This is a genomic window from Burkholderia sp. FL-7-2-10-S1-D7 (assembly GCF_001524185.1).
Classification (GTDB): Bacteria; Pseudomonadota; Gammaproteobacteria; order Burkholderiales; family Burkholderiaceae; genus Burkholderia; species Burkholderia diffusa.
The window spans coordinates 54,895-111,610 of sequence record NZ_LOWY01000083.1; the positions used below are offsets into that span (position 1 = coordinate 54,895).

Consider the following 56,716-nt stretch of genomic DNA (forward strand, 5'->3'; position numbering starts at 1 on the left):
CGAAAAGCCATTACTGTTCGGCATGACTTTCGATCTCCGGCAATTGCGGGCATTCACGACCATCGTCGCGTGCGGCAGCCTGGGCCGCGCGGCCGACGCGCTGCACGTGACCCAGCCGGCGCTGAGCCGGATCCTGAAGCGGCTCGAGGACCAGGTCGGCGCGCCGCTGTTCGAGCGCCATTCGAAAGGCGTGCAGCTGACGGCGTTCGGCGAGGCGCTGCTGCCGCACGCGACGCTGCTGCAGCACGAGGCCGAGCACGCGCGTGAGGAGCTCGACGCGATGCGCGGCTTCGCGAAGGGCACGATCAAGGTCGGCGCGGTGGGCAGCATCGCGAGCCTCGTGCTGCCGATCGCGGTCGGCCGCGCGCTCGACCGCTGGCCGAACCTGCGTGTCGAGATTCTCGAAGGCGTGTGGGATCGGCTCGCGGAAGGGCTGAACAAGCATGAGATCGATCTCGCGCTGTCCGCGCACGGGCCCGACACCGACGAGATCGTCGCGATTCCGGAGTGCTGCTGGGAAGATCGCAGCCATATCGTTGCGGCGCCGCACCATCCGCTGCGCGCGCTCGGTCGCGCGCCGACGCTCACCGACACACTGCACGCGCGCTGGGCGATTCCGCCGCGCGGCACCGCGCCGTTCGACCACATGCGCGCGACCTTCGACGCGCATGGGCTTGCCCTTCCCGACATCGCGGTCGAGACACGCTCGGTCACGACGCTGAAGAGCCTCGTCGCGCATGCGGGCTTCCTGAGCTGGATGGCCGAACCGATGTACGGCGCCGAACAGCGCGCCGGCACGATCGACACGCTGCCGGTGCGCGAGGTCGTCGCGGTGCGCACGCTCACCGCGTTCCGGCGCCGCCACGGGATCCTGCCGGGGCCGGCCGGCAAGCTGCTCGACGAACTCGTCGCGCTCACACGCGAAGGGCGCTGATACCTCTCCCCTTGCGCGCCGCCGCAGCGCACCATCGAAATGCCCTGTCCCGCCTTGACTTTCGTTCGCCCGAATACGATCATTCGCTCACACAAAGAGCAAATGATCGTATTCGACAGGAAAGACTGGCACGAACAGGAGACACCGGATGAGCGAATCGTCCTCCGCCCGCGCGCCCGTGCTGCTGCACATCGGCGCGGGCTCTTTCCACCGCGCGCACCAGGCGTGGTATCTGCATCGCGTGAACGCGGCCGTGCCGGCCGACGAACGCTGGTCGCTGACCGTCGGCAACATCCGCGACGACATGCGCGCGACGATGGACGCGCTCGCCGCGCAGCACGGCGAATACACGCTCGAAACCGTCACGCCGCAGGGCGAGCGCGCATACGAGACGGTCCGCGCGATCTCGCGCGTGCTGCCGTGGTCGATCGACCTCGCCGCGCTGATCGACGCCGGCGCCGATCCGGCATGCCGGATCGTGTCGTTCACCGTGACCGAAGGCGGCTACTACCTCGACGAACACAACCGGCTCGACCTCGCGAACGCCGATCTCGCGGCCGACCTGCAGGGTGCGCGCACGACGCTGTACGGCGCGCTCGCGGCGCTGCTTGCCGAGCGCGTGAAGCGCGGCGCGGGCCCGCTCACGCTGCAGAGCTGCGACAACCTGCGCAACAACGGCGCGCGCTTTCGCGCGGGCATGCGCGAATTCCTCGAACGGCGCGGCGAGGACGGCCTGCTCGCATGGTTCGATGCGAACGTCGCGACGCCGAGCGCGATGGTCGACCGCATCACGCCGCGCCCGACCGCCGACGTGCGCGAGCGCGTGCGCGCGGCCATCGGCGTCGACGACGCATGCCCGGTGATGGGCGAATCGTTCATCCAGTGGGTGATCGAGGACCGCTTCGCGGCCGGCCGGCCGCGCTGGGAGCTGGCCGGCGCGGAGCTGGTGGACGACGTGCACCCGTACGAGGAAGCGAAGATCCGCATCCTCAACGCGACGCACAGCTGCATCGCGTGGGCCGGCACGCTCGCGGGCTGCACGTACATTCACGAGGGCACGCACGACGCGGCGATCCGCCGGTTCGCGCACGACTACGTGACGCAGGACGTGATCCCGTGCCTCAGTCCGAGCCCGCTCGATCTCGAACGCTACCGCGACGTCGTGCTCGAACGCTTCGGCAACCCGTACGTGCTCGACACGAACCAGCGCGTCGCGGCCGACGGCTTCTCGAAGATTCCCGGCTTCATCGCGCCGACGCTCGTCGAATCGCTCGCACGCGGCGCGGCGCCGGTCGCCACCGCCGTGTTGCCGGCGCTGTTCCTGCGCTTTCTCGAACGCTGGGCGCGCGGCTTGCTGCCGTATGCGTACCAGGACGGCGTGATGGACGACGGCGCCGCACGCGCGATCGTCGAAGCCGACGACCCGGTCGTCGCGCTGTGCGCAAGCCGCGCGCTGTGGGGCTCGCTCGCCGGCAACGCGGCGCTGTTCGAAGCGCTGCGCGCCGGGCTCGCCCGCGTCGACGCATGGCTCGCGCAGCGCTGAAGCGCGGCGGCCCGCGGCCGCGCATCCGGGCGAACCTGCGTTGGCATGTGCGCATGCGTGCGGCTAAAGTAGCGGCTCCTCTCTGACGGAACGGATCGCTCATGTATCTCGGCATCGACCTCGGCACCTCGGAAGTGAAGGTGCTGCTGCTTGCCCCGGACGGTACGGTGGTCGGCACCGCGGGCACGCCGTTCAGCGTGTCGCGGCCGCACCCGCGCTGGGCGGAACAGCATCCGGACGACTGGTGGCGAGGCACGCTCGGCGCACTCGCGGCACTGCGCGAACGGCATCCGCAGGCATTCGCGCAGGTGCGCGGGATCGGCCTGTCGGGCCAGATGCACGGCGCGGTGCTGCTCGGCCGCGACGACCGCGTGCTGCGCCCCGCGATCCTGTGGAACGACATGCGTAGCGCCGACGAATGCGCGCTGCTCACCGAACGCGCGCCCGATCTCCACGCCCTCGCCGGCAATCTCGCGATGCCCGGCTTCACCGCGCCGAAACTGCTGTGGGTCGCGAAGCACGAGCCCGACGTGTTCGCGGCGACCGCGTGCGTGCTGATGCCGAAGGACTACCTGCGGTTCCGCCTGACCGGCGCGAAAGTGTCCGACCCGTCCGACGCGGCCGGCACGCTGTGGCTCGACGTCGCGCGCCGCGACTGGTCCGACGCGCTGCTCGCCGCGTGCGACATGACGCGCGGGCAGATGCCGCGCATCGTCGAAGGCAACGCGCCGTCCGGCACGCTGCGCGCGGATCTCGCGCGCGAGCTCGGGCTGTCGGAGGCCGTCGTGGTGGCAGGCGGCGGCGGCGACAACGCGACCAGCGCGCTCGGCATCGGCGCGATCCACGCGGGCGACGGCTTCGTGTCGCTCGGCACGTCGGGCGTGCTGAGCGTGGTCGGCGATCGCTTCATGCCGAACTCCGCCTCGGCCGTGCATGCGTTCTGCCACGCGATTCCCGATCGCTGGCAGCTGATGAGCGTCGTGCTGTCGGCCGCGAGCTGCCTGCGCTGGGTCTGCAAGCTGACGGGCACGGACGAGCCGGCGCTGCTCGCCGAAATCGAGGCGCTCGACGCGGACGCGCTCGCGACGGCGCCGCTGTTCCTGCCGTACCTGTCCGGCGAACGCACGCCGCACAACGATCCTTATGCGCAGGGCGTGTTCTTCGGGATGACGCATGCGACCGAACGCGCGCACCTCGGCTACGCGGTGCTCGAAGGCGTGACGCTCGGCCTCGCGGACGGCCTCGACGCGCTGCATGCGGCCGGAGTCGAAACCGACCGTCTGTCGCTGATCGGCGGCGGCGCGCGCAGCGCGTTCTGGGCGCAGCTGATCGCCGACGCACTGAACGTGCGCACGTGCCAGCACGGTGGCGGCGAAACCGGTGCGGCGCTCGGCGCCGCGCGCCTGGGCTGGCTTGCCGTCGGCGGCGATCCGCATGCCGTGCTGACCAAGCCGCCGGTGCGCGCCGAATACGCGCCCGATGCCGGCCGTCATACGCTGCTGCGCGAGCGCCTCGACGCGTTCCGCGCGCTGTATCGCCACGTGCGCCCGCTTTACGAACCGTCGCGCGCGCGGCTCGCGTAAGCGGCGACGCGCAGCGGCCGTCGGCCGCGCACCCGGCATGCGTTACAGTGGATGCCCGTTGCGCCGTCCGACGGCCGGCCCAGATCCGAACCGAACCGCTATCGTGTCCAAGTCCTCAGAAAAACTCGATCTCGCCACGCGTGCCGCGTGGCTCTACTACGTCGCGGGCGACACGCAGAACGAAATCGCCGAGAAGCTGCAGGTGTCGCGCCCGGTCGCGCAGCGCCTCGTCGCGTTCGCGGTCGAGAAGAATCTGATCCGCGTGCGCGTCGATCATCAGCTCGCCGACTGTCTCGACCTCGGCGCGCAGCTGTCGAAGCGCTACGGGCTCGCGATGTGCGAAGTCGTGCCCGTCGATGCCGACGCGCCGGAAGCGATCGACCGCAAGCTCGCGGTCGCCGGCGCGCAGGTGATGGAACGCTACCTGAACGAGACGCGACCGATGGTGATCGCCGTCAGCAGCGGCCGGACGCTGAAGGCCGCGGTCGCGCAGATCGCGCAGATCGAGCGGCCGCAGCACCGGCTCGTGTCGATGGTCGGCGCGATCGCGGCCGACGGCTCGTCGAACCGCTACGACGTCGCACAGTACATTTCCGAAAAAACCGGCGGCAAGCACTTCCTGCTGCCCGCGCCGCTGTTCGCCGACAGCGACGCCGAGCGCGCGCAATGGTGCAATCACCGGCTGTACCGGATCGTCGACGCGCTGTCGGCGCAGGCCGACGTCGCGTTCGTCGGGATCGGCAACATCGGCCCGCACTGCCCGCTCTACGAGGACGGCTTCATCACCGAACAGGAACGCGACGAGATGACCGCGCTCGGCGCGGTGGCCGAACTGCTCGGCGTGCCGATCGATGCGCAGGGCAAGCTGGTCGACGTGTCGACCAGCGCGCGCGTCACGAGCGTCGCGCTCGACGCGCCGCCGAAGCGCCCGACGATCGCGTTCGCCGGCGGCCCGAAGAAGCGCGACGCCGTGATCGCCGCGTTGCGCGGCGGCTGGCTGTCGGGGCTCGTCACCGACGAGACCTGCGCGCGCGCCGCGCTCGACGCGAAGGCGGACTGACGCCGCCGAACGCTCACGCGGCCGCGCGCGGCGCCGGAAACGCGTGCCTGCCTGAATTCTTCGTACGCGGCGCGCTGCGCGCGGTGCTCGACGAACACGTCGCGAGCCGCACGCCGCTCTACGCGCTGTGGCCGTCAGGCCGCCATCCGCCGCCGAAGCTGCGCGCATTCGTCGATTACACGGCCGCGCACCTGCACCTCTGACCGAAGCCGACCGTCACGCCGCCTTCGCGTGCGCGCCCAGCCGGCGCAACGCCTGTCCGTGCTCGTCGAACAGATGGCAGTGCTCGGCTTCCGCGTGCACGTGCAGCGCCTCGCCGGTGCGATACGTATCGAGCGGCGGAATCCGCGCGATCAGACCGTCGGGCGCGACCGCCGACTCCGCATACAGATACGCGGCATCGCCGAGCGACTCCACGGCCATCGTCTTCGCAGCGACGCCGGCAGCCGCGGCTTCGACTTTCAAGTGCTCGGGCCGCACGCCGACCGTCACCGCCGCCCCGCGCTGCAACCCGGCCGCCTCGACCGCGACGCGTTGCGTCTCGCCGCTGTCGAAACGCACGAGCACGCCAGTCGCATCGACCGACTCGACGATGCCCTTCAGGAAGTTCATCTTCGGCGAGCCGATGAAGCCTGCGACGAACAGGTTCGCCGGCGCGTGGTACAGCGCGTTCGGCGTGCCGACCTGCTGCACCGCGCCGCCCGACAGCACGACGATCTTGTCGGCGAGCGTCATCGCCTCGACCTGGTCGTGCGTCACGTAGATCATCGTCGTCTTCAGCTCGTCGTGCAGCCGCGCGAATTCCAGCCGCATCTTCACGCGCAGCGCCGCGTCGAGGTTCGACAACGGCTCGTCGAACAGGAACACCTTCGGCTTGCGCGTGATCGCGCGGCCGATCGCGACGCGCTGTCGCTGGCCGCCCGACAGCTGCTTCGGCTTGCGGTCGAGCAGGTGATCGATGTGCAGGATCTTCGCAGCCTGCTTCACCGCCTGGTCGATCTCGGGCTTCTTCGTGCCGGCGAGCTTGAGGCCGAACGCCATGTTGTCGTACAGCGTCATGTGCGGGTACAGCGCATACGACTGGAACACCATCGCGATGCCGCGCTTCGCGCTCGGCACGTCGTTGACCTTCGCGCCGTCGATCAGCAGGTCGCCGCTCGAAATATCCTCGAGGCCGGCGATCATCCGCATCAGCGTGGATTTGCCGCAGCCGCTCGGGCCGACGAACACGACGAATTCGCCGTCGGCGATGTCGAGGTTCACGTTGCGCAGCACTTCGGTATCGTCGTAGCGCTTCGCGATGTTGCGCAGGAGCACGCTTGCCATGATCAGTCTCCGTTCGTTCGTGATGCGCCGCGTTCGACGCGGCGCGCAATCTTGCTAGTTCGGCAGCACGGCACCCGTCGCCTGCCAGCGCGCGACGTAGCCGGGCAGCTCGTGCATGTCGTCGAATACGTGACGCGCGCCGATCCCGCGCAGCGCGTCGATCTGCGCGGCCGACGCATGCCCGCCGCCGATGAAGCCGAGCACGGTCATGCCGGCCGCGGCGGCCGCGGTGATGCCGGTCACGCTGTCCTCGACGACGAGGCATTGCGCGGGCATCGCGCCGAGCGCGTGTGCGGCCGCGAGATACACGTCGGGCGCGGGCTTCGGCCTGGCGACGGCGTCCGCGCAGAACAGCCGGTCGCCGAAGAAGCGCGCGAGGCCGGTGCGGGTGAGCGCCGCCTCGACGTAGGCGCGGTAGCTGTTGCTCGCGCATGCCGTCGTCAGATCGATCGCGGCGAGGGCCGCATCGATGCCGTCGACCATCGGCGCATTGACCGCCGCCGCCTCGACCGCGCGGCGGATCGCGTCGACGTCGCCCGCCGTCAGCGTGCGGCCGACCGCCTCGCTCGCGCCGGCCAGCACGCGCTCGATGCGCAGCCCGAGCAGCGGCATCACCGCCGGCCGCGCATCGACGCCCGGCCAGCGCGCGTCCAGCTCGCGCACGATCACGTCGGCGGCGACAGCCTCGCTGTCGATCAGCACGCCGTCGCAATCGCAGATCAGCACGTTCATCCCGTGGCCGACCGCGCCTTTTCCGCCCATGCCCTCGCCGGCCGCGCTCATTTGACCGCCCCGAACGTGAGCCCGCGCACGAGCTGCTTCTGCGACAGCCAGCCGACGATCAGGATCGGCGCGACCGCCAGCAACGAAGCGGCGGACAGCTTCGCCCAGAACAGCCCCTCCGGACTCGAATACGATGCGATGAACACGGTCAGCGGCGCGGCGTTCGAGCTCGACAGGTTGATGCTCCAGAACGCCTCGTTCCACGACAGGATCACGAGCAGGAGCGCGGTGGACGCGAGACCCGGCAGCGCCATCGGCATCAGCAGGTAGACGATCTCCTGCCACGTCGACGCACCGTCGATGCGGCCCGCTTCGAGGATGTCCTTCGGGATTTCGTTGAAGTACGTGAAGGTCATCCACACCGCGATCGGCAGGTTGATCAGCGTATAGACGATCACCAGGCCCGACACAGTATCGAGCAGCCCCGCGTTCTTCCACAGCAGGTAGATCGGCACGAGCACGCCGACCGACGGCATCATCTTCGTCGACAGCATCCACAGCAGCACCTTCTGCGTGCGGTGGTTCGGGAAGAACGCCATCGCGTACGCGGCCGGCACCGCGAACAGCAGCGAGATCACCGTGACACCGGCCGAAATCAGCACCGAATTCCACGCGAACGCGAAATAGTTGCTGCGCGCGAACACCTCGCGGAAGCTGTCGAGCGTCGGCACGAAGAACAGCGTCGATGCATACGCCTGCTGCTCGGTCTTGAATGCGGTGATCGCCATCCAGAAGATCGGGAAGAACAGCAGCAGCGCGAGCAGCCACGCGAGCGTGCCGGGCAGCGCGCGCCGTACGCGCTCGAACGGGGCCGGCGCGCGCCGGCCTTCGAAGGTCAGGTCGCTCATTTCTCGTACTCTCCCTTCAGGTTGCGCGCGAGCATCCGCACCAGGAAGAACGACACGACGTTCGCAACCACGACGGCGATGATCCCGCCCGCGGATGCGAGGCCGACGTCGAACTGCTGCAGGCCAAGCGCATAGATCAGGTACGACAGGTTGGTCGTCGCATTGCCGGGGCCGCCGCCCGTCGTCGTGTAGATCTCCGCGAAGATCGACAGCAGGAAGATCGTCTCCATCATCACGACCACGGCGATCGCGCGCTTCAGGTGCGGCAGCGTGATGTAGAAGAACATCGCGATCGGGCCCGCGCCGTCGATGCGCGCGGCTTCCTTCTGCTCCTGGTCGAGCGACTGGATCGCGGTGAACAGGATCAGGAACGCGAACGGCAGCCACTGCCACGCGACGATGATGATCACGGCGGTGAGCGGGTAATCGGCGAACCAGTCGATCGGCGTCATCCCGAACGCACGCATCGCGTTCGCGACGAGCCCGTACACCGGATGAAGGATCATGTTCTTCCAGATCAGCGCGGCGACCGTTGGCATCACGAAGAACGGCGCGATCACGAGCAGGCGCGCCACGCCCTGCCCATAGAACTTGCGGTCGAACAGCACGGCCATCAGCACGCCGCCGACCACGGTGATCGCGAGCACCGCGCCGATCAGCACGAGCGTGTGCCAGATCGCGGGCAGGAACGACGGATCGGTCGCGAGGAAGCGGTAGTTGTCGAGCCCGGCAAAGCCCTTCACATCCGGATTCAGCAGGTTGTAGCGCGAGAACGAATACCAGATCGTCATCGCGAGCGGGATCGACATCCACAGCAGCAGCACCGCGACGGACGGCGACACCAGCCAGCTGGCGCCGCCGCGCGCGCGGCGCGGCGCGCCCGGCGGCGACGACGCATCGCCGACCGACGGCGCGTGGCTCAAGGGAAGACGCAAATGACGCATGATCGGAGTCCCTCCGGTTGAGGCGCGGGCGCGAATGGTCGCCCGCCCTGTCTGCTTCGGCGACGCGCACCGTGCGCGGCGGCACGCACGGCCCGGGCCGCGTTACTTCTTGTAGCCGGCCTGGCGCACTGCGCGATCGGCGGCGGCCTGCCCGGCGGCGAGCGCCTGGTCGACCGTCATCTGGCCGGCCACCGCACCCGCGATCGCCTGCCCGACCACCGTGCCGAACGACTGGAATTCAGGAATCCCGACGTACTGCACGCCCGTGTACGGCACCTTCTTCAGCGACGGATCGTTCGGATCGGCCGTCTCGATCGCCTTCAGCACGAAGTCCGAGAACGGCGCGGCGGCCTTGTACTCGGGGCGCTGGTAGGTCGACGCGCGCGTACCCGGCGGCACCGACGCCCAGCCTTCGTCCTTGCCGACCATCTCGATGTACTGCTTCGACGTCGCCCACGCAATGAACTTGCGCGCGGCGTCCTGCTGCTTCGACGTCTTCGGCACGGCCAGCGCCCACGCCCACAGCCAGTGCGAGCCCTTCGGCGTGGCGGCGACCGGCGCGGCCGCGAAGCCGATCTTGTCGGCGACCTGCGACTGCTGCTTGTTGTAGAGCATCCCGGCCGCGACCGTCGCGTCGATCCACATCGCGCACTTGCCGGACGCGGTCAGCGTCAGGTTCTCGTTGAAGCCGTTCGAGCTCGCTCCCGGCGGGCCGTCCTTCTTCAGCAGGTTCACGTAGAAATTGATCGCCTTCTTCCATTCCGGCGACGTCAGCTGCGCATTCCAGTTCTCGTCGAACCAGCGCCCGCCGAACGTGTTCACGACCGTCGACACGTACGCCATGTTCTCGCCCCACCCAGCCTTGCCGCGCAGGCAGATGCCGTAGGTGCCCTTCGACTTGTCGGTGAGCTTGTCCGCGAATTCGGCGATCTGGTCGTAGGTCGGCTGGTCGGGCATCTTCAGCCCCTTCGCCGCGAACAGGTCCTTGCGGTAGAACGTCATCGAGCTTTCGACGTAGAACGGCAGCGCATACAGCTGGCCGTTGTACGACAGGCTGTCGCGCGCGGTCTTCACGATGTCGTTCAGGTCGTAGTCGGCGGGCAGCCCGGTCATCGGCGCGAGCCAGCCGCGCTTGCCCCACTGCGGCGTTTCGTACGTGCCGATCGCCATCACGTCGAACTGGCCGCTGCCGGTCGTGATGTCGGTGGTCGCACGCTGGCGCAGCACGTTTTCCTCGAGGATCACCCAGTTCAGCTTGATGTCCGGATTCGCCTTCTCGAACGCCGGCGACAGCTTCTTCAACTCGATCATGTCCGGGTTGTTCAGCGTCGCGATCGTCAGCGTGCCGGCCGACGCCGCGCACGCGGCCGTCGCGAGCGCGGCTCCGGCGAAGCAGCGTGCGGCGGCATCGAGCATCTTTCGTTGCATGGCATGTCTCCTGTGATTGTTCGTCGGTGTTGCGTATTGCTTGTTTCGTGTTGCCGTGTTTCCTTCGCGGCCCGTCACGCCGGCCGCTGCATCCCGCACGCGCGCGCATAGTGCGCGATCACGTCGCGTATCCGGTGGCGCACCCATGCGCGAGGCTCTCTCGCGAGGCCGCCCGCGCGGCAAGCCGCGTACACGTCCGGCAGCCACTGCGCAACGAGCGTCTCGGGCACGGGCTGCCGTGCAAGGTTGTCGAACAACTGCTCGACCGCTGCGGCGACGGCCGGCTGCAGCCAGTAGTAGCGGATCCGGTCGCTGTAGCTGAACTGGCGCGCAAGCCGCTGCTCGGTTTCGTCGCCGCGGTAATACGGCGCCCAGTGCTCGGGTTGCGCGCGCATCGCGGCGTCGACCACGTCGCGCAACCGCGAGCGCTGCGCGACGTCGACGATCAGCGCGTCCTCGATGAAGGTGAGCGCGAACAGCGCCTCGCGCAACGCGAAGGTCAGCGCGGGCCCGACCTTCAGCACCGCGAAGTGGTCGCGCACGAGCGCGGCGAGTGCGCCTTCGGTCTGGTAGTCGGTCGAATGCGCTTCGAACACGAGGCGCGGCGTGCGCAGGATGCTCGCGCCAAGCGACGCGGCCTTCGCGCTGTCGTAGTCGAGCACGTGGCGGTCGTCGAAATCGACGCCCGGCTGCGCGACAATCGCGACCACGCGCGTCCATGCGTCGTCGAGCCCGGCCGCCGCGAATGCGCCGCGATGCGCGTCCAGCGTCGCGGCGATGCTGTCGCTGCGCGTGACCGCGATCCGCGCGATCCCATGGCTGCCCGTGTCGCCGGCCACTTCGCCGCCCGGCGTCGGCACCTCGGTGCCGATCACGTAGACGGGCGCAACGCCGGCGCGCGCCGCCGCGTCTTCCGCCGCGCGGCACAGCTCGGCCGCGCGCGCGGCAATCGTCCGGTCGTCGAGCCGCTCCGGATCGTCCGCGCACGCCATGCTCGCGTCCAGGTGGATCTTCTCGAACCCGGCTTCGACATACGCGGCGACCATCGCGGCCGCTTCGCGCATCGCATCGGCCGCGCGACGGTGCCGCCACGGGTTCGGGCCCAGATGGTCGCCGCCGAGCACGAGCGCCGACGGCGCGAGCCCGCAGCGCTGCGCGATCGCATCGACGTCGCGCCGGAAATCGGCGGGCGTCATGCCCGTGTAGCCGCCGAGATGGTTCACCTGGTTGCAGGTCGCCTCGATCAGGAGCGGCGAGCCGTCCGCGCGCGCGGCCTCGCACGCGGCCTCCAGCACGAGCCGGTGCGCGCTGCAGATCGAATAGATGCCGCGCTGCGCATCCGCGCGGTTCGCATCGAAGATCATCCGCAGCACGGCGTCGGCGTGCGCGGTGCGCGATCGTTCGGCGACGGGGGTCAGGCCGGACATGCGATACCTCGTTCGGTCAGGAAGCGGTCAATTTCGGTCGCGCTGCTGTTGCCCTCCATCGGGCCGCGCCGCGTGACCGCGATCGCGCCGGCCGCGTTCGCGCGGCGCAGCGCGACGTCGATCGGCAGGCCGGCGACGAGGCTCGCGACCAACGTGCCGCCGAAGCAGTCGCCGGCACCGGTCGGATCGAGTTCGTCGACCGGCCAGGCCGGCACGTCCACACGGCTCGCACGGTCGAACGCGGCGCTGCCGGCCGCGCCGCGCTTGAGCACGACGCGCTCGAGCAGCGGATGCGTCGCGAGCAGCCCGGCGATCGCGCGCTCGGCCGGCTGCGGCCCGCAGAAAAACGGCAGGTCGGCCTCGCTCGGCAGAAACAGATGGCAGGCGGCGAGCATCGTGTCGAGCGCCGCGCGCATCGGACGGAAGCTCAGCATCTCGGGCCGCACGTTCGGGTCGAACGACACCTTCGCGCCGACGCGCGCCGCTTCGATCACGCCGCGCTGGACCGCCGCGATCGCCGATTCGCTCGTCAGCGACGAGCCCATCACATGGAAGTAGCGGCAACCGTCGAACATCGCGGTGTCGACGTCGGATGCGTCGACGCACGCGGCCGCGCTGGTCGACAGGCTGAACACGAAACTGCGCGAGCCGTCGTCGCGATACGCGACGAACGCGGTGCCGGTCGGACGCGCGACACGACGGATGCGCGCGACGTCGACGCCGTCGCGCTCGAGCCGCGCGACGATCGCGTCGCCGAACGCATCGCGGCCGACACAGCCCGCATACGCGACGCGCGCGCCGAGCCGCGCGGCCTGGTCGGCGAAGATCGCCGGCGCACCGCTCGGAAACGGGCCCGCGAACAGGCCCGGCGTTTCGAAACCCTGGCCACGCTCGGCGGCGACGAATTCGGCCAGCAGTTCGCCGGCCACGACGATCTCGGCCATCATGCGTGCCCTCGTGCGGCGGCGGCCGCGCGCGGCGCGGACGCCCGGGTTGCGCGTGCGAACGGCGCCATGTCAGCTCATCCAGTTGCCGCCGTCGACGTTCAGCGTCTGGGCGGTGATGTAGTCGGCGTCGGCCGACGCGAGGAACAGCGCGGCGCCCGTCAGGTCGCCCGGCACGCCCATCCGGCCGAGCGGCACGGCTTCGCCAACGAGCCGCTTCTTCTCGCCGAGCGGCCGGTTCTCGTAGCGCGCGAACAGCGCGTCGACCTGCTCCCACATCGGCGTGTCGACTACGCCCGGCGCGATGCCGTTCACGTTGATCCGGTGCGGTGCGAGCGCAAGCGCGGCCGACTGCGTGTAGCTGATCACCGCGGCCTTGGTCGCGCAGTAGTGCGAAACGAGTGCCTCGCCGCGACGCCCGGCCTGCGACGACATATTGACGATCTTGCCGCCGCGACCCTGCTCGACCATCCGCTGCGCGACCGCCTGCATCAGGAAGAACAGCCCTTTCACGTTGACCGCGAACAGCCGGTCGAACACGTCCCAGGATTCGTCGAGGATCGGGCGCATGTCGAACAGCGCCGCGTTGTTGAACAGGATGTCGACGCCGCCGAAGCGCTCGACGGCGGTGGCGACGATCCGCGCGATGTCGTCGCGTCGCGTGACGTCCGCGGTGACGGCCACCGCGCGGCCGGGGTTCGCCTCGATCAGCCGGGCGAGCGAACCGCCCGCGGGCTTCACGTCGACCAGCACGCAGCGCGCGCCCTCGTCCAGATAGCGTTGCGCGACCGCTTCGCCGATGCCGCTGGCCGCGCCCGTCAGGATCGCGACCTTGTCTTCCAGTCTCACTGGTTGTCTCCGGTTCGTTCTGCTGTACGAAGGCCGCGAGGTGAGCGAACGCTCGTCGACCGATCAATTGCTCTGTTTGTGATCGAATGATCGGATACGCGATTCACGCTGTCAAGGCGACACGGCGGCTTTCGATGATGCGCTGCGGCACGACCGCGCCGAGCGGCGCGCGGAGAATCGCGCCCGGCAAGGCGCGGCGCGCCGGGTGCAGCGCGGCTGAAACGGCGATGAAGGGGACGGAGCCGGTGCGCGGGGCGGAATTCGGGCTGCACGACGAGAAGATACGTTATATCATCGCGATACTTCGTTTCATTGCCTGCTTCACGCCATGGCCACCTCATCGCACATCGACGCCCGGCTGTCCCGGGCCGACGCATTCGCCGCCGAGCACGGGCTCGCGTGGACGCCGCTGCGCCGCCAGGTCTACGAACGCGTGCTGGCCGCGCACCGCCCGATCGGCGCGTACGACCTGCTCGCCGAGCTCGAGCCGCAGCGCGGCCGCGTGCCGCCGACGACCGTCTATCGCGCGCTGGATTTCCTCGTCGAGCACGGCTTCATCCACCGAATCGAATCGAAGAACGCGTTCTTCGCGTGCTGCGAGATCGGCGTGCCGCACGAAGGCCAGTTCCTGATCTGCGACTCGTGCGGCGAGACCGTCGAGATTCCGGGCAGCGACCTCGCGAAACAGCTGTCCGCGAGCGCGCCCGCGCACGGGTTCGAAGTCCACCACCAGGTCGTCGAGCTGAACGGCCTGTGCGGGCACTGCAAGGGCAAGCCCGCGCAACGCTGACACCGCACACGCGCGGCGCACGCGCCGCCCCTTCCAACGAGGAGTTTCATGTCCATTGCTCTGAAGCGCGCGCCGCGGCGCGCCCTGCCGTTTGCTCGTCTGTTCGCCACCGCGGCCGCCGCGCTGTCGATCGCCTCACCCACCCTCGCGCAGGCCGCGACCGTCAATGTGGTCGCCGCCGAGAATTTCTATGGCGACGTCGCATCGCAGATCGGCGGCCGCCATGTCGCGGTGACCAGCATCCTCAGCAATCCCGACCAGGATCCGCACCTGTTCGAAGCGAGCCCGAAGACCGCGCGCGCGCTGCAGCACGCGCAGGTCGTGATCTACAACGGCGCGAACTACGATCCGTGGATGAGCAAACTGCTCGGCGCATCGAAGCAGGCGAAGCGCGCGACGATCGTCGTGGCGGATCTCGTCGGCAAGAAGGCAGGCGACAACCCGCACCTGTGGTACGACCCGGCCACCATGCCGGCCGCCGCGCGCGCGATCGCGGCCGAGCTCGGCCGTGCCGATCCGGCGAACAAGGCCGACTACGATGCGAACCTGCAGAAGTTCGTCGCGTCGCTGAAGCCCGTCGACGACAAGGTCGCCGCGCTGCGCGCGCAATACAAGGGCGTGCCGGTAACGGCCACCGAGCCGGTGTTCGGCTACATGTCCGACGCGATCGGCCTCGGCATGCGCAACGAGCGCTTCCAGCTTGCGACGATGAACGATACCGAAGCCAGCGCGCAGGACGTCGCCGCGTTCGAGAACGACCTGCGCAAGAAGCAGGTGCGCGTGCTCATCTACAACAGCCAGGCCGAAGAACCGATGACCAAGCGCATGCTGAAGATCGCGCACGACAGCGGTGTGCCGAGCGTGAGCGTCACCGAGACGCAGCCGGCCGGCAAGACCTTCCAGCAATGGATGGCCGGCCAGCTCGACGCGCTCGCGGCCGCGCTTTCCGCCAGCAAGAAATGACGCAGTCAACGCCATGACGGACACTCCCCACCCACTCGCACTCGATCGCGTCACGCTCGAACTGGGCGGACGCACGATCCTTCGCGACGTGAGTTTCTCGATCGAACCCGGCGAATTCGTCGGCGTGCTCGGGCCGAACGGCGCGGGCAAGACGACGCTGATGCGCGCTGTGCTCGGTCTCGTGCCCGTCACGCGCGGCACGCTGTCGGTCGGCGGCGTGCCGGTCGCGCGCGGCAACGCGTCGATCGGCTACATGCCGCAGATCAGGAGCGGCCTCGCGAATCGCCGGATGCGCGGCTACGACTTCGTCGCGATGGCCGCCGACGGCCACCGCTGGGGGCTGCCGCACACGAACGCCGCGACGCGGCGCGACGTCGACCGCGTGCTCGACCTCGTCGGCGGCCAGACGCTCGCGCGCCGGCCGCTGTCGGAGCTGTCGGGCGGCGAGCGGCAGCGCCTGCTGCTCGCGCAATGCCTGCTCGGCAATCCGCAGCTGCTGCTGCTCGACGAGCCACTGATCAGCCTCGACCCGAACCACCAGCGCGGCGTCGTCGAACTCGTGCGCAACGTGCAGCGCGAGCTCGGCATCACCGTGCTGTTCTCGGCGCACGAACTGAATCCGCTGCTGAACGCGCTCGATCGCGTGCTGTATCTCGGCAACGGCGTCGCGGCGCTCGGCACCGTCGACGAGGTCATCACCCGGCCGGTGCTGTCGCGGCTCTACGGCTCGCCGATCGACGTGATGCGCGTGAACGGCAGGATCTTCGTGATGTCGGGCGACGTCGAAATCGAGAAGCACGACCACGAACACGAGGACGACGACGGCCACTCGCACGGCGGTGGCGGCGGACACAGCCATCACCACCACGGACACGCTCATCCCGGGCATTCGCACGATGTTTGAATACGACTTCATGATCAACGCGTTCGCCGCGTCGGGAATCGTCGCGGTGCTCGCGGGCATCGTCGGCTACTTCCTGGTGCTGCGCGGACAGACCTTCGCCGGCCATGCGCTGTCGCACGTCGGCTTTACCGGCGCGACGGGCGCGGTGCTGCTCGGCATCTCGCCGATCTGGGGGATGGTCGGCTTCACGCTCGCGGCCGGGATCGGCATGGGCGCGCTCGGCGAACGGCTCGCGGGCCGCGACGTGGCGATCGGCGTGATCCTGTCGGGCGCGCTCGGCTTCGGCCTGCTGTTCCTGCACTTCTATACGTCGTTCGCGACGCAGGTCACCGCATTGCTGTTCGGCAACGTGCTCGCGGTCAGCCACGACACGCTCGCGGTGCTGGCCGGCATCGGCGCGGTGAGCCTCGTCGCGCTCGCGCTGATCGCGCGACCGCTGCTGTTCGCGTCGCTGCAGCCTGAGCTGGCCGAAGCCAAGGGCGTGTCGCTGCGCACGGTGTCGGTGCTGTTCCTCGCGGTGTGCGCGCTCGCGGTGGCGGCGGCAACGCAGATCGTCGGCGTGCTGCTCGTGTTCACGCTGCTGGTCGGGCCGGCCGCGGCCGCGCAAAACGTGTCGACGCGGCTGTCGACCGGCGTGCTGCTCGCCGCGCTGTTCGCGCTGTTCGAAGCGTGGGCCGGGATCACGCTCGCGTATCACACCGACTGGCCGACGAGCTTCTGGATCACCGCGCTGTCCGCGCTCGTGTATGGCGCGAGCCTGTTGCGGCGCCACTGATCGTCGAGCGGCGAAAACCAAAACGCCGGCGTAGCCGAAAGGCCGCCGGCGTTTTTGCATGCGCGCGCGACGTGCGGCGCGCGCCGCGAGTCACGCGTGCCGCACCGCACTCACGATGCGAGCACGCGTGCGTGATGCGCGATGTGATCGGCGATGAACGTCGAGATGAAGTAATAACCGTGGTCGTAGCCCGCATGGCGGCGCAGCGTCAGCGGCTGGCCGGCCTTCGCGCACGCGGCTTCGAATACGTCCGGGTTCAGCTGGTTCGCGAGGAACTGGTCGGCGAGGCCCTGGTCGACGAGGATGCCGTCGGCGAACTTCGGCGCATCCGCGCGCGTGACGAGTTCGCTCGCGTCGTGCTGCTTCCACGCGTCGCGATCGTCGCCGAGGTAGCCCGAGAACGCCTTCTCGCCCCACGGGCAACGCGTCGGCGCGGCAATCGGCGCGAACGCCGACACCGATCGGTACAGGTCGGGGTGACGCAGCGCGAGCGTCAGCGCGCCGTGCCCGCCCATCGAGTGGCCGAAGATCCCGAGCCGCGCGCCGTCGATCGGCAACTCGGCCGCGACGAGCTCGCGCAGTTCGCCCGTCACGTACGACTCCATCCGGTAATGCGTCGACCACGGAGCTTGCGTCGCGTCGACGTAGAAACCCGCGCCGACGCCGAAATCCCACGCATCGGTCTCGCCCGGCACGCCCGCGCCGCGCGGGCTCGTATCGGGCATCACGAGCGCGAGGCCGTACTGCGCCGCGTACTGCTGCGCGCCGCCCTTGATCGCGAACGTCTCCTCGGTGCACGTGAGCCCCGCGAGATAGAACAGCGCCGGCACGCGACCGTGCGCGGCCTGCGGCGGCAGGTACACCGAGAACTTCATCGGCAGGCCGATCGCCTTCGAATCGTGGCGATAGAAGCGTTGCTCGCCACCGTGGCAAGCATGCGAAGTAACAAGTTCGAGCATGGGGTTCCCTTCCGTTCAATACAGCACGATCGGGCGAATCGATTCGCCCGTCTTCATCGGGTCGGCGCCGCCGTGGAGCGTCTCGAGCGGCAGCGCGTGCGTAATCAGGTCGAGCTGTGCCGCGCGACACGGCGATACCGGAGCGTGCCCGTCATGATCCCCGATCCCGCCGCCCGTCGCGTGCGGGAAACAGCCGCCGGCTTGCCGCGACGCGTCACCGCTGTCGCGACAGGACACGTGCCCGAGTTTAAACGCCGGTCGTGAACCACGCATCCGTTCGCGCATACAGATCGACGAAACGCGCATGGCGTGCGGCCAGCGCGCGATCGTCGTGCGGTGCGGCGACCGGCGACGCGGTCGGCGCCAGCGTGCGCAGCGCGTCTTCGCGCCAGTGTCCGATCGCGACGCCCGCGAGCAGCGCGGCGCCGCGCGTCGCGGCGTTCGGGCAATCGACCGCGTCGAGCGACGCGCCGAGCGCATCCGCGAGCAACTGGCGCCAGCGCGGATCGACCGAGCCGCCACCGGCGAGGCGCAGCGTCGTCACCGGATCGTCCCGGTTCGCATCGCGGATCGCATCGAGCCCCGCGCGCAACGCGAACGCGACGCCCTCGAACGCGGCGCGCATCATCGCGCCGCGCGTGTCGCCGAGCCCGAGACCGAGCCAGCCGCCGCGCGCGTCGGGATTCATCCACGGCGAACGCTCGCCCGTCAGGTACGGCAGGAAGCAGAGCCGCTCCGACGCCGGCCGCGCGAACGCGTCGTCGTACGCATCCGGCCAGCCCGGATAGCCGAGCCAGCCGCGCACGGCTTCGAGCGCGAGCCCGACGTTCTGCATCGCGGCCATCGTGTAATAGCCGCCGCCCGCCGCCGTGCGATAACGATGCAGGCCGCGCCGTGCGGGCGGCAACCGATCCGCGAGCACGACGATCTGGCCACCGCTGCCGGTGGTCAGCAGCGCGTCGCCGGCCGCGACGAGCCCGCTGCCGAGCGCCGCGCACGCGGTATCGGCCGCCCCCGTCGCGAGCGGCACGCCGGCCGGCAGCCCGAGTGCCGCCGCCGCCCTCGCATCGAGCACGCCGCAGCGCGCACTCGACGCCCGCTCTGGTGCGAACCGGTCGACGGGCAAGCCCAGCGCGCCGATCAGTGCCGTATCCCACGCGCCGTCCGGCGTCGCGAGCGCCGTCGCGCATGCATCGCTCGGATCGGCCGCGATCTCCCCGCCCAGCGCGACGCGCAGCCAGTCCTTCGGCTGCACGGCCCAGCGTGCGTCCCGCAACGCGTGCGGTTCGTGTGCGGCCAGCCAGCGCAACAGGGGGCCCGCCATGCCGGGCGCGACGGGATTCGGCGCGCCAGGCCAGTCGGCCGCATCCGCTTCGCGCACCGCGCGCGTATCGGGCCACAACAGTGCGGGCCGCACTGGCTGCCCGGCCGCGTCGATCAGCACGACGCCATGCATCTGGCCGGAGAAGCCGATTGCCGCGACCTGCGCGCGCTCATCGGCCGGCAGCCGCGCAGCGGCGCGCACGAGCGCCTGCCACCACACGTCGGGGGCAATTTCGGCCCAGCCTGGCTGCGGCGACGACAACGCATAGGGTTGGCTCGCAACCGCGCGCTCGCCGCCATCGGCATCGAGCGTGACGAGTTTGACGGAGCCGGTACCGAGGTCGATTCCGAGCAGGCGCATGACGGGTTGGCGTATTCGAGTGAACGGATCTCGATGATAGCGGGATCGCGACATGCGGCCCGGCTGGCTCGGCGCTTTTGACACCCTGGCGACGCGAAAACGCAGCCGCGCCTGACCGGTTTCACCCGGCTGCACGTTGCGTGCGAGAACGGCTGCCAGCGGGTTAACCCGGCGCGATTTTCCACCGGTCGTTTTTTCCACTATGCCACGGTCGCGATACACACCATAAAGCCACCGATATTTGACATGGCGGCCTGCACTATTTTGAAGGGCTATAAATCTGGGGAACCTCACTCCAGCGGCAGTTTCCCGATGATCGACACCCTGTTTCATGCCGAAATGGCATATCGAACCAGCAAAGAACGGAATAGAACCCAGTGCTCTTGTTGCGATGTTCCATTCCGCATAACTTCGTATCACCCCGAAAACAAGATCATGGAGTGAGACAGATGCAATCGAACACGGTCCATCCGTGCGATGAGGTGCTGCCGACCGGCAAGCTTGTAACGCTTGGTCTGCAGCACGTCCTCGTCATGTACGCCGGCGCCGTAGCCGTGCCGCTTATCGTCGGCGGCGCGCTGAAGCTGCCGAAAGACCAGATCGCGTTCCTGATCAGCGCCGATCTGTTTTCGTGCGGTATCGCCACGCTGATCCAGACGCTCGGCCTGTGGATCTTCGGGATCCGCCTGCCCGTCATCATGGGCTGCACGTTCGCGGCCGTCGGCCCGATGATCGCGATCGGCACCAACCCCGGCCTCGGCATTCTCGACATCTTCGGCTCGACCATTGCCGCCGGCATCATCGGCATCGTGCTCGCACCGATGATCGGCAAGCTGTTGCGGTTCTTTCCGCCGGTCGTCGTCGGCACCGTGATCGCGGTGATCGGGCTGTCGCTGATGGAAGTCGGGATCAACTGGGCAGCGGGCGGCGTCGGCAACCCCGAATACGGCAGCCCCGTCTACCTCGGCCTGTCGCTGCTCGTGCTCACGCTGATCCTGCTGATCAACAAGTTCGGCCGCGGCTTCATCGCGAACATCTCGGTGCTGCTCGGCATCGTCGCCGGCTTCGTGATCGCGTTCACGATCGGCCGCGTGAATACCGACGGCGTCGCGCACGCACCGTGGGTCGGTTTCGTGATGCCATTCCACTTCGGCCTGCCGCATTTCGACCCGCTGTCGATCGCGACGATGGTCACGGTGATGTTCGTCACGTTCATCGAATCGACCGGCATGTTCCTCGCGGTCGGCGACATGGTCGATCGCCCGGTCAACCAGGAGCGCCTCGTGCGCGGCCTGCGCGTCGACGGCCTCGGCACGCTGATCGGCGGCATCTTCAACTCGTTTCCGCATACGTCGTTCTCGCAGAACGTCGGCCTGATCGGCGTGACAGGCGTGAAGAGCCGGTTCGTCTGCGCGACGGGCGGCGTGATCCTGGTGCTGCTCGGCCTGTTCCCGAAGATGGCGCAGGTCGTCGCATCGGTGCCGCCATTCGTGCTCGGCGGCGCGGGCATCGTGATGTTCGGGATGGTGGCCGCGAACGGCATCAAGGTGCTGTCGAAGGTCGACTTCGTCAACAACTCGCACAACCTGTTCATCGTCGCCGTCAGCGTCGGGATGGGCCTCGTGCCGGTCGTGTCACCGCACTTCTTCTCGAAGCTGCCGCCCGCGCTCGCACCGATCCTGCACAGCGGCATCCTGCTCGCGTCCGCCACCGCCGTGATCCTGAACATCGTGTTCAACGGCGTGAAGGCCGAGAAGGACGCACGTTGCGAGATCCGCCGCGCAGGGCACGACTTCGACGGACGCCCGGCCGACGTGCATCACTGATCGATCCGCCCCGGATGCGCCGGAGCATGGCGCGATACGGTAGAGGAAAAACGCCACGGCTTGCCGTGGCGTTTTGCTTTGTGGCGAGTGGTTGGGCGGCGATAGCGGTGGTGCCGGTGGTGCCGGTGATGACGATCCGCGGTCGCTGCAAACAAAACTGGCCGCAAAAAAAACGCCACGGACTTTCGTCCGTGGCGTTGTCGCATTCCGGGAACCGCGACCTCGGCGAACCGGAGCGGTTGCCCGCCCGTGCCCGCCTTCGTGCTTACCCGTTCGTCGCCGCTGCCGACGCAGGCGCCGGTGCGGCCGCCTTGTCGTAGTCGACCGTTTCGTCCGGTGCGCGCGGCGTCTCGCCGGCGCGCTGGATCCAGCCGCCGCCCAATGCGCGGTAAAGCGTGACCAGGTTCGTCCAGCGTGCCAGACGCGCGCTGATCAGCGACTGCTGCGCCGAGTACAGATCCGTCTGCGCAGTCAGCACCGACAGGTAGCTGTCGACACCATTCTTGTAACGCAGGTCCGACAGATCGAAGCGACGTTGCTGCGCGTGCTCGTTGCGCTCGAGCGCGGCGATCTGCTGGTCGTACGTGCCGCGTGCCGCCAGCCCGTCCGACACTTCGCGGAACGCCGACTGGATCGCCTTCTCGTAGTTGGCGATCTCGATACGCTTCTGCACGTTCGCGAGGTTCAGGTTCGCGATGTTCTGCCCGCCTTCGAAGATCGGCATCGTGATCTGCGGCGCGAACGACCACGCCGCCGTGCCAGCCTTGAACAGGCCGCCGAGCGTCGGGCTGCCGGTGCCGAACGCGCCCGTCAGCGAGATACGCGGGAAGAACGCCGCGCGTGCCGCGCCGATGTTCGCGTTCGCGGCCAGGAGCGTCTGCTCGGCCTGCATCACGTCAGGACGACGCGTCAGCAGGTCGGACGGCAGACCGGCCGGCACGTCCGTCAGCAGGTTCTGCGCATCGAGTGGCATGCCCGCCGGCAGATCGTCCGGCAGCGGCTCGCCGATCAGCAGCACCAGCGCGTTCAGCGCCTGCGCACGCGCACGCGCCTGCGCCTGCTGGTTCGCGAGCGCCGTCTCGACGACCGTCTGCGCCTGACGCAGCTCGAGCTCGGAGCCCGTGCCGTTGTCGAACTGCAGCTTCGTCAGGTCGTACGACGCCTGTGCCGTCTTCAGCGTGTTCTCCGTGACCTGCAGCAGGTCATCGGTCGACAGCAGCGTCAGGTACTGGTCCGCGACCTGCGACACGAGCGAGATTTCGGCAGCCTGCCGCGCATACGACGTCGACAGGTACTGCGCGAGCGCCTGGTCCTTCAGGCTCTGCACGCGGCCGAACAGGTCGAGTTCCCACGACGCCGAAGCGCCGACGTTGTAGGCGCGCGAGATATACGGCGCACCCGTCTGCGACAGGCCCTGCGGCACGCGCTGGATGCTGCCCGTGCCCGTGCCGTCGAGCGTCGGGAACAGGCCCGCGCGCGTGATCTGGTACTGCGCGCGCGCTGCCTCGATGTTCAGCACCGACACGCGCAGGTCGCGGTTGTTCTTCAGCGCGATCTCGATCAGCCGCTGCAGGCGCGGGTCGACGAAGAATTCGCGCCAGCCGATGGCGGTCGCCGCCTGGCCGTTCGCGCTGCGCGCGCCGGCCGCACCCGGCTGCGTCGCATAGACGCCGCCGGCCGGGTACGCCTGCGCGACGGGTGCATCGGGGCGCTTGTAATGCGGCGCCATCGTGCAGCCCGTGGCAAAGAGCGCGACCGCGATTGCAGTCAAAGCGTGTTTTTGCATCATCACTGTCCCTTGTTGCCTTCGTCGCCGTTGCCCGGCGTCTCTTCGTGCTTCGCATGCTCCTGAGCCAGACGCAATGCCTCGTCGGCATCTTCCCGCTCGCCGCTGAAAATCGCGCGGATCTTCACGAAGAACATCGGGATCAGGAAGATCGCGAGGAACGTCGCCGTGAGCATCCCGCCGATCACGCCCGTGCCGATCGCGTGCTGGCTCGCCGAGCCCGCGCCGTTGCTGATCGCGAGCGGCATCACGCCGAGAATGAACGCGAGCGACGTCATCAGGATCGGGCGCAGCCGCTGGCGTGCCGCTTCCAGCGCGGCTTCGACCGGCCCCATCTTCTCGGTCACCTGCAACTCGCGCGCGAATTCCACGATCAGGATCGCGTTCTTCGCCGACAAGCCCACCGTGGTCAACAGGCCGACCTGGAAGTACACGTCGTTTTCGAGGCCGCGCATCGTCGCCGCGAGCAGTGCGCCGATCACGCCGAGCGGCACCACCATGATCACCGAGAACGGGATCGACCAGCTTTCATACAGCGCCGCGAGACACAGGAACACGACGAGGATCGAGATCGCGTACAGGATCGGCGCCTGCGAACCGGACTGGATTTCCTGGAACGACAGGCCCGTCCACGAATAGCCGATACCGACCGGCAGCTTCTTCGCGAGTCCTTCCATCGCGGTCATCGCCTGACCGGTCGACTTGCCCGGTGCAGCCTGACCCTGGATTTCCATCGCCGACACGCCGTTGTAACGCTCGAGCTTCGGCGAACCGTACGTCCAGTGACCGGTCGAGAACGCGCTGAACGGCACCATCCCGCCCGACCCGTTACGCACGTACCAGATGTTCATGTCCTCCGGTGTCATCCGGAACGGTGCGTCCGACTGCACGTAGACCTTCTTGATCCGGCCGTCGGTGTCGAGGAAGTTGTTCACGTACTTCGACGCCCACGCGATCGAGAACGTCTGGTCGATCGCATCCGCCGTCACGCCCAGCGCATTCGCCTTCTCGCGGTCGATGTCGACCTTGTACTGCGGCGTATCGTTCAGGCCGTTCGGGCGCACGCCCTGCAGCGTCGGATCCTTCGAGGCCATCCCGAGTAGCTGGTTACGCGCGGCCATCAGCGCATCGTGGCCGAGACCGGCGTTGTCCGTCAGCTCGAAGTCGAAACCCGCAGCCGTGCCGAGTTCGGGAATCGACGGCGGGTTGAACGGGATCACGATCGCGTCCTTGTAGCCCGCGTAACGCCCGAACATCCGGCCGATCAGCGCCTGCACCTTCTGGTTCGCATGCTGACGCTGCGAGTAGTCCTTCAGGCGCACGAACACGAGACCGGAGTTCTGGCCGCGGCCCGCGAAACTGAAGCCGTTGACCGTGAACGCCGATTCGACGATTTCCTTCTCGTCCTTCAGCAGGTAGTCGGATATGTTCGCGAGCGTCTTCGCGGTCGTTTCCTGCGTCGAACCCGACGGCGTCTGCACGATCACGAACATCAGGCCCTGGTCTTCATCGGGCAGGAACGACTTCGGCAGGCGCACGAACAGCAGCCCGACCGCGACGATCACGACCAGATAGATGATGAGCCAGCGGCCCGAGCGCTTGATCACGTGGTGCACGCCGACGTGGTACTTGTCGCGGCTGTTGTTGAACGTGCGGTTGAACCAGCCGAAGAAGCCCTTCTTCTCTTCGTGATGCCCTTGCGGGATCGGCTTGAGGATCGTCGCGCACAAGGCCGGCGTCAGAATCAACGCGACCAGCACCGACAAGATCATCGCCGTCACGATCGTCAGCGAGAACTGCCGATAGATCGCACCGACCGAGCCGCCGGAGAACGCGACCGGCACGAACACGGCCGACAGCACGAGCGCGATACCGACCAGTGCGCCGGTGATCTGGCCCATCGCCTTGCGGGTCGCCTCCTTCGGTGACAGGCCCTCTTCCGCCATCACGCGCTCGACGTTCTCCACCACCACGATCGCATCGTCCACCAGCAGGCCGATCGCGAGCACGAGGCCGAACATCGACAGCGTGTTGATCGAGAAGCCCACCATCGACATGACCGCGAACGTACCGAGCAGCACGACCGGCACCGCGATCGTCGGGATGATCGTCGCCCGCAGGTTCTGCAGGAACAGATACATCACGAGGAACACGAGCACGATACCTTCGAGCAGCGTCTTGACCACTTCCTCGATCGACAGCTTCACGAACGGCGTCGTGTCGTACGGGTACTTCACGACGAGACCGTGCGGGAAGAACGGTGCGAGCTCGTCGATCTTCGCGCGCACGGCCTTCGCAGTGGCGAGCGCGTTCGCGTTGGTCGCGAGCTGGATACCGAGTGCCGCGGTCGGCTGACCGTTGTACTTCGTGTCGAAGTTGTAGTTTTCGCCGCCGAGCTCGATCTTCGAGACGTCCTTCAGGCGAACCTGCGAGCCGTCCTGGTTGACCTTCAGCAGGATGTTGCCGAACTGCTCGGGCGTCTGCAGCAGCGTCGATTCGGTGATCGTCGCCTGCAGCACGGTGCCCGGCGTGGACGGCGTGCCGCCGATCTGGCCGCCCGCGATCTGTACGTTCTGCGCGGCAATCGCGGTCGACACGTCGACCGGCGTGAGGCCGTAGTTCGTCAGGCGCGTCGGGTCGAGCCAGATCCGCATCGCGTACTGCGAGCCGAACAGCGTAACGGTGCCGACGCCGTTCAGCCGGCTGATCGGATCCTTCACGTGCGACGCCACGAAGTTCGCGAGGTCGTACTTGTTCATGCTGCCGTCTTCGGAGTTGAAGGCGAGCACCAGCAGGAAGCTGCTGCTCGACTTCGTCACCGACAGGCCGAGCTGCTGCACGACCTGGGGCAGAACCGGCGTCGCGAGCGACAGCTTGTTCTGCACCTGGACCTGCGCGATGTCGGCGTTGGTGCCCGGCGCGAACGTCAGCGTGATCGTCGCGTTGCCCGAGTCGTCACTGGTCGACGACATGTACAGGAAGTTGTCGAGACCGCTCATCTGCTGCTCGATCACCTGCGTCACCGTGTCTTCCACCGTCTTCGCGGAAGCGCCCGGGTAGTTCGCAGTGATCTGGATCGATGGCGGCGCGATCGTCGGATACTGCGAGATCGGCAGCGTGAAGATCGCCGCGACCCCGGCCAGCATCAGGATGATGGCGATCACCCACGCGAAGATCGGGCGATCGATAAAAAACTTTGCCATGAAACAGGCTCCCTGTTATTGCGCGCTCGAAGCAGCGGCGGCACTCGCCGGCGCGGCGCCCGATGCGGCGGCACCGGACGCGGCGGCGGCGCCGGAACCGGCGGCAGCCGGCGCGGCGGTGGCAGCGGCGACACCCGATGCGGCACCGGCCGCCGGGGCGAGTTGTGCCTCCACCGACTTCACGGTCGCGCCCGGACGCACCTTCTCGCCGCCCTGCACGATCACGTGGTCGCCTGCCTGCAGACCGCCTTCGACGATCCAGTCCTGGCCGCGCATGCCCGACGTCTTCAGCTGACGCGGCTCGACCTTGTTGCTCGCGTTCACTACCAACGCGATCGCCTGACCCTTCTGGTCATGCGTGACGCCGATCTGCGGCACCAGGAACGCGTTCTCGTTCACGCCTTCCTCGATCCGCGCGCGCACGAACATCCCCGGCAGCAGCACGCGGCCCGGGTTCGGGAAGACCGCGCGGATCGTCACCGAGCCGGTTGCCTGGTCGACCGTCACGTCGGAAAACTGCAGCTTGCCGACTTCCGAATACGTCTTGCCGTCCTCGAGGATCAGCGACACCTTCGCCGCGCCCGGGCCGCTCGTCTTCAGGCGGCCGCTCTGCACGTCCTGGCGCAGCTTCAGCCCCTCGAGACTCGATTGCGTGAGGTCCACGTACACGGGGTCGAGCTGCTGCACCGTCGACATCAGCGTCGCCTGGCTCGCCTGCACGTAGGCGCCCGGCGTCACTTGCGAAATGCCGACGCGGCCCGAGATCGGCGAGACCACGTCCGTGTAGCCGAGGTTGATCTGCGCGGTATCGACCGCCGCCTTGCCGGCCGCGACGTCCGCTGCGGCCTGCCCCTGGGTGGCCACCGCGTTGTCGTAGTCCTGCTTGCTGACCGCGTTCGCGGCCACGAGCACCTTGTAGCGCGCGACCAGCGCGTTCTGCGTGACGAGGTTCGCCTGCGCCTTCGCGAGCGTCGCCTTCGCGCTGTTCAATGCCGCGATGTACGGCGCCGGATCGATCTTGTACAGACGCTGGCCAGCCTTGACGTCGGTGCCTTCGGTGAATTCACGACGCAGCACGATGCCGTCGACCCGCGCGCGGACTTGCGCGACGAGGAATGCGCTGGTACGGCCCGGCAGTTCGCTGAAGACCGGCACGGCTTGCGGCTGGACGGTGACGACGCCGACTTCCGGCGTTTGCGGCGGCGGTGCCGATTCTTTTTTTCCGCATGCAGCCAGAAAAACCGCGGCTGCCGCGACAGTGATCAAGCGGTATGGAACCCGTTCGACGCGCATGGAGCGACCTCTGTGTATAACCATTGGAATAAGTGCAGCACCCGACGGGAGCGCAACACGGATGCGCCTCGCGGCGCAGATCGAACACCTGAATTACTGGACTACTGGATACAGCAAGTCGGCACGAGACCTCCATGCCGACGAGATGCCGCGAACTGCGGACTGGTACTTTGGCGGGAATCAGCAGAGTGGGATATTAACTGATTGCCACTTTGGTCATTCGATCGTAGGGTGGTATTGTATATACATTCACGAATGTATGTAAAAAGCCCACTCGCCCGTCGCCAACCGCTAGGTCTTACGAATTATTACCAATCGCAAGCATAGCCCGTCCGCACGGCGACGACGAGGGTTGCCGACCCTATATTCACCTACGATCGATTCATTCAGGCCTGCACATGGTCAGACGCACCAAGGAGGAGGCGCTCGAGACGCGCAACCGCATTCTCGACGCCGCCGAGCACGTGTTCTTCGAGAAGGGCGTGTCGCACACATCGCTCGCCGACATCGCCCAGCACGCCGGCGTGACGCGCGGCGCGATCTACTGGCATTTCGCGAACAAGAGCGAGCTGTTCGACGCGATGTTCGACCGCGTGTTCCTGCCGATCGACGAGCTCAAGCGGATGCCGCTCGACGCGCCCGGCGGCAATCCGCTGGAGAAAATCCGCAAGATCCTGATCTGGTGCCTGCTCGGTGTGCAGCGCGACTCGCAGTTGCGGCGCGTGTTCAGCATCCTGTTCATGAAGTGCGAGTACGTCGCGGACATGGAGCCGCTGCTGCAGCGCAACCGTGCGGGGATGAGCGAGGCGCTGCACGCGATCGATGCCGATCTCGCGGGCGCCGTGCGGCTCAAGCTGCTGCCCGAGCGGCTCGACACATGGCGCGCGACGCTGATGCTGCACACGCTCGTCAGCGGTTTCGTGCGTGACATGCTGATGCTGCCCGACGAGATCGATGCCGAGCAGCATGCGGAACATCTCGTCGACGGCTGCTTCGACATGATGCGTTACAGCCCGGCGATGCTGAAGACGAGCGACTGACCGACGGCCCCTCCGCCGGTACGCCGGCCGCTCAGACGCCGTGTCATCGCGACCGGCCGGTCGATCCGGCCACGGGCAGACGGCGGCGCCGCGCCTGCCCGGCCGCCCCCTGCCCTCCCCGATTCGCTCAGGCGGCCTTCGCGCGTTGCGCGCGGGCCCGCCGGTTCGACGCGAACACCGAATCGCGCGCCGGCATCGCCGCGCCGCCGAGCCCCGCGATCCACTCATCGGTCGACATCACGGCCGCGAAATTCGACTGAAACACCACCGTGTACGCGCGGTGAATCTCTTCGGCGCTCGCCGCACCCGCGCCATTCCCGTACGGCAACGCGCCGGTCGCGTCCGCCAGATACTCGACGGCGAGCCCCGCGTGCGCCGCGTGATAGACCGTCGACGCATTGCAGTTGTGCGTCATGTAGCCGGCGACCGCGAGCGTGTCGATGCCGTGCGCGTCGAGCCATGCGGCGAGATCGGTGCCGGCGAACGAACTCGCCTGCGCCTTCGCGATCAGGTGCGCATACGGCCGGCCGGCGACGACCGGATGCAGCGCGACGCCGTCCGTGCCCGGCGCGAAGATCGGCGCACCTGCCGGCGCGACGTGCTGGACGACGATCACGGGCACGCCGGCCGCGTGCGCGGCGTCGATCGCGCGACCGATGTTCGCCAGAGATACGTCGACGGGCGGATACTCGATCGGCAGGTTGCCCGTTACGTATTCGTTCTGGACGTCGATCACGATCAGCGCACGGCGGGAAGCGGAAGGCGATATGGCATTCGACATGGCAGGCTCCGGTTTCGGCAGCACCGCCCCGCTCCGGAACGGGGCGGCCAGCGGCACGATGCGATGCATTGTCGGATCGCATCGCGCAGACGGACAGTGGCCCGATTGCCATTCTTCGATAGAATCGGGCCATCGCCATTCCGGAGCCCGTCAATGCGCGCCGCTGCGTCGTCCGTTGCCCCTGCCCCGACCGTCGTCGCCGTGATCGCGTACGACGGCATCAGCCCGTTCCACCTGTCGGTGCCGTCGGTCGTGTTCGGCAAGGAACGCGATGCGGCCGCGATGCCCGCGTTCGAGTTTCGCGTGTGCTCGGCCGAGCGCGGCCCGCTGTCGACGACGGGCGGCTTCACGATCACCGCGCCGTACGGGCTCGATGCGCTCGACGACGCGGACATCGTCATCGTGCCGGCATGGCGCGATCCGGACGAAGCACCGCCTGACGTGCTGGTCGACGCGGTGCGCGCGGCCGCCGCGCGCGGCGCGCAGGTCGTCGGCCTGTGCCTCGGCGCGTACGTGCTCGCCGCGGCCGGGCTGCTCGACGGGCGCCCGGCCACGACGCACTGGGCGTGGGCCGACGATTTCGCGCAACGCTTTCCACGCGTGAAGCTCGACCCCGATGTGCTGTACGTCGACGACGGCAACCTGATGACGTCGGCCGGCACGGCCGCGGGGCTCGACTGCTGCCTGCACGTCGTGCGGCGGCGCTTCGGCTCGGACGCCGCGAACCAGATCGCGCGCCGTCTCGTGATCCCGCCGCACCGCCAGGGCGGGCAGGCGCAATACGTGCCGCAGCCGGTTGCCGCGCATCCGCGCGATGCACGGCTCGCGGGCCTGCTCGACTGGGTGCGCGCGCATCTGGACATCGCGCACAGCGTGGATTCGCTCGCCGAACGCGTGCTGATGAGCCGGCGCACGTTCACGCGCCACTTCCGCCAGGCGACCGGCACGACCGTCACCGCGTGGCTGCAGGCCGAGCGGCTCACGCGCGCGCAGCATCTGCTGGAAACCACGGGACATTCGATCGACGCGATCGCACAGGCGGCCGGCTACGGCTCGAGCGTATCGCTGCGCCAGCATTTCGCGGGCTCGCTCGGCACGTCGCCGTCGGCGTATCGGAGGGAATTTCGCGGCGCCGCGCCCGATGCGCGGCGCGAGTGACCGCCGCGCCGCCGGCGCCCGGCCGGGTAACGCGGTGGCACGCCGGCCGCTCAGACGCCGTTGATCCAGCGCGCCGCGTACAGCAGCAGCGCGACGAACACGACGATCGCCGCCCACGCCCAGAGGGGCAGCGGGCCGGATTCGCGATGATGCACGGCGCTCGCGACGCGGCCGCTCAGCGCGCCGCCAAGATGCGGCGGCAGCGGGCGCTTGGCCGCGGCCATCAGCGACGCGGGCCGCAGGAACACATGCTGGCGACGCTGCGGGTGCGAACGCGCGCGGTTCGGCACGAGACCGTGCTTCGCCTGCACGACCGCGCAGAATTCGCGGAAGAAATCGTCGGTCCACGCGAACAGCGCATTCTCGATCTGCCGCGCCGGCAGTTCGGCAAGCGGCCCGCTCGCCGTCGCCCACACCACGTATTCGATGCGTGTCGCGGTCGCATCGTCATCGTCCGGGCACAGCACCAGCTCGACCTGCCCGCGCACCGCGCCGAGGCCGTCGGCCCGGGCCTTGAAGTTGAGCACGCGGCGCGGCTGGCCTTCCGCGTCGCCCTGCTCGCTCGCCAGATGCGCACGCACGTCGTAGCGCGCACGCAGCGGGCCGAGCGGCACCGTGATGGTCAGCGCGAACTCGCCATGCGCGTGCTTCACGAACGATTCGCAATGGTCGAAGCTCGCCCGCAGCAACGCGAGATCCTCGAGTGCCTCCCGCACGACGGCCGGCGCGAGCGGTACGCGTAACGTGTCGTTCAGTTCCATGATGCCTCCCCGATGAACACGCGCCGCATCAGGACGTCTCGACGAGACTGTCGACCCGCGCGACATCGAAGGCGACGTATTGCGCAAGCGCGGACGCGGTTTCCCCCGGTTCCTCGTAACTCCATGCGGCGTTCTCGATCACGCCGTCTTCCGTCTGCAAGTTGAAATACACGGCGCGGCCCCTCAGCGGACAATCCGTCGTGACGCTCGACATCACGAGCCTGTGCATGTTGACGTCGCTGCGCGGCAGGTAATGGATGTCCGGCAGGCCCGTTTCGCGCACGGTCAGCGCGCCGTGTGAATCGGCATACGTGATGCCGCGATGGATCACGCGCACGCGATGGTGGTTCGGTACGATTTCCAGGTGAGGGTCGGCAGCATCGGACATCGTTTCTCCTCCGGACGGCGGCCCTGGCGGGCAAGCCGGGCGCAGGAAACGAAAAAGCCACGGCACAGGTGCCGTGGCTCTCATTATGGGCGAAACCGCATCCGATTGCGCGGCCTGACCGCGCCCGCGCGCGATGCGCTACTGCGCACTCCACTGGAACGCGGCCTTCGCCCCGCCCTTCGCACCGACCGTGACCGCGCGCGATTCGTCGCTGCCCTGGTACGCCGCATGCACGGTGTAGCGCCCCGGCGGCAGCTTCACGAGCATGTACGGCCCGCGCGCGTTCGTCGTCAGCAGCTCGGTGCCCTTGCTGTCGACGATCCGCACATGGACGTCGGCCAGGTATTCGCCGCCCTTGCCGGTGAAGCGCAGTGCCAGCGGCCACGCCGCTTCGTTCTGCTCGAATGCCGTCGATTGATCCTTGCCGATGCCGCCTGACACGTAGCTGACATCGCCCTGCTGGCTCGCCGCGGGCAAGCCGTCCGATTGTGCGTAGGCGCCGGGCGCGGCGACGGCGAAGCCGGCGGCCAGCGCCGCGGCAGCGGCAAATCGGGACACGTTGCGTAGATATTGCATGGCTCCCTCCTTTCGGGTCGGAACACAGCGCCGCGGGTCGAATGCCTGCGGCGCCCGCCAAGGCCGGCGAAGCCGGCCCGCAGCGGCCGCCGGTCAGCTCAGGTCGACCGGCACGAAGATCTGTGCATTATCGCGCTGGATCAGGAGAGCAAGACTGTTGCCCGCTCCCTTGACCGCGTCGCGCAACTGCTCGGGGCTCGTGACCGGGCGGCCGTTCACCGCGAGGATCACGTCGCCGGGCTGGATGCCCGCGCTGGCCGCCGGGCCGCCGGCCTGCTGCACGATCAGCCCGTGCGACAGGTTGGTTGCGCTGCGCTCCTGCGGCGTGAGCGGACGCACCGCGACGCCGAGGCGCCCCTGCTCGACGGGGCCGCCGTCGTTCGAGGCCAGCTTCGCGTCGGTCATCGCGCCGAGCGTCACGCTGATCGACTTCCTCGACTTGTCGCGCCACACCTGCAGATCGGCCTTCGACCCCGGCTTCAGGTTCGCGATCTGCGCGGGCAGCGACGTGGAGTCGGCAACCGGCGAGCCGTTGACCGCGAGGATCACGTCACCCGGCTGCAAGCCCGCTTTCGCGGCCGGGCCGTTCGGGTCGACCGAACTGACGAGCGCGCCGTCCGGCTTCTGCAGTCCGAACGAGCTCGCGAGCGTCTGGTTCAGCCCCTGCACGGCGACGCCGAGGCGGCCGCGGCTCACGTGCCCCGTCTTCACGAGCTCGTCCTTGACCTTGATCGCCTCGTTGATCGGAATCGCGAACGACAGGCCCTGGAAGCCGCCCGTCTGCGAGTAGATCATCGAGTTGATGCCGATCACCTCGCCCTGCAGGTTGAACAGCGGGCCGCCCGAGTTGCCGGGGTTCACCGGCACGTCGGTCTGGATGAACGGCGTGTAGTTCTCGTCGGGCAGCGCGCGCGATTTCGCGCTGATGATGCCGGACGTGACCGTGTTGTCGAAGCCGTACGGCGAACCGATCGCGACGACCCACTGGCCGACCTTGCTCTGCGCCGGGTCGCCGATCTTCACGGTCGGCAGGCCGCTCGCGTCGATCTTCAGCACCGCGACGTCGGACTGCTTGTCGGACCCGACGACCTTCGCCTTGTACTCGCGCTTGTCGGTCAGCTTGACCGTGACGACGTTCGCGCCGTCGATCACGTGCGCGTTGGTGAGGATGTACCCGTCCGCGCTGACGATGAACCCGGAACCGAGGCTCGCGCTCGGCTGGTCGTCCGGCTGCGCATCGCCGCCCATGCCCGGCATCTGGCCGTAGAAGTGCTTGAAGAACTGGTAGAACGGGTCGCTCGGATCCATCGGCAATTGCGGCTGCTGCACGCGCCGCGACACCTGCTTCACGACGTGCTTCGCGCTGATGTTCACGACCGCCGGGCCGTAGGTTTCGACCAGCCCGGAGAAATCGGGAATGCCGGTCTTCGCTGCCGCCTCGGCCGGCATCAGCGCGGCGGCCTGCGCCGGCGTGATGATCTGCGGATCGGCACGGCGGGTGCCTGCGACATAGCCGGCGGACAGGGCAGCCGCCACGGCGACCGCGACGGCGCCGCGCGCAAGGATTCGGGTGTTCATCGTAGGACCTCCTCTTTGTTAGGACGCAGCGTAACGACCCTGACTTAAAGGAGGCTTAATCGACCTTAAACGGGGCTTAGGCCACCACCTGCGCGATTCGTCATACGGAGTCGGACTCCTGCGGCGCCTGCGCCGGCATCTCGGCGTCTCGGAACACGACGCTCACGAGCAGGCCGCCCGCAGCCGCGTCGCCGAGCGTCACCGTCGCGCCCTGCTGCGCCGCGACGCGCTTGACGATCGCCAGCCCGAGCCCGCTGCCCGACACGTCGGCGCGCGCCCGCGCAGAGCTGTCCCGGTAGAAGCGGTCGAACACGCGCTCGCGCTCCTCCGCCGGAATGCCGGGGCCGCTGTCGCCGATCTGCACGCACACGCGGCCGGCCGCGTCGCGGGTCAGCGACACGTCGATGCGGCCGCCGTCCGGCGTGTACTTCACTGCGTTGTCGAGCAGGTTGCCGAACATCACGCGCAGCGCGCCGACATCCGCGACGACGGTCGCCGCGCGGCTCTCCTCGAAACCGAGATCGATGCTGTGCCGTTGCGCGAGCGGCGCATGCGCGGCCACGCATTCGACGAGCAGCGCCTGCAGGTCGACCGGCTCGCGCATCGTGGCGCCGTCCGGTTCGGCACGCGCCAGCGCGAGCAACTGCTCGGCGAGGCGCGTCGCGCGCGTGACGCCGTCCTGCAGATCGGCGACCGCCTCGCGGCGCGACGTATCGTCCTTCGCGCGCGCGACGAGCTGCGCCTGGATCTGCACGGCCGCGAGTGGCGTGCGCAGTTCGTGCGCGGCATCGGCGACGAAGGCCTTCTGCGTGTCGAGCGCCGCCGACAGCCGCGCAAGCAGCCCGTTCAGCGCACGCACGAGCGGCTGCACCTCGAGCGGCAGACCCGCATCGGGTAGCGGATCGAGCGCTTCGGGCCGGCGCGTCTCGACCGCGCGCGTCACGCGGCCGAGCGGCGCGAGCCCGCGCCCGACGATCACCCAGACCGCCGCGCCGAGGAACGGCAGCAGCACGATCAGCGGCCACAGCGTGCGCAGCGCCACGTTCGCCGCGAGCCGGTTGCGCACCGACAGCGGCTGCGCGAGCTGCACGACGTTGTCGCCGACGATCGCGCCGTACACGCGCCATTCGCCGCGATCGGTGCGCTCGGTCGAGAAGCCGAGCTCCGCGCGCGGCGCGATCGGCGCACGTGGATGCGAGAAGTACATCAGCACGCCGTTGCGGTTCCAGATCTGGATCACGATGCCTTCGTCGCCGTTGGTGCGCGAACCGAACACCTGCGAGAACGGCTCGGACGGCAGCGCCGCGGCGATTTCCTGCAGCTGGTAGTCGAACAGCTCGTTCGCCTCGGCGAGCGCCTGCCGGTAGATGAGCCAGCCCGCGGCACCCACGCCCGCGACGACGATCGCGAGCAGCCAGATCAGCAATTGATGACGAATCGACCTCACGCGTCAGCTTTCCTTGACGACCATGTAGCCGAGCCCGCGCACGTTGCGGATCAGGTCCGAGCCGAGCTTCTTGCGCAGCGCGTGGATGTAGACCTCGACCGTGTTGCTGCCGATTTCCTCGCCCCAGCCGTACATCTTTTCCTCGAGCTGACTCTTCGACAGCACCGCACCGGGCCGCGCGAGCAGCGCCTCGAGCAGCGCGAACTCGCGCGCGGACAGCGCGACGGGCGCGCCGTCGAGCGTCACCTGGTGCGCCGCGGGATCGAGCGTCAGCGCGCCGTGACGGATCAGCGACTCGCTGCGCCCCGCCTGGCGGCGGATCAGCGCGCGCATCCGCGCGCCCAGTTCGTCGAGGTCGAACGGCTTGACGAGGTAGTCGTCGGCGCCCGCGTCGAGCCCCTTCACGCGATCGGCCACCGCATCGCGCGCGGTGACGATCAGCACCGGCAGCGACAGCCCGCGCGCGCGCAGCGTGCGCAGCACGTCGATGCCGTCGCGCTTCGGCAGGCCGAGGTCGAGCAGCAGCAGGTCGTACGCCTCGCCGCCGAGCGCCGTGAGCGCGGCGTCGCCGTCCTGCACCCAGTCGACTGCGAAGCCGTCGGCGCGCAAGGCCTTGCGTACGCCCTCGGCAATCATTCGATCGTCTTCAACAAGCAGAATCCGCATCGGAGCTGGAACCCATCGGGCGAGTGAAACATGGCGACCATTGTAGCGCCGCGAATCGCGTGCGCCCCGTGCAATGCAACAGAAAGGCGGATCGCAAGGAGCGTGTCCGCAGTTGTCTCTACAATGTGCGCTCCGGCGCCGCGCGCGCTGCCCGAACCCCGTGCTTTTCCCGTATTCGCCCATGCCGATTTCCGATCTTTCCGCCCGGTTCGCCCCCCGCGCCCGCTCCTTCCTGCGCGCGGCCGCCGTCGTCGCCACCTGCACGGCGCTTGCGTTCGCACCGTCCGCCCAGGCCCGCAAGAAGTCCCACAAGGAGGCGCACAAGACCGCCGTCGTGTCGCCCGCCGCGCGGGCGGCCGGCCTGCCGGCGTCCGTGCTCGTCGCGCTGCAGCGCGCGAAGGTACCGGCCTCGGCGATGAGCGTTGTGGTCGAGCGCGTCGGCGACCCCGAGCCGTTGATCGCATGGAATGCGAACCGGCCGATGATGCCGGCGTCGACGATGAAGCTCGTCACAACCTTCTCGGGCCTGTCGATCCTCGGCCCCGACTACCGCTGGCGCACCACCGCGTACGCGGACGGCCCGGTCGATCCGGACGGCACGCTGCAGGGCAACCTGTACATCAAGGGCACCGGCGATCCGAAGCTCGTACCGGAGGAACTGATCGACCTCGTCGACAAGATCCGCAAGGCCGGCATCAAGCGCGTGGCCGGCGGCCTCGTGCTCGACAAGAGCTATTTCGCCGCGTCGACGCGCGACCTGCCGTCGTTCGACGACGACGTGAGCGCACCGTACAACGTCGGCCCCGATCCGCTGCTGTACGCGTTCAAGGCCGTGTCGTTCACGGTGACGCCGGGCGACGACGGCAAGGTCGCCGTCGACGTGCTGCCGCCGCTCGCGAACCTGTCGATCGACAACCGGCTGGTCGAAGGCACGGGGTCGTGCGGCGCGGCGGCGGCCGCCGCGCGTCCGACGCTGTCGGCCGGCAGCGGGATCATGACCGCGTCGTTCGCCGGCGCCTATCCGCTGCGCTGCGGCGCGCACACGACCAACCTCGCGATCCTCGATCACACGACGTTCTTCGCGCGCGGCTTCCTCGCGCTGTGGCAGCAGGACGGCGGCACGATCGCGGGCCCCGTCAGCGAAGGCAAGGTGCCGACCGCGGCGCGCCCGCTCGCCGTCCATCACAGCCCCGTGCTCGGCAGCATCGTCTACGACATCAACAAGTTCAGCAACAACGTGATGGCGCGCAACCTGTTCCTGACGATCGGCGCGGCCGCCGGCAAGCCGCCCGCGAGCCCCGAGCAGTCGAGCCACGCGATTCACGCGTTCCTGCAGAAGAGCGGAATCGCGATGCCCGACCTCGAGCTCGAGAACGGCTCGGGCCTGTCGCGCGAGGAGCGCGTCAGCGCGCAGTCGCTCGCTGCGCTGCTGCAGGCCGCGAACGCGAGCCCCGTCGCACAGGCGTTCATCGATTCGCTGCCGATCGCCGGCATCGACGGCACGATGAAGAACCGCCTGACCAACGCCGGCGTGCTCGGCAACGCGCACATCAAGACCGGCACGCTGCGCGACGTGCGCGCGATCGCGGGCTACGTCGCGGGCGCCGACGGCCAGAGCTACATCGTCGTCAGTTTCATCAACGACGATCACGCGGAAGCCGCGCGCGCCGCGCACGACACGCTGCTCGAATGGATCTACGCGGGCGCGCACTGACGACGCACTCGCCGCGGCGCGGCGCACGCCTGCCCCGCTGTCGGCGCGCGTCCATCGCGGGGAAACATCGTGCATCGGGCGCCGCGCCCTCGGGGATTTCGCCCGGTGCGGTTTGAAACGGCCTCGGCCGCCGGCGCGCCGCGCACGGCCCGCCAGATGTGCCCACAAAACGGGGCCGCACCGCGAGGCCCCGTTCCGCATGACTTCCGTAGAAACCCTGTCCTCAGAGGGAACCCTCTACGCTGCCCCCTCGCCTAGCGCGTGGCGATTGCGTAGGCTGTTGGCCTGACCGATATCTAAAACGGGCCGTACGCCCGGCCTCACGGCTTGCAGGGGAAAGGAGGAGACACGTCCATGCGATTCGACGTCGAATTGCTTCTGCTCGCGCTGGCGCCCGTCTTCCTGCTCTGCATCGCGTGGGAAGCCTGGCACCTCGCCCGCACGCGTGCGCAGGACCATGTCTATGCGTGGCGCGACACGCTGTGCAACGCGGTGCTCGCCCTGATGCACCAGGGCGCCGACAAGCTCGCGTGGCTGTTCGTGATCCCCGTTTATGCGTACTGCTACGCACATTTCCGGCTGTTCACGTGGCACGACAGCTGGCTGTCGTTCGCCGTGCTGTTCGTCGGCCAGGACTTCCTCTACTACGTGTTCCATCGCGCGAGCCATCGCGTGCGCTGGCTGTGGGCCGCGCACGTCGTGCATCACTCGTCCGAGCGGATGAATTTCTCGACCGCGTTCCGGCAGAGCCTGATGTATCCCGTCGCAGGCATGTGGGCGTTCTGGCTGCCGCTCGCGTTCGTCGGCTTTCCGCCGCAGCAGATCGTCGGCATCGTGCTGATCAACCTCGCGTTCCAGTTCTTCGTGCATACGCAGGCGATCGGCAAGCTCGGCTGGCTCGAATACGTGCTCAACACGCCGTCGATCCATCGCGCGCACCATGCACGCAACCCCCGCTACATCGACCGCAATTACGCAGGTGTGCTCGTGATCTGGGACCGCCTGTTCGGCAGCTACGTCGAGGAGTCGCCCGACGATCCGCCGCAATACGGGATCGTCGAGCCGCTCGGCTCGAACAACCCGCTCGTCGCGACGTTTCACGAGTGGGTGTCGATGGCGGCCGACGCGTTGCGCGTTCACGGATGGCGCAACAAGCTGCGCGCGATTTTCGGCCCGCCCGAATGGGCGAGCGCTTATCATGCGCAGATCGCCGAGGCCGCAAACCACGATCCGCGCACCGTGCCGCTAGCGGCCGTGCGCGACCAATAACCGTTTCAGCCAACGGCCGCCGCGCAGCCCGGATCCGAGCAGGCGCGCGGCAGATGAGAAATACATCGGGCCATATCTACGAGGAGATCGAACGATGCAGTCACAACAACAATTCCCGTCGCGCAACCGTCAACGCCTGCTGCGCACCGTGCAGGTCGCGATCGCGGGCGCCGCGCTCGCCCTGCTCGCCGCGTGCGGCGGTGGTGACGACAACAACAGCAGCGCGTCGAACACGCCGCCGTCCGGCGTGAAGATGCAGGTCGTGTCGTTCGGCGACAGCCTGTCGGACGCCGGCACCTACTCGCAGATCAAGCTCGGCTTCGGCGGCGGCCGCTTCACGACCAACCCCGGCCAGGTGTGGACGCAGGACGTCGCGCAGTATTACGGCGACACGCTGCAGCCCGCGAACCAGGGCGGCTTCGGCATTCCGCTGCAGGCCACGGGCGGCCTCGGCTACGCGCAGGGCGGCTCGCGCGTGACGCTGCAACCGGGTCTCGGCCACGCGGACTCGAGCGTGCCGAACGCCGACTACGCGCAGGCCACGACGACGCCGATCGCCGATCAGGTCAAGCAATACCTGACGCAGCACGGCAGCTTCAACGCGGGCCAGATCGTGCTCGTCAACGGCGGCGCCAACGACATCTTCTATCAGGCACAGGTCGCGCAGGCGCAGGGCAACACGCCGGCCGCGCAGCTCGCGGCCGCGCAGGCGATCGGCCTCGCCGCGCAGCAGCTCGGCGGCATCGTCCAGCAGATCGTCGCGGCGGGCGCGACGCACGTGTTCGTCGCGACCGTGCCGGACATCGGCGGCACGCCGCTCGCGCTGCAGGGCGGCGCGCAGACGCAGGCCGCATTCACGCAACTGTCGGGGCTGTTCAACCAGACACTGGTCGGCACGCTCGCCGCGCTGAAGGTCGATACGACGAAGTACGCCGTGGTCGACGCGTTCAAGTGGCAGGACGGCATCGCGGCCAACTACCAGGCGAACGGCTTCAGCGTGTCGAACACCGACACCGCATGCAACCTGAAGGCGATGGTCGCGGCGGCGACCCAGTACGGCGTCGCGGATGCAACCGCCTTCGGCTCGTCGCTGTTCTGCTCGCCGCAGACCTACACGACCGCCAACGCGGACCAGACTTACATGTTCGCCGACTTGGTTCACCCGACGACGCGCCTGCACGCGCTGTTCGCGCAGTACGTCGAGCAGCAGATCGCGGCCTCGGGCGTCGGCAAGTAAGGCGAGCGCCACGCGCACGAACGAAAACGCCCGACCGGTTCGCCGGTCGGGCGTTTTTCATTTCACGAGCGGATGCGAACGGCTGCGTCAGTCGCGCGCTTCGAACGCGGCGGCCGCACGACCGAGGCGATCGTTGACCGCGATCCATTCGACGGTCTCGGGCAGTTTCTCGACGAGGATACGTGCGACCTGCGCGCGGTCGAGCGCGCGCAACATGCCGTACAGGTCGCGCGCATATGCCTGCGGATCTTCCGGCGCCGCGACGAAATGCACGCCGTCGGCTTCCGCCCAGCGTCCCGCGCGCGACGCGCGTGCGACGAGCGCGACACGTTCGCCGTCGGTCTGCGCGGCCGCGAGCAGCGGCTCGAGTGCCTCGAACGGCAGCAGCGCGAGCGGCGTGCGCGGCGCGTAATGCGCCTTCAGCGTGCCCGACGCGCGCGGCGCGGTCGCGTCGCTGCCGTCGGGCAGGCGCGGCGCGCGGCCGAGCACGTCGGCGATCTGCTGCGGCGTCACGTGGCCCGGGCGCAGCAGCGCCGGGAAGCCGCGCGACAGGTCGAGGATCGTCGATTCGATGCCGACTTCCGACGGGCCGCCATCGAGCACGTGCACGGTGTCGCCGAATTCGTCGCGCACGTGTTGAGCGGTGGTCGGGCTCACGTGGCCGAAGCGGTTCGCGGACGGTGCGGCGACGCCGCCGTGGCCGCCGCGCCGCGCGCTGAACGCGGCCAGCAGCGCCTGTGCGACCGGATGCGACGGACAGCGCAGGCCGACCGAATCCTGGCCGCCGCTCACGGCGTCCGGAATGCGCGCATGGCGCTTCAGGATCAACGTCAGCGGGCCCGGCCAGAATGCATCGATCAGCGCCTGCGCATCGGCCGGCAGGTCTTCGGCCCAGTAACCGGGATCGCCGCCGGGCGGCAGGTGCACGATCACCGGATGGTTCGCCGGGCGCCCCTTCGCCGCGTAGATGCGCGCGACGGCCTCGGGATTCGCCGCGTCGCCGCCGAGCCCGTACACGGTTTCGGTCGGGAATGCGACGAGTTGCCCCGCGTCGAGCAGCGCGGCAGCCGCGTCGATCTGCGCGGGCGTCACGGAGGTCGGGAGATCGATGGACATCGGCTGGCGCCTCAGTCGAGCGGCACGCGCAGCAGCTGCGCGCACGCGGTGGCGGCAGCGACGGCTTCGTCGCGCGTCTCGGCCGTGAAGTTCACGTGGCCCATCTTGCGCCCGACGCGCGCTTCTTCCTTGCCGTACAGGTGCAGGTGCGCGGCCGGCATGGCGGCGACCGTGTCCCACGGCGGCGTGACGGCTTCGGCTGCGGCACCGTTCGGGAACCACACGTCGCCGAGGATGTTCAGCATCGCGGCCGGCGAATGCTGGCGCGGGTTGCCGAGCGGCATGCGCGTCATCGTGCGCACCTGCTGCTCGAACTGGCTCGTGGCGCACGCATCGACCGTGTAGTGGCCGGAGTTGTGCGGGCGTGGCGCCATTTCGTTCGCGACGAACGAGCCGTCTTCCAGCACGAAGAATTCGACGCAGAGCACGCCGACGTAGCCGAGCGTATCGGCAATCCGGACGGCTGCCTGCTGCGCCTCCTCGACGCGTGCGGCATCGGCGGCCGGGGCCGGCACGACGGTCAGCGCAAGGATGCCGTTGTGATGCACGTTCTGCGCGAGCGGGAATGCGGCCGAGCGGCCGTCAGCGCCGCGCGCGATCAGCGCGGACACTTCGTATTTCAGCGGCAGGCGCTTTTCGAGCACGCACGGCACGCCGCCGAGCGACGCATGCGCGTCGCGCGCTTCCCGCGCGGTGCTCACGCGCACCTGGCCCTTGCCGTCGTAACCGAGGCGCGCCGTCTTCAGGATGCCCGGCAGCACCGCGTCGAGCGCGGCATCGTCGAGCGCGGCGAGCGCCGCCGCCGATTCGATCACGACGTGCGGTGCGACCGGCACACCCGACGCCTCGATGAAACGCTTCTCCGCGATCCGGTCCTGCGCGACCGCGACGCAGCGGCCGGCCGGCGCAACGAACGTCGTGCGCGCGAGGAAATCGAGGCTCGCGGCCGGCACGTTCTCGAATTCCGTCGACACGGCCGCGCACAGCGCGGCCAGTTCGGTCAGCGCCGCTTCATCGTCGTAGGCCGCGCGCAGGTGACGGTCGGCGACCGCGCCGGCGGGGCTCGTCGGATCGGGATCGAGCACGGCGACGCGATAGCCCATCGACTGGGCGGCAAAGCAGAACATGCGGCCGAGCTGGCCACCGCCGACCATGCCCAGCCACGCGCCGGGCAGGATCGGGGAAACGGAATCAGGAGTTGCGGTCATGTCAGTGGTCGGTCGCGGCGGGCGCTGCCCGCCGCAGTGATGAAGATCAGACGGCCGCTGGAATGGCAGTGCGGCCGCCGGCGCGCCGTCATGCGAGCGGCGGCAGCACCATCGCGTGCGCGGCTTCGTTCTGGCGCACGCGGAACGCGGCGAGCCGGTTCGCGTAGTCGACCGACGTGCCGGACAGAATCGACACCGCGAACAGAGCGGCATTCGCAGCGCCGGCCTCGCCGATCGCGAACGTCGCGACCGGCACGCCCTTCGGCATCTGCACGATCGAGTGCAGCGAATCGACGCCCTTCAGGTACTTGCTCGCGACCGGTACGCCGAGCACCGGCACCGTGGTTTTCGCGGCCAGCATGCCGGGCAGGTGCGCGGCACCGCCGGCGCCCGCGATGATCGCGCGCAGTCCGCGCTCGCGCGCCTTCTCCGCGTAGTCGAACATCTCGTCGGGCATCCGGTGCGCGGACACGACCTTCGCTTCGTACGGCACGCCGAATTCCTGCAGGATCGCGACCGCATTCTTCATCACGTCCCAGTCGGAACTCGAACCCATCAGCACGCCGATGAGCGGCGCGCTGTGCGTGTGGGCAGTCTGGACTTCACTCATTTCGTGCGTTCCTTCCTTCAGGCGAGCGGCTGGCCGGTGATGCGCTCGAGCGCTTCCTGGTACTTCGCGGCCGTCTTCTCGATGACGTCGGCCGGCAGCGCCGGTGCCGGCGCGGTCTTGCCCCACGGCTGCGCCTCGAGCCAGTCGCGCACGAACTGCTTGTCGAACGACGGCGGGTTGGTGCCGACCTGGTACTGGTCGGCCGGCCAGAAGCGCGACGAATCGGCCGTCAGCACTTCGTCCATCAGGTACAGCTTGCCGTGATTGTCGAGGCCGAATTCGAACTTCGTGTCGGCGATGATGATGCCGCGCGTCGCCGCGTAATCGGCCGCTTCCTTGTACAGGCGGATCGAGATGTCGCGGATCGTCGCGGCCAGCTCGGTGCCGATGCGGCGCTCGGTTTCCTCGAACGTGATGTTCTCGTCGTGCTCGCCCATCTCGGCCTTCGCGGCCGGCGTGAAGATCGGCTCGGGCAGCTTCTGCGCGTTCTGCAGCCCTTCCGGCAGCTTCACGCCGCACACGGCGCCCGACGCCTGGTATTCCTTCCAGCCGCTGCCCGCGAGGTAGCCGCGCACGACCGCCTCGATCATGATCGGCTCGAGGCGCTTGACGACCACGCCGCGCCCCTTGACCTGCTCGACCTCGTCCGCCGAGACGACCGCTTCCGGCGCGTCGCCCGTCAGGTGGTTCGGCACGATGTGCGCGAGCTTGTCGAACCAGAAGTTCGCCATCTGGTTCAGCACGCGACCCTTGTTCGGAATCGGCTCGCCCATGATCACGTCGAATGCCGACAGGCGATCCGTCGTGACGATCAGGAGCTTGTCGTTGCCGACCGCGTAGTTGTCGCGGACCTTGCCGCGACCGAGGAGCGGCAGCGAGCGGAGCGTGGATTCGTAAAGGGTAGACATCGTCTTTTCGCAGATAAGGAGCCAAACAAAAAGGGAAACGCCGTTCCCCGCGGCAGGCGGGAACGGCGGTCTTGCAATGCATCGGCGAACCGGCGGGCGATCGGCGCCCGTGCGGTTGCCGGCCGGCCCTCGTTCGGCCGGACGGAGCGGCTGCGGGGCCGGATCAAATCCGGCCGGACAGCCTTGCCTTAGCCTTTCGGCGCGGCAATCGTACTACATCTCAGCGCACGACCTGCGCGAGCGCGCCGGACTTGTATTGCTCGGCGATCTTGTCGAGCGACACCGGCTTGATCTTCGCGGCCTGGCCTTCGCAGCCGAACGCGAGGTAGCGGTCGACACACACCTTCTTCGCCGCTTCACGCGCGGGCTTCAGGTAGTCGCGCGGATCGAACTTGCCCGGGTTCTCGAACAGGTAGCGGCGGATCGCGCCGGTGATCGCGAGACGCAGGTCGGTGTCGATGTTGATCTTGCGCACGCCGTGCTTGATGCCTTCCTGGATTTCCTCGACCGGCACGCCGTAGGTTTCCTTCATGTCGCCGCCGAATTCGCGGATCTCGGCCAGCAGTTCCTGCGGCACCGACGACGAACCGTGCATCACCAGGTGCGTGTTCGGGATGCGTGCGTGGATTTCCTTGATGCGCTGGATCGACAGGATGTCGCCCGTCGGCTTCTTCGAGAACTTGTACGCGCCGTGCGACGTGCCGATCGCGATCGCGAGCGCGTCGCACTGCGTGAGCTTGACGAAGTCGGCGGCCTGCTCCGGATCGGTCAGCAGTTGCTCGCGGGTCATCGTGCCTTCCGCGCCATGGCCGTCTTCCTTGTCGCCCTTCATCGTCTCGAGCGAGCCGAGCACGCCGAGTTCGGCTTCGACCGTCACGCCGATCGAGTGCGCCATCTCGACGACCTTGCGCGACACGTCGACGTTGTATTCGTACGAGGCGACCGTCTTGCCGTCGGCTTCGAGCGAACCGTCCATCATCACGCTGGTGAAGCCGCTGCGGATCGCGGCCATGCAGACCGCCGGCGACTGGCCGTGATCCTGGTGCATCACGACCGGGATGTGCGGGTACGACTCGACTGCTGCTTCGATCAGGTGGCGCAGGAACGGCTCGCCAGCATACTTACGCGCGCCGGCCGATGCCTGCATGATCACGGGCGCGCCGACCTGATCCGCCGCCGCCATGATCGCCTGGACCTGCTCCAGGTTGTTCACGTTGAAGGCCGGCAGGCCGTAACCGTGCTCTGCCGCGTGGTCCAGCAATTGACGCATTGATACGAGAGGCATTGTGGAACTCCTTGGAATGAAAACCGGTGCGCCCTGACGCCGGCGCGGCGCTCGCCCCCCGTCGAAACCGGGGCGGCGCGGCGCGGCTGAGCGTCGAATAGCCGCATTTTATCGCGAAGCGCCTCCGATTCCGACCGGCCGGTGGCGCGCATTCGCAATTTGTTACCTTCGCACGGCACAATTCGGGCAAAAAACAGAAAAAAGCCGCGCGGGGCATCGGACCCCGCGCGGCTTTCGTCAAAAAAGTGCCCGATCGGCTCGGGCGGCCGGTGGACCGGCCAACGGACCGAACGGACCGGCCCGGTGCATGCCGGGCGCTCAATAATGCTCGCCGACTCGCACGATCTTCAGCGTGTTGGTGCCGCCCGCCTGCCCCATCGGCTCGCCGACGGTCAGCACGACCATGTCGCCGTGCTGCACGTAGCCCTGCTTGACGACGAGTTCCAGCGCCGCCTGCAGCGCCGAATCGCGATCGCTGTTGAAGTCGACGTGCAGCGGCGTCACGTTGCGGTACAGCGCCATCGTGCGCTCGCTGCCGACGCGCGGCGTCAGCGCGAAGATCGGCACGTGCGTGTAGTGGCGCGACATCCACAGCGCGGTCGCGCCCGATTCGGTCAGCGCGATGATCGCCTTCGCGCCCAGGTGATATGCGGTGAACAGCGCGCCCATCGCGATCGACTGGTCGATCCGCGTGAACGTGCGATCGAGGAAATCCTTGTCCAGCTCGACGTGTTCCGACTTTTCCGCCTCGACGCACACGGCCGCCATCGTCTCGATCGTGACGACCGGGTACTTGCCGGCGGCCGTCTCGGCCGACAGCATCACCGCGTCGGTGCCGTCGAGCACCGCGTTCGCGACGTCCGACACTTCCGCGCGGGTCGGCACCGGCGCGTGGATCATCGACTCCATCATTTGCGTCGCGGTGATCACGAGCTTGTTCGACTCGCGCGCCATCCGGATCATCCGCTTCTGCAGCGCCGGCACGGCCGCGTTGCCGACTTCCACCGCGAGGTCGCCGCGCGCAACCATGATGCCGTCGGACGCGTCGAGAATGCTCTGCAGCGCCGGAATCGCCTCCGCACGCTCGATCTTCGCGATCATCTTCGGCTTGATGCCGTACGGCGCGCCCGCGATGTTCGCGAGCTGGCGCGCCATTTCCATGTCGGTGGCGTTCTTCGGGAACGACACCGCGACCAGATCCGCGCCGAGCGACATCGCCGTGCGGATGTCCTCCATGTCCTTCGCGGTCAGCGCGGGCGCCGACAGGCCGCCGCCCTGGCGGTTGATCCCCTTGTTGTTCGACAGCTCGCCGCCCACCTTGACGATCGTGTGGATCTCTTCGCCGAGCACGCGCTCGACGGTCAGCACGATCAGGCCGTCGTTCAGCAGCAGCAGGTCGCCCGGCTTCAGGTCGCGCGGCAGTTCCTTGTAGTCGAGGCCGACGCGCTCGTCGTTGCCCAGTTCACAGCCCGCGTCGAGGATGAAGGCCTGGCCCGGCACGAGGGTCGTCTTGCCGTTCTCGAACTTGCCGACGCGGATCTTCGGGCCCTGGAGGTCGGCCATGATCGCGATCTCGCGGCCGACCTTGCGGGCGGCCTCGCGCACCATCTCGGCGCGCTGGCGGTGATCGTCGGCCGTGCCGTGCGAAAAATTGAGCCGCACGACGTCGAGGCCCGCCTGCATCATCTGCAGCAGAATCTCCGGCGAACTGGAAGCCGGGCCGATCGTGGCGACTATCTTGGTGGCGCGCTGCATGAAACTCCTCATCTGGATCAAGGTGGATGCGCTGGGTGAAACGCTGCGAGAGCCGGAATCGGCGGGCCCAGCGGCGGCCGTTCCGGGGGGCGTGCCGGTGCTTGCGCCCGGCATCGCTTTGTTCTGAATTTCGTGGTGCTGCACGGCCGCGTCGCCGGCGGCCGCCGGTGCGCGCGGGGTCGAGTTCGCCCGCGCGGGCGCGCGTTTGCGCTTGCCCGCGCCGGCCGGCTGCTCCGCTTTCGCGGAGCGCGCGGCCCTCGTCACCCCTGCGCGCGCCGCCACGCTCAGGCCGCCCGCGTTTCCAGCACTTCCACCGCCGGCAGCTTCTTCCCCTCGAGGAACTCGAGGAAGGCGCCGCCGCCCGTCGAGATGTAGCTGACCTGGTCATGGATGCCGTACTTCGCGATGGCCGCGAGCGTGTCGCCGCCGCCCGCGATCGAGAACGCGGACGATTTCGCGATCGCTTCCGCGAGCGTCTTGGTGCCGTTGCCGAACTGGTCGAACTCGAACACGCCGACCGGGCCGTTCCACACGATCGTGCCGGCCTTCTCGAGCTGGCTCGCGAGCGCCTTGGCCGTATCGGGGCCGATGTCGAGGATCATGTCGTCCGCTTCGATGTCGGCGACCTGCTTCACCGTGGCCACGGCCGTCGGCGAGAATTCCTTGGCCGTCACGACGTCGGTCGGGATCGGCACCGACGCGCCGCGCTCGCGCGCTTCGTCGATGATCGCCTTCGCCTCGGCGACGAGATCGGCTTCCGCGAGCGACTTGCCGATCGACAGGCCGGCCGCGAGCATGAACGTGTTCGCGATGCCGCCGCCGACGATCAGCTGGTCGACCTTGCCGGCCAGCGACTTGAGAATCGTCAGCTTGGTCGACACCTTCGAACCGGCGACGATCGCCACCAGCGGGCGAGCCGGGTTGCCGAGCGCCTTGCCGAGCGCGTCGAGTTCGGCGGCCAGCAGCGGGCCCGCGCACGCGACCGGCGCGTACTTGGCGATCCCGTGGGTGGTCGCTTCCGCACGGTGCGCGGTGCCGAACGCGTCGTTCACGTAGACGTCGCAGAGCTTCGCCATCTTCTGGGCGAGTTCGTCCGAATTCTTCTTCTCGCCCTTGTTCACGCGGCAGTTCTCGAGCAGCACGACCTGGCCCGGCGCGACGTTCACGCCGTTCTCGACCCAGTTCGACACGAGCGGCACGTCGCGGCCGAGCAGCTCGGCGAGACGCTTCGCGACCGGCGCGAGCGAATCTTCCGGCTTGAACTCGCCTTCGGTCGGACGACCGAGGTGCGACGTGACCATCACGGCCGCGCCGGCGTCGAGCGCGGCCTGGATGGCCGGCACGGACGCGCGCACGCGCGTGTCTTCGGTGATGTTGCCGTGATCGTCCTGCGGGACGTTCAGGTCGGCGCGGATGAACACCCGCTGGCCGGCGAGCTGGCCGGCGGCGATCAGGTCGGTAAGACGCTTGACTTGGCTCATGTTGAACAGATTGAAGTAGTGGATGGGGAAAGGGGGTTCACGCTGGACGTGCGCGGGCTGCCGCGAAAGGGCGCCGGATGCGGCCGTGGCTGGCGGTTCGCATGACGCGCACGGGTAAAAAATCTCGAACGGGCATTCTAGCCGATCCACCCGGCAGACTGACCCGTGCGGCGGCGAATTCCGCCTATTTGGGATCGCGCACGGCCGTCAAGACATTTCCGCAACGCAACAATACGTGCTCGCCCGCGGCCGGCACCCGGTGGGCGGGCACAGCGATTCGTCAGAAGATAAGCCGCAGCGCGGTGAACACGAGCATTCCGACGACGATCGTGCCAAGCATGCTGCGCCGCCACAAAAACCAGCCGAGACCGGCGAGCGCGGCGTAGAACGGATGGTTGGACAGCGCGAACGACAGCCCGGCGGGCGTTTCGAGCACGTCGGGCAACACGACCGCGACGAGCGCGGCAGCCGGCGCGTAGCGCAGCGCCCGCTGCGCGCGCTCGGGCAGCACGGTGCGTTCGCCGCCGATCAGGAACAGCGCGCGCGTGACGGCCGTGACGATCGTCATCCCGACGATCACGATCCAGATTTCCGTCGCGCTCATTCGATTTCCTTTTCGTGCACGGTTTCGGTGCGGATGCGGCGCCAGTCGGCGCGTTCGACGAAGAAATCGGCCGTGCACCCGGCCGCGAGCGCGGCCAGCACCGCGATCGGCAGCGCGAGCCGGTACGGCAGGTCGAACGCGATCAGCGACACGATGCCCGCCACCACGACGGCCGCGAGCGTCGAGCGGTTCGCGACCGCCGACACCATGATCGGGAGCAGCGCGAGCGTGCCGGCCAGTTCCAGCCCCCAGCTCGCCGGGAAGAAGCTCGCGAGCAGGATGCCGGCGAGCGACGACACCTGCCACGACGCCCAGCTGGCGAGCGCCATCCCCCAGAAATAGGCCTCCTTGCCCGGCACGTGGCCGTACGCGAAGCCCTGTTTCTGGAACAGCAGGTAGATCACGTCGCCGTTGAAATACCCGATCGCGAGGCGCCGCCACAGCGGCAAGTAGGAAAAATGGGGCGCAAGCCCGGCGCTGAAGATCACGAAGCGCATGTTGACCATTGTGGCCGTGAGCAGCACGGTCCAGATCGGCAGCTTCGCGACGAGGAGCGGCAGCACCGCGAGCTGCGACGAGCCCGCGTAGACGAAGATCGACATTGCGCTCGCCTGCCCGAGCGTCATCACCGACTTGCTCATCGCGACCCCGGTGACGAGCCCCCAGGACAGGATCGCCATCAGTGTCGGCGAATAGTCGCGCGCGCCCTGGATCAGCGCGAAGCGGTCGGTGGCGGAAAATCGAGCGAGCATGGGAAACGGGCCGCGACGGGCGGTTCGCCGGGCCGCCGGCGCCTCCTGCCGGTACGACCCGTCGTTATTGGAATCGGTACCGGGCGATTATAGCGCCGCCCCTCTGCCGACCGACCGGATCGCCTTCAAATGACGCTAAAATAAGCGTCTTTGCGGCTCAATGCTGCACACAACCCGCTGTACAACCGCTTCCCAGGAGAATCCTATGTCAATGGCCGACCGCGACGGCAAGATCTGGATGGACGGCAAGCTGATCGACTGGCGCGATGCCAAGATCCACGTCCTGACCCATACGCTGCACTACGGCATGGGCGTCTTCGAGGGCGTGCGTGCGTACAAGACGGCCGACGGCAGCACCGCGATCTTCCGTCTGCGCGAGCACACCAAACGTCTGCTGAATTCGGCGAAGATCTTCCAGATGGACGTGCCGTTCGACCGCGAAACGCTCGAATCCGCGCAGCTCGAAGTCGTACGCGAAAACAAGCTCGAGTCGTGCTACCTGCGCCCGATCATCTGGGTCGGCTCGGAAAAGCTCGGCGTGTCGGCGAAGGGCAACACGATCCACGTCGCGATCGCCGCATGGCCGTGGGGCGCGTACCTCGGCGAGGACGGCCTCGCGAAGGGTATCCGCGTGAAGACATCGTCGTTTACGCGCCACCACGTGAACGTGTCCATGGTGCGCGCGAAGGCGTCGGGCTGGTACGTGAACTCGATCCTCGCGAACCAGGAAGCGACCGCCGACGGCTACGACGAAGCGCTGCTGCTCGACGTCGACGGCTACGTGTCGGAAGGCTCCGGCGAGAACTTCTTCCTGGTGAACAACGGCAAGCTGTACACGCCGGACCTGTCGTCGTGCCTCGACGGCATCACGCGCGACACGATCATCACGCTCGCGAAGGACGCCGGCATCGAGGTGATCGAGAAGCGCATCACGCGCGACGAGGTCTACACGGCCGACGAAGCGTTCTTCACGGGCACGGCCGCCGAAGTCACGCCGATCCGCGAGCTCGACAACCGCACGATCGGCAGCGGCGCACGCGGCCCGGTCACGGAAAAGCTCCAGTCGGCATTTTTCGATATCGTGTCGGGCAAGAACGCGAAGTACGCGCACTGGCTGACGAAAGTCTGAGTGCGCTGCACCACCGACTGCCCCACAAAAGAGTGATAAGAGAAAGTCTCATGAGTGAAATCAAGGAAATGCCGCTGGTCGAGCTGACGGCCAAGGATCTCCCCGCCTACTGCCCGAACCCGGCCATGGCGCGCTGGAGTGCGCACCCGCGCGTCTTCATCGACGTGTCGCACGGCGAGGCACGCTGCCCGTACTGCGGCACGCGCTACAAGCTGCGCGACGGCGAGGTGGTCAAGGGTCACTGAGCCCCGGCCGGCCGGGCCCGCGGGCCCGCCGCATGCGAGGCGGCGCAGCCGGATGCCCGGCGCGCCGCCCTTTTCCTGTTCTGACAACCCGAACGCGGCGCATGCGCGCCGTGCTTCATTACGACATCGGAAGTCGACCTGATGCGTCGAGCGCTGGTTATCGCACCGAACTGGATCGGTGACGCATTGATGGCGCAGCCGCTTTTTGCGCTGCTGAAAAAGCTCCATCCCCGCATCGCGATCGATGCCGTCGCGCCCACCTGGGTCGCGCCCGTGCTCGAGCGGATGCCCGAGATCCACGATGTCTACGCGACCGACCTCGCGCACGGCAAGCTGCAGCTGCTGCGCCGCTGGCAGCTCGCGACCGACCTGCGTGACGTCGGCTACGACGCGGCGTACGTGCTGCCGAATTCGCTGAAGTCCGCGGTGATCCCGTGGCTCGCGAACATCCCGCTGCGGATCGGCTACACGGGCGAGCACCGCTACGGCCTGCTGAACGTGCGCCACGCGAACCCCGACAAGTCGGCCGAGCGTCCGCCGATGACGACCCACTACGCGGCGCTCGCGTATGCGCCGGGCGCGAAGCTGCCCGAGTCGATGAAGACGCTGCCGCCCCCGCGCCTCGACGCCGACCTGAACGAGACGGCGCGCGTGTCCGCGCGCTTCAATCTCGATACGCGCAAGCCGCTCGTCGTGTTCTGCCCCGGCGCGGAATACGGCCCGGCCAAGCGCTGGCCGCCCGAGCACTTCGCGACGCTCGCGACGATCGTCCACCAGTCGTTCCCGTACACGCAGATCGTCGCGCTCGGCTCGCAGAAGGACGCCGCCGCCGCGCAGGCGATCGCCGACCATGCGCCGAACGTGCGTAATCTGTGCGGGCAGACGTCGCTGTCCGAGGCGTGCGCGCTGATTGCGCGCGCGAACGCGGTCGTGACCAACGATTCGGGGTTGATGCACGTCGCGGCCGCCTTGCGCCGGCCGCTCGTCGCGCTGTACGGCTCGACGGATCCGCGCCACACCCCTCCGCTGTCGGAGCTGGCGAAGGTACAATGGCTCCATCTCGAATGCAGTCCCTGCTTCGAGCGCGAGTGCCCGCTCGGCCATCTGAACTGCCTGCGCGAACTCGGTCCCGAGCAGGTATTCGGCGATTTGCGCGGCATGCTCGTCGGGCAGCGCTGACCCTGACCGGCAGCGTCGCACGACGCGCCGGGCAATCCGATTCACCGGTGTACGGCGGCTCCATCCGGGCCGCCGTGCTGAATACGGCGCGCGACGCGCGCGAGAGATAACCCCGATGCCACGTTTTGCCCGCCTTTTCGAAGCCGCTGCCGATACGCTGAACGCTTACTACCAGGCCGTCGCCGATGCCAATCTCGACGCGCTGCTGGGGTTGTGGATCGACGAGGACTTCGCCAGCTGCGTCTGGGCCGACGGTGAGCATCTGCACGGCCTCGACCAGATCCGCAGCGGGCTGGCGAACCGCCTCGCGACGCGTCCGGTGACGATCGAACCGCTCGACATCCGCGTCTACGACAGTCTCGGCACCGTCGTCTACACGATCGCCGAAGCGCATCAGCAGGCCGACCTGACGGCCGAACCGGACATGGTTTTCGCCACGTACGTGATGATTCACGAACGTGGCGAGTGGCGCATCGCGCATATTCACGCGAGCCCGATTCCTGAACAAGCGGCCGGACAATTCGCCGCGAAGATCCGTCACGGGCAGGGTCCGCTGCACTGACGAAGAACGAAGCAACGCATTAGCGGGGCGATCATGAGTACGGCTTCTCCGCCCACCTCGCCGCTGACCGGGGCCCCGGCCCCCGACGACGATTCATTGCGCTATCGCGCACCGCGCTGGCTGCCGAACAGCCATGCCCAAACCATCGTGCCCGCGCTGTTCGCACGGCGTCCGGCGGTCGCGTACCGACGAGAGCGATGGGAAACCCCCGACCACGACTTCATCGATCTCGACTGGGTCGCGCATCTCGACAGTGCCGCACCGCCGCCCGACGCACCGCTGTTCGTGCTGTTCCACGGCCTCGAAGGCAGTTCCGGCTCGCATTACGCGCTGGCGATGATGGCCGCCGCGCGCGCGAAGGGCTGGCACGCGGTCGTCCCGCACTTTCGCAGCTGCAGCGGCGAGCTCAACCGGCAGCCGCGCTTCTACCATCTCGCCGATAGCGCCGAGGTCGACTGGATCCTGCGCCGGCTCGCCGCGCAGCATCGCGGGCCGGTCGTCGCGGCCGGCGTGTCGCTCGGCGGCAACGTGCTGCTGCGCTGGCTCGGCGAGCACCGCAGCGACACGTCGATCGTGCGCGCGGCCGCCGCGATCTCGACGCCGATCGACGTGCATGCGGGCGGCCGCGCGCTGTCGCAGGGCTTCGCGATGGTCTATACGCGCAGCTTCCTGAAGACGCTGAAGCGCAAGGCGCTCGCGAAGCTCGACCAATATCCGGGGCTGTTCGACCGCGAAGCAATGCTCCGGGCCGTGACGATGCGCGACTTCGACGAAGTCGTGACCGCGCCGTTGCACGGCTTCGCCGACGCCGACGACTACTGGACCCAGGCCACGACGCGCCCGCTGCTGCCCGCGATCGACGTGCCGACGCTGATCCTCAACGCCCGCAACGATCCGTTCCTGCCCGAATCCGCGCTGCCCAGCGCCGCCGACGTGTCGCCGGCCGTCGAGCTCGACCAGCCCGCGGACGGCGGCCACGCGGGATTCATGACCGGGCCGTTCCCCGGCCGCCTCGACTGGCTGTCGGCGCGGGTGTTCGGCTATTGCTCGAAATTCGTCGACCATGGATGACATCGTCAGGCAAGCCCTCGCCAAATGGCCGAACGTGCCGCACTGCACCGGCTGGCTGCTGCTCGACCGGCGCGGTGAGTGGCGGCTGCGCGACGAGGCCGCGCAGGCCGCGGGCGAACTCGGCTCGCCGGTCCGGCATGCGGCGCTGAACGCGTTCATCGGCCGCAACTACGACTGCGACGCGCACGGCCAGTGGTTCTTCCAGAACGGCCCGCAGCGCGTGTACGTCGAGCTCGCCTATACGCCGTGGGTCGTCCGCCTGGCTGAACACGACGGGCAACTCGCGCTGGCCGACCAGACCGGCGCGCCGTTCGAACCGGACGCCGCGTGGCTCGACGACGCCGGCGGCGTGCTGTTTCGCGCAGCCGGCTCGCCGCCGCGCGTCGCGGCACTGCACGACCACGACCTGGGCCTGTTCGCCGATCACACGGACTTCGACACGACGCCACCCGCGCTGCGCTGGCGCGACGGGCGCACGCTGTCGCTCGGCAATCTCGCGTGCGCCGACGTGCCGGCGACGTTCGGCTTCGTCGCGAGTCCCGCGCAGCGGGCTCGCGGCGCCGCATCGGATGGCGGCAACGGTAGCGTCGAGGGCTGACGCGCAGCTCACCTGCCCCACCTGACGGCCGTTATCCGCGGCCGTTCTTCTCGTCCTCGCGCTCTTCCTTGTAGCGCGCCTCGAATTCCAGCAGCCGCGCGCCGATGATCGACTGGTCGTAGAACGACACGTCCTTCGCGTCGCGCGCCTCCTTCAGCTGACGTATCGCCGACGGCCACGCGCCGTCGAGCGCCAGCTTCTCCGCGAGCGCGCGGCGCCGCGCGAGCACGTCGCCCCGGCCGTCGCTCGCCTTCGCGAGATAGTCCCACCAGTCCGGCTGCTCGGGATCCGTTTGCGCCTCCGTGCGCGCGAGCGTCTGTGCTTCGGCGAAGCGGCGCGCGGCGATCAGCGCCTGCAGGTGCGCGACGATCGCCGCGTGCGATGCCGGCCAGCGCCGCTGCGCGAGCGCCGCGAGCCGCACCGCGCTGTCGGTCCGGCCTGCGCGGCGCGCGATGTCGGCGGCGAGGACGTCGAGGCTCGGTGAACTCGTCTCGGGATCGTCCGCGAGCCGCTCGCGCGCCTCGAACGCGGCACGAGCCGACACGAGCGCCTTGTCGGCCGCGTCGTACTGGCCGAGCAGCATGTTCGCGAGCGCGATCCCGTACTCGTTCGCCGCGACGTTCGGCGCCGTGCGGTCGTCGAGCTCGATCTGCATCCGGCGCGCCTCGGCCGCGATGTCGTTCGGCGCGCGGTTCTGCAGAATGCGCAACCGTGCGCGCACGAAGCCGTATTCGGCCGACTGGCGCGGCTGCCGGTATGGCGCGCGGCGTGCGCGATCTTCCATGTCGGCAACCCGTTCGCCCGTCAGCGGGTGCGTGCGCGCATAGGCCGGCACGCCCGCGTCGCCCATCGATGCGCGCTCGAGCCGCTCGAAGAAGCCCGGCATCCCGTACGGGTCGTAGCCGGCGCCGGCGAGCAGCTGGAATCCGACGCGATCGGCCTCGCGCTCCGCCGACCGCGAGAAACGCAGCTGGTTGTCGACCGCGTACGCCTGCCCGCCGATCGCGATCGCGCTGCCGAGATCGCCGCTTCGCGCGAGCACGCCCGCCAGCACGCCGAGCAGCATCGTCGCGAGGGCCGTGTAACCGGTCTTCTCGTTCGCACCGATCATCCGCGCGATGTGCCGCTGCAGCACGTGGCCCATCTCGTGGCCGACCACCGATGCGAGTTCGGATTCCGTCTGCGTCGTGACGACCAGCCCGCTGTTGATGCCGATGAAGCCGCCCGGCATCGAGAACGCGTTGATCTGTGGATCTCGCACCGGGAACAGTTCGAAGTCCGGCATGTAGCCGCCGATGTAGCGCGCCGCCGCAGCGGCCGCGAGCCGCTTCGCGATCGCATTCAGGTAGTCGCGCGCGAGCCAGTCGTCGAGATAGTCCGGGTCGCGCCGCACCTCGCGCATCACGCGCTCGCCGAGACGGCGTTCGGCCCGCGGCGTGAGCGAACCGCCGGAGCCGTCGCCGAGGTCGGGCAGTTCCAGCGCGCGCAGAGGTGCGCGCAGGCTCGCGACGGGCGCGGACGCGCCGCCCGCGCCGGCGCCGGAAAACCGGCTCTCCGCGCCGCCGTAGGTGCCGAATACGCCGGTCGCGATTCCGGATGGCACCGTGGAAATCGACGGCGAGGCGCCTGCCGCCGGCTCGAGCGGCAGTGCGGACGCGCGCTGTGCATGGCCGCTCGGCGGCAGCACGAGCGCCGCCGACAGCAACACGGCAAGCAACTGTTTGACACGCATGGCAGGATGAAAGC

51 protein-coding genes and 2 pseudogenes are annotated in these 56,716 nt (G+C 68.5%); 22 read left to right on the forward strand and 31 right to left on the reverse strand.

The window, feature by feature from the left end; translation table 11 throughout:
* Window positions 1-22: 22 nt before the first annotated feature.
* The 5 genes and pseudogenes from WS75_RS24570 to WS75_RS34975 form a co-directional block, all read left to right on the forward strand.
* Window positions 23-934 carry a LysR family transcriptional regulator gene (locus WS75_RS24570; protein WP_059684133.1) on the forward strand — a complete coding sequence of 304 codons (912 nt, stop codon included), beginning with the start codon at window positions 23-25 and terminating at the stop codon, window positions 932-934.
* 148 nt (window positions 935-1,082) lie between these two features.
* Window positions 1,083-2,477 (forward strand): D-arabinitol 4-dehydrogenase, encoded by a 1,395-nt coding sequence (dalD, locus tag WS75_RS24575; protein WP_059684136.1) that lies wholly within the window; start codon window positions 1,083-1,085, stop codon window positions 2,475-2,477.
* 101 nt (window positions 2,478-2,578) lie between these two features.
* Window positions 2,579-4,060 carry a xylulokinase gene (gene xylB / locus WS75_RS24580; RefSeq protein ID WP_059684139.1) on the forward strand — a complete coding sequence of 494 codons (1,482 nt, stop codon included), beginning with the start codon at window positions 2,579-2,581 and terminating at the stop codon, window positions 4,058-4,060.
* 103 nt (window positions 4,061-4,163) lie between these two features.
* Window positions 4,164-5,120 (forward strand): sugar-binding transcriptional regulator, encoded by a 957-nt coding sequence (locus WS75_RS24585; RefSeq protein WP_059684141.1) that lies wholly within the window; start codon window positions 4,164-4,166, stop codon window positions 5,118-5,120.
* A 20-nt stretch (window positions 5,121-5,140) separates the two neighbouring features.
* Window positions 5,141-5,323, forward strand: a pseudogene (locus WS75_RS34975) (LysR substrate-binding domain-containing protein); the annotation flags it as partial.
* Between the two features lie 13 nt (window positions 5,324-5,336).
* Here WS75_RS34975 and WS75_RS24590 read toward each other — a convergent pair.
* From WS75_RS24590 to WS75_RS24625, 8 genes are all read right to left on the reverse strand, one after another.
* Window positions 5,337-6,446 carry an ABC transporter ATP-binding protein gene (locus WS75_RS24590; RefSeq protein WP_059684144.1) on the reverse strand — a complete coding sequence of 370 codons (1,110 nt, stop codon included), beginning with the start codon at window positions 6,444-6,446 and terminating at the stop codon, window positions 5,337-5,339.
* Window positions 6,447-6,500: 54 nt separating this feature from the next.
* Window positions 6,501-7,229, reverse strand: coding sequence for an HAD family hydrolase (locus tag WS75_RS24595; protein WP_059684147.1), 729 nt, complete (start codon window positions 7,227-7,229; stop codon window positions 6,501-6,503).
* Entirely contained in the window at window positions 7,226-8,077 is an 852-nt protein-coding gene (locus WS75_RS24600; protein WP_059684150.1) for a carbohydrate ABC transporter permease, read from the reverse strand. The genes WS75_RS24595 and WS75_RS24600 overlap by 4 nt, the downstream gene beginning before the upstream one ends.
* Entirely contained in the window at window positions 8,074-9,021 is a 948-nt protein-coding gene (locus WS75_RS24605; protein ID WP_059684153.1) for a carbohydrate ABC transporter permease, read from the reverse strand. The genes WS75_RS24600 and WS75_RS24605 overlap by 4 nt, the downstream gene beginning before the upstream one ends.
* Window positions 9,022-9,123: 102 nt before the next feature.
* The gene (locus tag WS75_RS24610) at window positions 9,124-10,449 is read right to left on the reverse strand and encodes an ABC transporter substrate-binding protein (RefSeq protein ID WP_059684155.1); all 1,326 of its coding nucleotides are present in this window, start codon (window positions 10,447-10,449) and stop codon (window positions 9,124-9,126) included.
* A 74-nt stretch (window positions 10,450-10,523) separates the two neighbouring features.
* Entirely contained in the window at window positions 10,524-11,876 is a 1,353-nt protein-coding gene (locus WS75_RS24615; protein ID WP_059684158.1) for a D-tagatose-bisphosphate aldolase, class II, non-catalytic subunit, read from the reverse strand.
* The gene (locus tag WS75_RS24620) at window positions 11,864-12,820 is read right to left on the reverse strand and encodes a sugar kinase (RefSeq protein WP_059684372.1); all 957 of its coding nucleotides are present in this window, start codon (window positions 12,818-12,820) and stop codon (window positions 11,864-11,866) included. Before WS75_RS24620 ends, WS75_RS24615 begins: the two co-directional genes overlap by 13 nt.
* Before the next feature lie 72 nt (window positions 12,821-12,892).
* Window positions 12,893-13,669: an L-iditol 2-dehydrogenase gene (locus WS75_RS24625; protein ID WP_059607957.1), complete on the reverse strand. Its 777-nt coding sequence runs from the start codon at window positions 13,667-13,669 to the stop codon at window positions 12,893-12,895.
* 328 nt (window positions 13,670-13,997) lie between these two features.
* Between WS75_RS24625 and WS75_RS24630 the strand changes: the two genes are divergently transcribed.
* The 4 genes and pseudogenes from WS75_RS24630 to WS75_RS24645 all read left to right on the forward strand — a co-directional run bounded on the left by WS75_RS24630 (window position 13,998) and on the right by WS75_RS24645 (window position 17,101).
* A complete protein-coding gene (locus tag WS75_RS24630) occupies window positions 13,998-14,459 on the forward strand; it encodes a Fur family transcriptional regulator (protein ID WP_059684160.1) in 462 nt (153 codons plus the stop codon).
* Window positions 14,460-14,507: 48 nt separating this feature from the next.
* On the forward strand, window positions 14,508-15,422 hold the full coding sequence (locus WS75_RS24635) for a metal ABC transporter solute-binding protein, Zn/Mn family (RefSeq protein ID WP_059684163.1): 915 nt from the start codon (window positions 14,508-14,510) through the stop codon (window positions 15,420-15,422).
* Between the two features lie 13 nt (window positions 15,423-15,435).
* Window positions 15,436-15,951: pseudogene (locus WS75_RS35220) on the forward strand (ATP-binding cassette domain-containing protein); the annotation flags it as partial.
* A 367-nt stretch (window positions 15,952-16,318) separates the two neighbouring features.
* Entirely contained in the window at window positions 16,319-17,101 is a 783-nt protein-coding gene (locus WS75_RS24645) for a metal ABC transporter permease (RefSeq protein WP_059684169.1), read from the forward strand.
* Window positions 17,102-17,211: 110 nt separating this feature from the next.
* Here WS75_RS24645 and fghA read toward each other — a convergent pair whose 3' ends face one another.
* Genes fghA through WS75_RS24660 form a run of 3 tightly spaced genes read right to left on the reverse strand, consistent with a single transcriptional unit; the run spans window position 17,212 to window position 19,744 of the window.
* On the reverse strand, window positions 17,212-18,060 hold the full coding sequence (gene fghA / locus WS75_RS24650) for an S-formylglutathione hydrolase (protein ID WP_059684173.1): 849 nt from the start codon (window positions 18,058-18,060) through the stop codon (window positions 17,212-17,214).
* Between the two features lie 15 nt (window positions 18,061-18,075).
* Window positions 18,076-18,297 (reverse strand): hypothetical protein, encoded by a 222-nt coding sequence (locus tag WS75_RS24655; protein WP_059684175.1) that lies wholly within the window; start codon window positions 18,295-18,297, stop codon window positions 18,076-18,078.
* A gap of 10 nt (window positions 18,298-18,307) precedes the next feature.
* Entirely contained in the window at window positions 18,308-19,744 is a 1,437-nt protein-coding gene (locus WS75_RS24660; protein WP_059684178.1) for a xylulokinase, read from the reverse strand.
* A 449-nt stretch (window positions 19,745-20,193) separates the two neighbouring features.
* Here WS75_RS24660 and WS75_RS24665 point away from each other — a divergent pair, with 449 nt between their 5' ends.
* Window positions 20,194-21,570: a nucleobase:cation symporter-2 family protein gene (locus tag WS75_RS24665; RefSeq protein ID WP_059684180.1), complete on the forward strand. Its 1,377-nt coding sequence runs from the start codon at window positions 20,194-20,196 to the stop codon at window positions 21,568-21,570.
* 265 nt (window positions 21,571-21,835) lie between these two features.
* On the opposite strand, the gene WS75_RS24670 is transcribed toward WS75_RS24665, so the two are convergent.
* The 3 genes from WS75_RS24670 to WS75_RS24680 are packed head-to-tail and all read right to left on the reverse strand — an operon-like array spanning window position 21,836 to window position 27,852.
* Window positions 21,836-23,359: an efflux transporter outer membrane subunit gene (locus WS75_RS24670; protein WP_059684183.1), complete on the reverse strand. Its 1,524-nt coding sequence runs from the start codon at window positions 23,357-23,359 to the stop codon at window positions 21,836-21,838.
* Window positions 23,359-26,559, reverse strand: coding sequence for an efflux RND transporter permease subunit (locus tag WS75_RS24675; protein ID WP_059684185.1), 3,201 nt, complete (start codon window positions 26,557-26,559; stop codon window positions 23,359-23,361). The genes WS75_RS24670 and WS75_RS24675 overlap by 1 nt, the downstream gene beginning before the upstream one ends.
* A 15-nt stretch (window positions 26,560-26,574) precedes the next feature.
* A complete protein-coding gene (locus tag WS75_RS24680) occupies window positions 26,575-27,852 on the reverse strand; it encodes an efflux RND transporter periplasmic adaptor subunit (RefSeq protein ID WP_059684188.1) in 1,278 nt (425 codons plus the stop codon).
* A gap of 398 nt (window positions 27,853-28,250) precedes the next feature.
* Here WS75_RS24680 and WS75_RS24685 point away from each other — a divergent pair, with 398 nt between their 5' ends.
* Window positions 28,251-28,892, forward strand: a complete 642-nt coding sequence (locus WS75_RS24685; protein WP_059684190.1) for a TetR family transcriptional regulator — start codon at window positions 28,251-28,253, stop codon at window positions 28,890-28,892.
* A 127-nt stretch (window positions 28,893-29,019) separates the two neighbouring features.
* Here the strand turns inward: WS75_RS24685 and WS75_RS24690 are convergent, their stop codons facing one another.
* Window positions 29,020-29,673, reverse strand: coding sequence for a cysteine hydrolase family protein (locus WS75_RS24690; protein ID WP_059684375.1), 654 nt, complete (start codon window positions 29,671-29,673; stop codon window positions 29,020-29,022).
* A gap of 153 nt (window positions 29,674-29,826) precedes the next feature.
* Between WS75_RS24690 and WS75_RS24695 the strand changes: the two genes are divergently transcribed.
* The gene (locus WS75_RS24695) at window positions 29,827-30,831 is read left to right on the forward strand and encodes a helix-turn-helix domain-containing protein (RefSeq protein WP_059684193.1); all 1,005 of its coding nucleotides are present in this window, start codon (window positions 29,827-29,829) and stop codon (window positions 30,829-30,831) included.
* Window positions 30,832-30,881: 50 nt separating this feature from the next.
* On the opposite strand, the gene WS75_RS24700 is transcribed toward WS75_RS24695, so the two are convergent.
* The 6 genes from WS75_RS24700 to WS75_RS24725 all read right to left on the reverse strand — a co-directional run bounded on the left by WS75_RS24700 (window position 30,882) and on the right by WS75_RS24725 (window position 36,247).
* Window positions 30,882-31,592 carry a CoxG family protein gene (locus WS75_RS24700; RefSeq protein ID WP_059684195.1) on the reverse strand — a complete coding sequence of 237 codons (711 nt, stop codon included), beginning with the start codon at window positions 31,590-31,592 and terminating at the stop codon, window positions 30,882-30,884.
* Window positions 31,593-31,620: 28 nt separating this feature from the next.
* Window positions 31,621-31,980 (reverse strand): DUF427 domain-containing protein, encoded by a 360-nt coding sequence (locus WS75_RS24705; RefSeq protein WP_059684197.1) that lies wholly within the window; start codon window positions 31,978-31,980, stop codon window positions 31,621-31,623.
* 138 nt (window positions 31,981-32,118) lie between these two features.
* Window positions 32,119-32,556, reverse strand: a complete 438-nt coding sequence (locus tag WS75_RS24710) for a carboxypeptidase-like regulatory domain-containing protein (protein ID WP_059684199.1) — start codon at window positions 32,554-32,556, stop codon at window positions 32,119-32,121.
* Between the two features lie 93 nt (window positions 32,557-32,649).
* Window positions 32,650-34,134 carry a DegQ family serine endoprotease gene (locus tag WS75_RS24715; RefSeq protein WP_059684202.1) on the reverse strand — a complete coding sequence of 495 codons (1,485 nt, stop codon included), beginning with the start codon at window positions 34,132-34,134 and terminating at the stop codon, window positions 32,650-32,652.
* A 100-nt stretch (window positions 34,135-34,234) separates the two neighbouring features.
* Entirely contained in the window at window positions 34,235-35,581 is a 1,347-nt protein-coding gene (locus WS75_RS24720; RefSeq protein WP_059684204.1) for an ATP-binding protein, read from the reverse strand.
* A gap of 3 nt (window positions 35,582-35,584) precedes the next feature.
* Window positions 35,585-36,247, reverse strand: a complete 663-nt coding sequence (locus tag WS75_RS24725) for a response regulator (RefSeq protein WP_057929305.1) — start codon at window positions 36,245-36,247, stop codon at window positions 35,585-35,587.
* 181 nt (window positions 36,248-36,428) lie between these two features.
* Between WS75_RS24725 and dacB the strand changes: the two genes are divergently transcribed.
* From dacB to WS75_RS24740, 3 genes are all read left to right on the forward strand, one after another.
* Window positions 36,429-37,961 carry a D-alanyl-D-alanine carboxypeptidase/D-alanyl-D-alanine endopeptidase gene (gene dacB, locus WS75_RS24730; protein WP_059684207.1) on the forward strand — a complete coding sequence of 511 codons (1,533 nt, stop codon included), beginning with the start codon at window positions 36,429-36,431 and terminating at the stop codon, window positions 37,959-37,961.
* Between the two features lie 354 nt (window positions 37,962-38,315).
* Window positions 38,316-39,230: a sterol desaturase family protein gene (locus WS75_RS24735; RefSeq protein ID WP_059684209.1), complete on the forward strand. Its 915-nt coding sequence runs from the start codon at window positions 38,316-38,318 to the stop codon at window positions 39,228-39,230.
* A gap of 94 nt (window positions 39,231-39,324) precedes the next feature.
* Entirely contained in the window at window positions 39,325-40,467 is a 1,143-nt protein-coding gene (locus WS75_RS24740) for an SGNH/GDSL hydrolase family protein (protein WP_059684211.1), read from the forward strand.
* A gap of 87 nt (window positions 40,468-40,554) precedes the next feature.
* Here the strand turns inward: WS75_RS24740 and WS75_RS24745 are convergent, their stop codons facing one another.
* From WS75_RS24745 to pyk, 6 genes are all read right to left on the reverse strand, one after another.
* Window positions 40,555-41,583: an L-threonylcarbamoyladenylate synthase gene (locus WS75_RS24745; RefSeq protein WP_059684214.1), complete on the reverse strand. Its 1,029-nt coding sequence runs from the start codon at window positions 41,581-41,583 to the stop codon at window positions 40,555-40,557.
* Between the two features lie 11 nt (window positions 41,584-41,594).
* A complete protein-coding gene (locus tag WS75_RS24750; RefSeq protein WP_059684215.1) occupies window positions 41,595-42,791 on the reverse strand; it encodes a 5-(carboxyamino)imidazole ribonucleotide synthase in 1,197 nt (398 codons plus the stop codon).
* An 88-nt stretch (window positions 42,792-42,879) separates the two neighbouring features.
* Window positions 42,880-43,401, reverse strand: coding sequence for a 5-(carboxyamino)imidazole ribonucleotide mutase (gene purE / locus WS75_RS24755; protein ID WP_006749978.1), 522 nt, complete (start codon window positions 43,399-43,401; stop codon window positions 42,880-42,882).
* A gap of 17 nt (window positions 43,402-43,418) precedes the next feature.
* A complete protein-coding gene (locus WS75_RS24760) occupies window positions 43,419-44,309 on the reverse strand; it encodes a phosphoribosylaminoimidazolesuccinocarboxamide synthase (protein ID WP_059684218.1) in 891 nt (296 codons plus the stop codon).
* Window positions 44,310-44,529: 220 nt separating this feature from the next.
* Complete coding sequence (gene fba / locus WS75_RS24765) at window positions 44,530-45,594, reverse strand: class II fructose-bisphosphate aldolase (protein ID WP_059684221.1); 1,065 nt, start codon at window positions 45,592-45,594, stop codon at window positions 44,530-44,532.
* 318 nt (window positions 45,595-45,912) lie between these two features.
* A complete protein-coding gene (gene pyk, locus WS75_RS24770) occupies window positions 45,913-47,349 on the reverse strand; it encodes a pyruvate kinase (protein WP_059607932.1) in 1,437 nt (478 codons plus the stop codon).
* On the opposite strand from pyk, the gene WS75_RS34740 reads away from it, so the two are divergent.
* Window positions 47,348-47,476: a hypothetical protein gene (locus tag WS75_RS34740; RefSeq protein WP_256097633.1), complete on the forward strand. Its 129-nt coding sequence runs from the start codon at window positions 47,348-47,350 to the stop codon at window positions 47,474-47,476. The genes pyk and WS75_RS34740 overlap by 2 nt on opposite strands.
* A 157-nt stretch (window positions 47,477-47,633) precedes the next feature.
* On the opposite strand, the gene WS75_RS24775 is transcribed toward WS75_RS34740, so the two are convergent.
* The 3 genes from WS75_RS24775 to WS75_RS24785 all read right to left on the reverse strand — a co-directional run bounded on the left by WS75_RS24775 (window position 47,634) and on the right by WS75_RS24785 (window position 50,186).
* Entirely contained in the window at window positions 47,634-48,830 is a 1,197-nt protein-coding gene (locus WS75_RS24775) for a phosphoglycerate kinase (protein WP_059684224.1), read from the reverse strand.
* Between the two features lie 280 nt (window positions 48,831-49,110).
* Window positions 49,111-49,434 (reverse strand): AzlD domain-containing protein, encoded by a 324-nt coding sequence (locus WS75_RS24780; protein ID WP_006477942.1) that lies wholly within the window; start codon window positions 49,432-49,434, stop codon window positions 49,111-49,113.
* Window positions 49,431-50,186 (reverse strand): AzlC family ABC transporter permease, encoded by a 756-nt coding sequence (locus tag WS75_RS24785; protein WP_059684227.1) that lies wholly within the window; start codon window positions 50,184-50,186, stop codon window positions 49,431-49,433. Before WS75_RS24785 ends, WS75_RS24780 begins: the two co-directional genes overlap by 4 nt.
* 205 nt (window positions 50,187-50,391) lie before the next feature.
* Between WS75_RS24785 and WS75_RS24790 the strand changes: the two genes are divergently transcribed.
* The 6 genes from WS75_RS24790 to WS75_RS24815 all read left to right on the forward strand — a co-directional run bounded on the left by WS75_RS24790 (window position 50,392) and on the right by WS75_RS24815 (window position 54,970).
* Window positions 50,392-51,315, forward strand: a complete 924-nt coding sequence (locus WS75_RS24790; protein WP_059684229.1) for a branched-chain amino acid transaminase — start codon at window positions 50,392-50,394, stop codon at window positions 51,313-51,315.
* Window positions 51,316-51,365: 50 nt separating this feature from the next.
* Window positions 51,366-51,560 carry a zinc-finger domain-containing protein gene (locus tag WS75_RS24795; protein WP_006749970.1) on the forward strand — a complete coding sequence of 65 codons (195 nt, stop codon included), beginning with the start codon at window positions 51,366-51,368 and terminating at the stop codon, window positions 51,558-51,560.
* Window positions 51,561-51,701: 141 nt separating this feature from the next.
* A complete protein-coding gene (gene waaF / locus WS75_RS24800) occupies window positions 51,702-52,739 on the forward strand; it encodes a lipopolysaccharide heptosyltransferase II (protein ID WP_059684231.1) in 1,038 nt (345 codons plus the stop codon).
* A 115-nt stretch (window positions 52,740-52,854) separates the two neighbouring features.
* A complete protein-coding gene (locus tag WS75_RS24805) occupies window positions 52,855-53,301 on the forward strand; it encodes a nuclear transport factor 2 family protein (protein ID WP_006749968.1) in 447 nt (148 codons plus the stop codon).
* Window positions 53,302-53,334: 33 nt separating this feature from the next.
* Entirely contained in the window at window positions 53,335-54,372 is a 1,038-nt protein-coding gene (locus WS75_RS24810) for a hydrolase (RefSeq protein ID WP_059684234.1), read from the forward strand.
* Window positions 54,365-54,970 (forward strand): DUF2946 family protein, encoded by a 606-nt coding sequence (locus tag WS75_RS24815; protein WP_059684237.1) that lies wholly within the window; start codon window positions 54,365-54,367, stop codon window positions 54,968-54,970. Before WS75_RS24810 ends, WS75_RS24815 begins: the two co-directional genes overlap by 8 nt.
* Window positions 54,971-55,001: 31 nt before the next feature.
* Here the strand turns inward: WS75_RS24815 and WS75_RS24820 are convergent, their stop codons facing one another.
* Entirely contained in the window at window positions 55,002-56,702 is a 1,701-nt protein-coding gene (locus WS75_RS24820; protein WP_059684239.1) for a M48 family metalloprotease, read from the reverse strand.
* Window positions 56,703-56,716 lie beyond the last annotated feature (14 nt).

Bases quoted from the DNA above. Each gene is read 5' to 3' on its own strand.
- WS75_RS24570 (WP_059684133.1), top strand. From the start codon at position 23: ATGACTTTCGATCTCCGGCAATTGCGGGCATTCACGACCATCGTCGCG.
- dalD (WP_059684136.1), top strand. From the start codon at position 1,083: ATGAGCGAATCGTCCTCCGCCCGCGCGCCCGTGCTGCTGCACATCGGC.
- xylB (WP_059684139.1), top strand. From the start codon at position 2,579: ATGTATCTCGGCATCGACCTCGGCACCTCGGAAGTGAAGGTGCTGCTG.
- WS75_RS24590 (WP_059684144.1), bottom strand. From the start codon at position 6,446: ATGGCAAGCGTGCTCCTGCGCAACATCGCGAAGCGCTACGACGATACC.
- WS75_RS24595 (WP_059684147.1), bottom strand. From the start codon at position 7,229: ATGAGCGCGGCCGGCGAGGGCATGGGCGGAAAAGGCGCGGTCGGCCAC.
- WS75_RS24600 (WP_059684150.1), bottom strand. From the start codon at position 8,077: ATGAGCGACCTGACCTTCGAAGGCCGGCGCGCGCCGGCCCCGTTCGAG.
- WS75_RS24605 (WP_059684153.1), bottom strand. From the start codon at position 9,021: ATGCGTCATTTGCGTCTTCCCTTGAGCCACGCGCCGTCGGTCGGCGAT.
- WS75_RS24610 (WP_059684155.1), bottom strand. From the start codon at position 10,449: ATGCAACGAAAGATGCTCGATGCCGCCGCACGCTGCTTCGCCGGAGCC.
- WS75_RS24615 (WP_059684158.1), bottom strand. From the start codon at position 11,876: ATGTCCGGCCTGACCCCCGTCGCCGAACGATCGCGCACCGCGCACGCC.
- WS75_RS24620 (WP_059684372.1), bottom strand. From the start codon at position 12,820: ATGGCCGAGATCGTCGTGGCCGGCGAACTGCTGGCCGAATTCGTCGCC.
- WS75_RS24630 (WP_059684160.1), top strand. From the start codon at position 13,998: ATGGCCACCTCATCGCACATCGACGCCCGGCTGTCCCGGGCCGACGCA.
- WS75_RS24635 (WP_059684163.1), top strand. From the start codon at position 14,508: ATGTCCATTGCTCTGAAGCGCGCGCCGCGGCGCGCCCTGCCGTTTGCT.
- WS75_RS24645 (WP_059684169.1), top strand. From the start codon at position 16,319: ATGTTTGAATACGACTTCATGATCAACGCGTTCGCCGCGTCGGGAATC.
- fghA (WP_059684173.1), bottom strand. From the start codon at position 18,060: ATGCTCGAACTTGTTACTTCGCATGCTTGCCACGGTGGCGAGCAACGC.
- WS75_RS24660 (WP_059684178.1), bottom strand. From the start codon at position 19,744: ATGCGCCTGCTCGGAATCGACCTCGGTACCGGCTCCGTCAAACTCGTC.
- WS75_RS24665 (WP_059684180.1), top strand. From the start codon at position 20,194: ATGCAATCGAACACGGTCCATCCGTGCGATGAGGTGCTGCCGACCGGC.
- WS75_RS24670 (WP_059684183.1), bottom strand. From the start codon at position 23,359: ATGATGCAAAAACACGCTTTGACTGCAATCGCGGTCGCGCTCTTTGCC.
- WS75_RS24675 (WP_059684185.1), bottom strand. From the start codon at position 26,559: ATGGCAAAGTTTTTTATCGATCGCCCGATCTTCGCGTGGGTGATCGCC.
- WS75_RS24680 (WP_059684188.1), bottom strand. From the start codon at position 27,852: ATGCGCGTCGAACGGGTTCCATACCGCTTGATCACTGTCGCGGCAGCC.
- WS75_RS24685 (WP_059684190.1), top strand. From the start codon at position 28,251: ATGGTCAGACGCACCAAGGAGGAGGCGCTCGAGACGCGCAACCGCATT.
- WS75_RS24690 (WP_059684375.1), bottom strand. From the start codon at position 29,673: ATGTCGAATGCCATATCGCCTTCCGCTTCCCGCCGTGCGCTGATCGTG.
- WS75_RS24695 (WP_059684193.1), top strand. From the start codon at position 29,827: ATGCGCGCCGCTGCGTCGTCCGTTGCCCCTGCCCCGACCGTCGTCGCC.
- WS75_RS24700 (WP_059684195.1), bottom strand. From the start codon at position 31,592: ATGGAACTGAACGACACGTTACGCGTACCGCTCGCGCCGGCCGTCGTG.
- WS75_RS24705 (WP_059684197.1), bottom strand. From the start codon at position 31,980: ATGTCCGATGCTGCCGACCCTCACCTGGAAATCGTACCGAACCACCAT.
- WS75_RS24710 (WP_059684199.1), bottom strand. From the start codon at position 32,556: ATGCAATATCTACGCAACGTGTCCCGATTTGCCGCTGCCGCGGCGCTG.
- WS75_RS24715 (WP_059684202.1), bottom strand. From the start codon at position 34,134: ATGAACACCCGAATCCTTGCGCGCGGCGCCGTCGCGGTCGCCGTGGCG.
- WS75_RS24725 (WP_057929305.1), bottom strand. From the start codon at position 36,247: ATGCGGATTCTGCTTGTTGAAGACGATCGAATGATTGCCGAGGGCGTA.
- dacB (WP_059684207.1), top strand. From the start codon at position 36,429: ATGCCGATTTCCGATCTTTCCGCCCGGTTCGCCCCCCGCGCCCGCTCC.
- WS75_RS24735 (WP_059684209.1), top strand. From the start codon at position 38,316: ATGCGATTCGACGTCGAATTGCTTCTGCTCGCGCTGGCGCCCGTCTTC.
- WS75_RS24740 (WP_059684211.1), top strand. From the start codon at position 39,325: ATGCAGTCACAACAACAATTCCCGTCGCGCAACCGTCAACGCCTGCTG.
- WS75_RS24745 (WP_059684214.1), bottom strand. From the start codon at position 41,583: ATGTCCATCGATCTCCCGACCTCCGTGACGCCCGCGCAGATCGACGCG.
- WS75_RS24750 (WP_059684215.1), bottom strand. From the start codon at position 42,791: ATGACCGCAACTCCTGATTCCGTTTCCCCGATCCTGCCCGGCGCGTGG.
- purE (WP_006749978.1), bottom strand. From the start codon at position 43,401: ATGAGTGAAGTCCAGACTGCCCACACGCACAGCGCGCCGCTCATCGGC.
- WS75_RS24760 (WP_059684218.1), bottom strand. From the start codon at position 44,309: ATGTCTACCCTTTACGAATCCACGCTCCGCTCGCTGCCGCTCCTCGGT.
- fba (WP_059684221.1), bottom strand. From the start codon at position 45,594: ATGCCTCTCGTATCAATGCGTCAATTGCTGGACCACGCGGCAGAGCAC.
- WS75_RS34740 (WP_256097633.1), top strand. From the start codon at position 47,348: ATGAAACTCCTCATCTGGATCAAGGTGGATGCGCTGGGTGAAACGCTG.
- pyk (WP_059607932.1), bottom strand. From the start codon at position 47,349: ATGCAGCGCGCCACCAAGATAGTCGCCACGATCGGCCCGGCTTCCAGT.
- WS75_RS24775 (WP_059684224.1), bottom strand. From the start codon at position 48,830: ATGAGCCAAGTCAAGCGTCTTACCGACCTGATCGCCGCCGGCCAGCTC.
- WS75_RS24780 (WP_006477942.1), bottom strand. From the start codon at position 49,434: ATGAGCGCGACGGAAATCTGGATCGTGATCGTCGGGATGACGATCGTC.
- WS75_RS24785 (WP_059684227.1), bottom strand. From the start codon at position 50,186: ATGCTCGCTCGATTTTCCGCCACCGACCGCTTCGCGCTGATCCAGGGC.
- WS75_RS24790 (WP_059684229.1), top strand. From the start codon at position 50,392: ATGTCAATGGCCGACCGCGACGGCAAGATCTGGATGGACGGCAAGCTG.
- WS75_RS24795 (WP_006749970.1), top strand. From the start codon at position 51,366: ATGAGTGAAATCAAGGAAATGCCGCTGGTCGAGCTGACGGCCAAGGAT.
- waaF (WP_059684231.1), top strand. From the start codon at position 51,702: ATGCGTCGAGCGCTGGTTATCGCACCGAACTGGATCGGTGACGCATTG.
- WS75_RS24805 (WP_006749968.1), top strand. From the start codon at position 52,855: ATGCCACGTTTTGCCCGCCTTTTCGAAGCCGCTGCCGATACGCTGAAC.
- WS75_RS24810 (WP_059684234.1), top strand. From the start codon at position 53,335: ATGAGTACGGCTTCTCCGCCCACCTCGCCGCTGACCGGGGCCCCGGCC.
- WS75_RS24815 (WP_059684237.1), top strand. From the start codon at position 54,365: ATGGATGACATCGTCAGGCAAGCCCTCGCCAAATGGCCGAACGTGCCG.
- WS75_RS24820 (WP_059684239.1), bottom strand. From the start codon at position 56,702: ATGCGTGTCAAACAGTTGCTTGCCGTGTTGCTGTCGGCGGCGCTCGTG.